Origin of the sequence: Xylophilus ampelinus, from assembly GCF_003217575.1 — a bacterium.
GTDB lineage: Bacteria > Pseudomonadota > Gammaproteobacteria > Burkholderiales > Burkholderiaceae_C > Xylophilus > Xylophilus ampelinus.
The window spans coordinates 225,277-280,922 of the sequence record NZ_QJTC01000001.1 but is presented as its reverse complement, the minus strand read 5'-3'; the positions used below and the strand labels follow the sequence as shown (position 1 = coordinate 280,922).

Annotated in this window: 53 protein-coding genes (2 of these 53 only partly in view); 21 read left to right on the top strand and 32 right to left on the bottom strand. The window is 69.1% G+C overall.

Annotated elements, in window-relative coordinates; all coding sequences use genetic code 11:
* From hisS to DFQ15_RS01195, 9 genes are all read right to left on the bottom strand, one after another.
* Positions 1–361: the 5' portion of a histidine--tRNA ligase gene (gene hisS / locus DFQ15_RS01235; protein ID WP_110464210.1), read on the bottom strand. 980 nt of this gene lie to the left of the window's left edge; the window shows 361 of its 1,341 coding nt (coding positions 1–361); its start codon is at positions 359–361; the stop codon falls past the left edge of the window.
* Between the two features lie 5 nt (positions 362–366).
* Positions 367–1,659 (bottom strand): flavodoxin-dependent (E)-4-hydroxy-3-methylbut-2-enyl-diphosphate synthase, encoded by a 1,293-nt coding sequence (ispG, locus tag DFQ15_RS01230; RefSeq protein WP_110464209.1) that lies wholly within the window; start codon positions 1,657–1,659, stop codon positions 367–369.
* Positions 1,660–1,662: 3 nt separating this feature from the next.
* Positions 1,663–2,559, bottom strand: coding sequence for a helix-turn-helix domain-containing protein (locus tag DFQ15_RS01225; protein ID WP_110464208.1), 897 nt, complete (start codon positions 2,557–2,559; stop codon positions 1,663–1,665).
* A complete protein-coding gene (gene pilW, locus DFQ15_RS01220; RefSeq protein WP_233504209.1) occupies positions 2,552–3,457 on the bottom strand; it encodes a type IV pilus biogenesis/stability protein PilW in 906 nt (301 codons plus the stop codon). The genes DFQ15_RS01225 and pilW overlap by 8 nt, the downstream gene beginning before the upstream one ends.
* 25 nt (positions 3,458–3,482) lie before the next feature.
* Positions 3,483–4,607, bottom strand: a complete 1,125-nt coding sequence (gene rlmN, locus DFQ15_RS01215) for a 23S rRNA (adenine(2503)-C(2))-methyltransferase RlmN (RefSeq protein WP_110464207.1) — start codon at positions 4,605–4,607, stop codon at positions 3,483–3,485.
* A gap of 17 nt (positions 4,608–4,624) precedes the next feature.
* Positions 4,625–5,050, bottom strand: a complete 426-nt coding sequence (ndk, locus tag DFQ15_RS01210; RefSeq protein ID WP_110464206.1) for a nucleoside-diphosphate kinase — start codon at positions 5,048–5,050, stop codon at positions 4,625–4,627.
* Between the two features lie 140 nt (positions 5,051–5,190).
* Positions 5,191–6,648 (bottom strand): pseudouridine synthase, encoded by a 1,458-nt coding sequence (locus tag DFQ15_RS01205; RefSeq protein WP_110464205.1) that lies wholly within the window; start codon positions 6,646–6,648, stop codon positions 5,191–5,193.
* Positions 6,645–7,463, bottom strand: coding sequence for an SMC-Scp complex subunit ScpB (scpB, locus tag DFQ15_RS01200; protein ID WP_110464204.1), 819 nt, complete (start codon positions 7,461–7,463; stop codon positions 6,645–6,647). The genes DFQ15_RS01205 and scpB overlap by 4 nt, the downstream gene beginning before the upstream one ends.
* A gap of 168 nt (positions 7,464–7,631) precedes the next feature.
* Positions 7,632–8,654 (bottom strand): RluA family pseudouridine synthase, encoded by a 1,023-nt coding sequence (locus DFQ15_RS01195; protein WP_110464203.1) that lies wholly within the window; start codon positions 8,652–8,654, stop codon positions 7,632–7,634.
* Between the two features lie 14 nt (positions 8,655–8,668).
* Between DFQ15_RS01195 and DFQ15_RS01190 the strand changes: the two genes are divergently transcribed.
* Entirely contained in the window at positions 8,669–9,475 is an 807-nt protein-coding gene (locus DFQ15_RS01190; protein ID WP_110464202.1) for an outer membrane protein assembly factor BamD, read from the top strand.
* Here the strand turns inward: DFQ15_RS01190 and DFQ15_RS01185 are convergent.
* On the bottom strand, positions 9,438–11,528 hold the full coding sequence (locus tag DFQ15_RS01185; RefSeq protein WP_110464201.1) for an ATP-dependent DNA helicase: 2,091 nt from the start codon (positions 11,526–11,528) through the stop codon (positions 9,438–9,440). The two genes, DFQ15_RS01190 and DFQ15_RS01185, sit on opposite strands and share 38 nt — an antisense overlap.
* A gap of 197 nt (positions 11,529–11,725) precedes the next feature.
* Between DFQ15_RS01185 and DFQ15_RS01180 the strand changes: the two genes are divergently transcribed.
* The gene (locus tag DFQ15_RS01180) at positions 11,726–12,556 is read left to right on the top strand and encodes a PP2C family protein-serine/threonine phosphatase (protein WP_110464200.1); all 831 of its coding nucleotides are present in this window, start codon (positions 11,726–11,728) and stop codon (positions 12,554–12,556) included.
* A gap of 42 nt (positions 12,557–12,598) precedes the next feature.
* On the opposite strand, the gene DFQ15_RS01175 is transcribed toward DFQ15_RS01180, so the two are convergent.
* From DFQ15_RS01175 to DFQ15_RS01135, 9 genes are all read right to left on the bottom strand, one after another.
* Complete coding sequence (locus tag DFQ15_RS01175; RefSeq protein ID WP_110464199.1) at positions 12,599–13,258, bottom strand: hypothetical protein; 660 nt, start codon at positions 13,256–13,258, stop codon at positions 12,599–12,601.
* A 6-nt stretch (positions 13,259–13,264) separates the two neighbouring features.
* Positions 13,265–14,362 carry a cell division protein ZapE gene (zapE, locus tag DFQ15_RS01170; RefSeq protein WP_110464198.1) on the bottom strand — a complete coding sequence of 366 codons (1,098 nt, stop codon included), beginning with the start codon at positions 14,360–14,362 and terminating at the stop codon, positions 13,265–13,267.
* Between the two features lie 133 nt (positions 14,363–14,495).
* Positions 14,496–15,923 (bottom strand): dihydrolipoyl dehydrogenase, encoded by a 1,428-nt coding sequence (gene lpdA, locus DFQ15_RS01165; RefSeq protein ID WP_110464197.1) that lies wholly within the window; start codon positions 15,921–15,923, stop codon positions 14,496–14,498.
* A 178-nt stretch (positions 15,924–16,101) separates the two neighbouring features.
* Complete coding sequence (gene odhB / locus DFQ15_RS01160) at positions 16,102–17,361, bottom strand: 2-oxoglutarate dehydrogenase complex dihydrolipoyllysine-residue succinyltransferase (protein WP_110464196.1); 1,260 nt, start codon at positions 17,359–17,361, stop codon at positions 16,102–16,104.
* Positions 17,362–17,430: 69 nt separating this feature from the next.
* The gene (locus tag DFQ15_RS01155) at positions 17,431–20,298 is read right to left on the bottom strand and encodes a 2-oxoglutarate dehydrogenase E1 component (RefSeq protein WP_110464195.1); all 2,868 of its coding nucleotides are present in this window, start codon (positions 20,296–20,298) and stop codon (positions 17,431–17,433) included.
* 268 nt (positions 20,299–20,566) lie between these two features.
* Positions 20,567–21,697 carry a branched-chain amino acid ABC transporter substrate-binding protein gene (locus DFQ15_RS01150; RefSeq protein ID WP_110464194.1) on the bottom strand — a complete coding sequence of 377 codons (1,131 nt, stop codon included), beginning with the start codon at positions 21,695–21,697 and terminating at the stop codon, positions 20,567–20,569.
* 115 nt (positions 21,698–21,812) lie between these two features.
* Complete coding sequence (locus tag DFQ15_RS01145) at positions 21,813–22,241, bottom strand: hypothetical protein (protein ID WP_110464193.1); 429 nt, start codon at positions 22,239–22,241, stop codon at positions 21,813–21,815.
* Between the two features lie 3 nt (positions 22,242–22,244).
* Positions 22,245–22,676, bottom strand: a complete 432-nt coding sequence (locus tag DFQ15_RS01140; protein WP_110464192.1) for a DNA polymerase III subunit chi — start codon at positions 22,674–22,676, stop codon at positions 22,245–22,247.
* A 34-nt stretch (positions 22,677–22,710) separates the two neighbouring features.
* A complete protein-coding gene (locus DFQ15_RS01135) occupies positions 22,711–24,201 on the bottom strand; it encodes a leucyl aminopeptidase (protein WP_110464262.1) in 1,491 nt (496 codons plus the stop codon).
* Positions 24,202–24,226: 25 nt separating this feature from the next.
* Here DFQ15_RS01135 and lptF point away from each other — a divergent pair, with 25 nt between their 5' ends.
* From lptF to DFQ15_RS01110, 5 genes are read left to right on the top strand one after another with little or no spacing between them, the layout of a single operon-like run.
* Entirely contained in the window at positions 24,227–25,324 is a 1,098-nt protein-coding gene (gene lptF / locus DFQ15_RS01130; RefSeq protein WP_110464191.1) for an LPS export ABC transporter permease LptF, read from the top strand.
* Positions 25,321–26,427, top strand: coding sequence for an LPS export ABC transporter permease LptG (lptG, locus tag DFQ15_RS01125; RefSeq protein WP_110464190.1), 1,107 nt, complete (start codon positions 25,321–25,323; stop codon positions 26,425–26,427). The genes lptF and lptG overlap by 4 nt, the downstream gene beginning before the upstream one ends.
* Positions 26,424–26,798 carry a sirohydrochlorin chelatase gene (locus DFQ15_RS01120; RefSeq protein WP_110464189.1) on the top strand — a complete coding sequence of 125 codons (375 nt, stop codon included), beginning with the start codon at positions 26,424–26,426 and terminating at the stop codon, positions 26,796–26,798. Before lptG ends, DFQ15_RS01120 begins: the two co-directional genes overlap by 4 nt.
* A 45-nt stretch (positions 26,799–26,843) precedes the next feature.
* On the top strand, positions 26,844–27,785 hold the full coding sequence (locus DFQ15_RS01115; RefSeq protein ID WP_110464188.1) for a CysB family HTH-type transcriptional regulator: 942 nt from the start codon (positions 26,844–26,846) through the stop codon (positions 27,783–27,785).
* A gap of 8 nt (positions 27,786–27,793) precedes the next feature.
* On the top strand, positions 27,794–28,978 hold the full coding sequence (locus DFQ15_RS01110) for a pyridoxal phosphate-dependent aminotransferase (protein ID WP_110464261.1): 1,185 nt from the start codon (positions 27,794–27,796) through the stop codon (positions 28,976–28,978).
* 101 nt (positions 28,979–29,079) lie between these two features.
* Here DFQ15_RS01110 and DFQ15_RS17500 read toward each other — a convergent pair whose 3' ends face one another.
* The 5 genes from DFQ15_RS17500 to DFQ15_RS01090 form a co-directional block, all read right to left on the bottom strand.
* Positions 29,080–29,250, bottom strand: a complete 171-nt coding sequence (locus tag DFQ15_RS17500; RefSeq protein WP_199399789.1) for a hypothetical protein — start codon at positions 29,248–29,250, stop codon at positions 29,080–29,082.
* A gap of 232 nt (positions 29,251–29,482) precedes the next feature.
* Positions 29,483–30,295 carry a MetQ/NlpA family ABC transporter substrate-binding protein gene (locus DFQ15_RS01105; RefSeq protein WP_110464260.1) on the bottom strand — a complete coding sequence of 271 codons (813 nt, stop codon included), beginning with the start codon at positions 30,293–30,295 and terminating at the stop codon, positions 29,483–29,485.
* 55 nt (positions 30,296–30,350) lie between these two features.
* The gene (locus DFQ15_RS01100) at positions 30,351–31,013 is read right to left on the bottom strand and encodes a methionine ABC transporter permease (RefSeq protein WP_110464187.1); all 663 of its coding nucleotides are present in this window, start codon (positions 31,011–31,013) and stop codon (positions 30,351–30,353) included.
* On the bottom strand, positions 31,010–31,903 hold the full coding sequence (locus DFQ15_RS01095; protein WP_110464186.1) for a methionine ABC transporter ATP-binding protein: 894 nt from the start codon (positions 31,901–31,903) through the stop codon (positions 31,010–31,012). The genes DFQ15_RS01100 and DFQ15_RS01095 overlap by 4 nt, the downstream gene beginning before the upstream one ends.
* Positions 31,904–32,063: 160 nt before the next feature.
* Positions 32,064–32,525 carry a MerR family transcriptional regulator gene (locus tag DFQ15_RS01090; RefSeq protein WP_110464185.1) on the bottom strand — a complete coding sequence of 154 codons (462 nt, stop codon included), beginning with the start codon at positions 32,523–32,525 and terminating at the stop codon, positions 32,064–32,066.
* 78 nt (positions 32,526–32,603) lie between these two features.
* Here DFQ15_RS01090 and DFQ15_RS01085 point away from each other — a divergent pair, with 78 nt between their 5' ends.
* On the top strand, positions 32,604–34,775 hold the full coding sequence (locus tag DFQ15_RS01085; protein WP_233504208.1) for a heavy metal translocating P-type ATPase: 2,172 nt from the start codon (positions 32,604–32,606) through the stop codon (positions 34,773–34,775).
* Between the two features lie 270 nt (positions 34,776–35,045).
* Here the strand turns inward: DFQ15_RS01085 and xopQ are convergent, their stop codons facing one another.
* Positions 35,046–36,308 (bottom strand): type III secretion system effector XopQ, encoded by a 1,263-nt coding sequence (gene xopQ / locus DFQ15_RS01080; protein ID WP_374940995.1) that lies wholly within the window; start codon positions 36,306–36,308, stop codon positions 35,046–35,048.
* A gap of 575 nt (positions 36,309–36,883) precedes the next feature.
* Positions 36,884–37,867 (bottom strand): CDF family Co(II)/Ni(II) efflux transporter DmeF, encoded by a 984-nt coding sequence (gene dmeF, locus DFQ15_RS01075; protein ID WP_110464183.1) that lies wholly within the window; start codon positions 37,865–37,867, stop codon positions 36,884–36,886.
* Between the two features lie 62 nt (positions 37,868–37,929).
* Here dmeF and DFQ15_RS01070 point away from each other — a divergent pair, with 62 nt between their 5' ends.
* The gene (locus DFQ15_RS01070) at positions 37,930–38,205 is read left to right on the top strand and encodes a metal/formaldehyde-sensitive transcriptional repressor (RefSeq protein ID WP_110464182.1); all 276 of its coding nucleotides are present in this window, start codon (positions 37,930–37,932) and stop codon (positions 38,203–38,205) included.
* A gap of 553 nt (positions 38,206–38,758) precedes the next feature.
* On the opposite strand, the gene DFQ15_RS01065 is transcribed toward DFQ15_RS01070, so the two are convergent.
* From DFQ15_RS01065 to DFQ15_RS01055, 3 genes are all read right to left on the bottom strand, one after another.
* Entirely contained in the window at positions 38,759–39,394 is a 636-nt protein-coding gene (locus DFQ15_RS01065; protein WP_110464181.1) for a 3-oxoacid CoA-transferase subunit B, read from the bottom strand.
* A 1-nt stretch (position 39,395) separates the two neighbouring features.
* Positions 39,396–40,226, bottom strand: a complete 831-nt coding sequence (locus tag DFQ15_RS01060; protein ID WP_110464180.1) for a CoA transferase subunit A — start codon at positions 40,224–40,226, stop codon at positions 39,396–39,398.
* A 93-nt stretch (positions 40,227–40,319) separates the two neighbouring features.
* Positions 40,320–41,216 (bottom strand): DUF3014 domain-containing protein, encoded by an 897-nt coding sequence (locus DFQ15_RS01055; protein WP_110464179.1) that lies wholly within the window; start codon positions 41,214–41,216, stop codon positions 40,320–40,322.
* Between the two features lie 255 nt (positions 41,217–41,471).
* On the opposite strand from DFQ15_RS01055, the gene DFQ15_RS01050 reads away from it, so the two are divergent.
* From DFQ15_RS01050 to DFQ15_RS01025, 6 genes are read left to right on the top strand one after another with little or no spacing between them, the layout of a single operon-like run.
* A complete protein-coding gene (locus DFQ15_RS01050) occupies positions 41,472–43,178 on the top strand; it encodes an electron transfer flavoprotein-ubiquinone oxidoreductase (protein ID WP_110464178.1) in 1,707 nt (568 codons plus the stop codon).
* A 51-nt stretch (positions 43,179–43,229) separates the two neighbouring features.
* Positions 43,230–43,589, top strand: coding sequence for a hypothetical protein (locus DFQ15_RS01045; protein WP_110464177.1), 360 nt, complete (start codon positions 43,230–43,232; stop codon positions 43,587–43,589).
* On the top strand, positions 43,586–43,960 hold the full coding sequence (gcvH, locus tag DFQ15_RS01040) for a glycine cleavage system protein GcvH (protein WP_110464176.1): 375 nt from the start codon (positions 43,586–43,588) through the stop codon (positions 43,958–43,960). Before DFQ15_RS01045 ends, gcvH begins: the two co-directional genes overlap by 4 nt.
* A 19-nt stretch (positions 43,961–43,979) precedes the next feature.
* Positions 43,980–46,133 carry a PAS domain-containing hybrid sensor histidine kinase/response regulator gene (locus DFQ15_RS01035; protein WP_110464175.1) on the top strand — a complete coding sequence of 718 codons (2,154 nt, stop codon included), beginning with the start codon at positions 43,980–43,982 and terminating at the stop codon, positions 46,131–46,133.
* On the top strand, positions 46,123–46,827 hold the full coding sequence (locus DFQ15_RS01030; protein WP_110464174.1) for an RluA family pseudouridine synthase: 705 nt from the start codon (positions 46,123–46,125) through the stop codon (positions 46,825–46,827). The genes DFQ15_RS01035 and DFQ15_RS01030 overlap by 11 nt, the downstream gene beginning before the upstream one ends.
* 13 nt (positions 46,828–46,840) lie before the next feature.
* Positions 46,841–47,596 carry an SDR family NAD(P)-dependent oxidoreductase gene (locus DFQ15_RS01025; protein ID WP_110464173.1) on the top strand — a complete coding sequence of 252 codons (756 nt, stop codon included), beginning with the start codon at positions 46,841–46,843 and terminating at the stop codon, positions 47,594–47,596.
* 58 nt (positions 47,597–47,654) lie between these two features.
* Here DFQ15_RS01025 and DFQ15_RS01020 read toward each other — a convergent pair whose 3' ends face one another.
* Positions 47,655–48,113, bottom strand: a complete 459-nt coding sequence (locus DFQ15_RS01020) for a universal stress protein (protein WP_110464172.1) — start codon at positions 48,111–48,113, stop codon at positions 47,655–47,657.
* Between the two features lie 102 nt (positions 48,114–48,215).
* Positions 48,216–48,980, bottom strand: coding sequence for a 2OG-Fe dioxygenase family protein (locus tag DFQ15_RS01015; RefSeq protein WP_110464171.1), 765 nt, complete (start codon positions 48,978–48,980; stop codon positions 48,216–48,218).
* Positions 48,981–49,095: 115 nt separating this feature from the next.
* On the opposite strand from DFQ15_RS01015, the gene DFQ15_RS01010 reads away from it, so the two are divergent.
* Positions 49,096–50,529, top strand: a complete 1,434-nt coding sequence (locus tag DFQ15_RS01010; protein WP_110464170.1) for an NAD(P)/FAD-dependent oxidoreductase — start codon at positions 49,096–49,098, stop codon at positions 50,527–50,529.
* A gap of 79 nt (positions 50,530–50,608) precedes the next feature.
* Here the strand turns inward: DFQ15_RS01010 and DFQ15_RS01005 are convergent, their stop codons facing one another.
* Positions 50,609–51,541: a LysR family transcriptional regulator gene (locus DFQ15_RS01005; RefSeq protein WP_233504207.1), complete on the bottom strand. Its 933-nt coding sequence runs from the start codon at positions 51,539–51,541 to the stop codon at positions 50,609–50,611.
* A gap of 122 nt (positions 51,542–51,663) precedes the next feature.
* Between DFQ15_RS01005 and DFQ15_RS01000 the strand changes: the two genes are divergently transcribed.
* The 5 genes from DFQ15_RS01000 to DFQ15_RS00980 form a co-directional block, all read left to right on the top strand.
* Positions 51,664–52,335, top strand: coding sequence for an orotate phosphoribosyltransferase (locus DFQ15_RS01000; RefSeq protein ID WP_110464169.1), 672 nt, complete (start codon positions 51,664–51,666; stop codon positions 52,333–52,335).
* Positions 52,332–53,702: a hydantoinase/carbamoylase family amidase gene (locus DFQ15_RS00995; protein ID WP_110464168.1), complete on the top strand. Its 1,371-nt coding sequence runs from the start codon at positions 52,332–52,334 to the stop codon at positions 53,700–53,702. Before DFQ15_RS01000 ends, DFQ15_RS00995 begins: the two co-directional genes overlap by 4 nt.
* 130 nt (positions 53,703–53,832) lie before the next feature.
* The gene (locus DFQ15_RS00990) at positions 53,833–54,606 is read left to right on the top strand and encodes a GntR family transcriptional regulator (RefSeq protein WP_110464167.1); all 774 of its coding nucleotides are present in this window, start codon (positions 53,833–53,835) and stop codon (positions 54,604–54,606) included.
* Positions 54,603–55,397, top strand: coding sequence for a transporter substrate-binding domain-containing protein (locus DFQ15_RS00985; RefSeq protein ID WP_110464166.1), 795 nt, complete (start codon positions 54,603–54,605; stop codon positions 55,395–55,397). Before DFQ15_RS00990 ends, DFQ15_RS00985 begins: the two co-directional genes overlap by 4 nt.
* A gap of 43 nt (positions 55,398–55,440) precedes the next feature.
* A protein-coding gene (locus DFQ15_RS00980; RefSeq protein WP_110464165.1) for an amino acid ABC transporter permease crosses the window boundary here: on the top strand, positions 55,441–55,646 show its 5' end (the start). It continues 457 nt past the right edge of the window; 206 of the gene's 663 nt are visible here — the first part of the coding sequence; it begins with the start codon at positions 55,441–55,443; its stop codon lies off the right edge, out of view.

Below are 55,646 nucleotides of genomic sequence, written 5' to 3'. Positions count from 1 at the left end.
TGCCGCCGTCGTAGGTAAGGTTGTGCTCGATCGCGGCCCGCACCACGCCGGGCGTGTTCTCGGGGCGCAGCGCCAGTTCCTCGCCGTTGAGGCGATCGGTGAAGGCGTACATCTCCTTCTCGACGATGTCGGTGGTCTGGCCGGTGCCGCGCACGAACAGTGCGGTGGGCTCGACGATCGGCGTGCGGATGTTGCGGTACGCATGGCGGCGCATCACGCTGCGCACCGTGTCTTCCAGCGCTTCCCAGCGGGCGGAATCCTGCGGCAGGATGTCGTTCATGCCCTTGACGCCGGCGAGCTTCGCCGGTTTGGCCGTAGGAGCGCTTGCCGCGGACGCGGCGGCGGAAGAGATGTCTGGCATGGGAATCAGGCGGTCGCGGCCGAAACCGGGCTGCCGAAACGTTTTTCGATGTAGCTCTCGACGAGCCGGTGGAATTCGGCGGCGATGTTGTCGCCGCGCAGAGTCAGGGCTTTCTCCCCGTCGATGAAGACGGGTGCCGACGGTGCCTCGCCGGTGCCGGGCAGGCTGATGCCGATGTCGGCGTGCTTGCTCTCGCCGGGGCCGTTGACGATGCAGCCCATGACGGCCACCTTCATCGTCTCGACGCCTGGGTACTTGCTGCGCCACACCGGCATCTGCTCGCGCAGGAAGTCGTCGATGTCCTTGGCCAGTACCTGGAAAGTGGTGCTGGTGGTACGGCCGCAGCCGGGGCAGGCGGTGACGCTGGGCACGAAGGACCGCATGCCGAGCGACTGCAGGATTTCCGACGCGACCACCACCTCCTGGGTGCGGGCCTCCCCGGGCTGCGGCGTAAGGGACACGCGGATCGTGTCGCCGATGCCCTCCTGCAGCAGCAGGGCCAGCGCGGCGGCCGAGGCCACCGTGCCCTTGGTGCCCATGCCGGCCTCGGTCAGGCCCAAGTGCAGCGGATAGTCGCAGCGGCGGGCCAGCTCGCGGTAGGCGGAGACCAGGTCCTGCACGCCGCTCAGCTTGCAGGAGAGGATCACCTGGCTGCCATCCATGCCCAGGCGCTCGGCCAGGCGGGCGGAATCGATCGCGGAGGTGATCAGCGCCTCGTACATCACCTGCTTCAGGTCCCACGGCAGGGCCCGGCGGCTGTTGGCATCCATCATGGTGGCCAACAGTTCCTGGTCCATGCTGCCCCAGTTGACGCCGATGCGCACCGGTTTATTCCAGCGCAGCGCGGCTTCGATCATCTGGCCGAACTGCTTGTCGTGCTTGTCGCCCTTGCCCACGTTGCCGGGGTTGATGCGGTACTTCGACAGCGCCTCTGCGCAGGCCGGGTAGTCGCTCAGCAGCCGGTGGCCATTGAAATGAAAATCGCCGATCAGCGGCACGTCGATGCCCATCCGGTCGAGCTGATCGCGGATGTAGGGCACCTGGGCGGCCGCCTCGGGGGTGTTGACGGTGATGCGGACCATTTCGGAGCCTGCCAGCGCCAGTTCCTTGACCTGGATGGCGGTGCCGATCGCATCGACCGTGTCGGTGTTGGTCATCGACTGCACCCGCACCGGCGCGTCGCCGCCGACCGTCACCACCCGGTCGCCCCAGACCACCCGGGCCTGGCGCGAGCGGCGGGCCGCTGGGTGCGCGACCGGAATGCCATCGGCAGGGGCTGCGAATTGCTGCGCTTCCATGGATCACTTCACCTCGAAACGGGCGACGTTGCTGCGGGCGATGGCGGACAGGTCGAGCGGCTTGCCGCGCACGGTCACCTGGGTGCCGTCGGCCCGGCCGACCACCACCGCCAACGGCGGCGGCGCGGTGATGGATTGCTGGTCGCCGGCGGACAGCATCTTCTGGAAGACGACGCCACCACGGGCATCGGAAATCTTGATCCACGAATCGGCGGTGGCCTTCAGGACCAGCACGGCATCGCTATCGGCCACCGCGGCGGGCTCGGTGGCAGCAGGAGCTGCCGCGACCGCGGCGGCGGTCGGCACGGCCGGCGCCGAGGGCTCCACCGCGGCGACCGGCTCGGTCGGTGCCTGGGCGGCGACGGGCTCCTGCACCACGCCGCGCGTCGCCGTCCTGATTTCGCCGTGCTCCAGCCGACGGGACAGCACCTCCATCCAATGGTGGATTCGTTCGCGCGGCAGCAGCATCAAAGCGCCGGCCCCCACCAGGAGCAGCACTACGACCCACACCAGCGGCCTGGGAAACTGCTGTGCCAGCGAAGGCTTGCGGACGGGCATGGCCGGCAGGCCTTTCGACAACGCGCGGGTGTCGCAGACCAGCCGGGCCGCGTTGCGCTGCGGCAGCCGGGCCAGCACCGGCACAGGATCGACCTGCAGCAGGCGGCAGATGGTAGCGGTCAAGGCGCGCGCGAAGGCGGGGTCGGGCATCTCGTCCAAGCGGTCCGCTTCCAAGGCTTCGAGCCGCGCCACCGGCACCTTCAGCGCCTGGGCCAAGGCCGCGATATGGATGCCCGCGTTTTCGCGCACCTGGCGCAGATAGGGTCCGACGCCAGGGCCGGAGGTGTGGTCGGGCCCGCCGCCGGGATCTGCCAGTTGCGAGGCGGTGTGCTGCTCACTCATCGAAGGCTCCACGGTCGTAGGAAGCCCTCTCGGCCGACAGCGGGTAACGTTTGCGCAACTGGTCGGCCAGCTGCCGCACGGCGGTCTGGTCGCCCAGACGGCGCTCGATCTTGATGCCGAGCCACAACGATTCGGACGTGGAGAATTCGCCGTTGTTGACCCGGCGGATGTAGAACTGGGCGCGCGCCAGCTCCCCGCGCTGACGCAGCAGGTTGGCGAGGGTGAAGCCGGTGATCGGATTGCTCGGGTCGAGCGCGTAGGATTCCAGCAGGGTGCGCTCGGCCTCGCCCACGGCTCCGCCGCGCACCTCGCACAGGCCTTCGGTCATCAGGGTCTTGGCCTTGTCGGTGTACGAGGGCACGGCCACCGCCCGGCGGAACTGGGCCGTGGCTTCGGGATACTTCTGCTGCTGGCAGAGCATCCAGCCGTAGTTGTGCATCGCGTTGGCATCGCGCGGATTGAGCGAGACGGCCCGCTGGAAGCTGTCTTCGGCCAGCGCATAGTCGTTGAGCCGCATGTAGATAAGCCCGCGCAGGTTGTACGCGTCGGGGAAGGTCGGATCGGCCGTCAGCGACTGCTTGACCTCGTCCAGCGCTATGTTGGTCTGGTCGTTCTGGAAATAGTTGGCAGCCAGCTCGTAGCGCAGGCGCGCACGGCGGCGTTCGGGCGCCTCGTCGGACGAAGTGACCAGGTCGGGCCGCTGGGTGGCCGAATCGGCCGGGCGCACACCCGGGGCGCCGCTCGTGGTGGTCGAGGTCTGCACGCATCCCTGTGCCAGCAACAATGCGCCCAGCACCAGCACCAGCACCAGCACCAGCACCAGCGCGCCGCGGCCGGTGCGGCGGAGCGCGCCCGCAGCGCGTGCAACCAGGGGCAGACCTCCATCACCACGCATCATTCCATGTCTCCTAAGTGCTGCCGGCCTACGGACCGACGGGGACCATCATGACGGTTCGCTGGCGGGCGAGACGCTTGCCGACACCGGTCCGGTCCTTCACTTCGCCGGCCAGCTGGCCGCAGGCGGCGTCGATGTCGTCGCCTCGCGTCTTGCGGACCGTGGTCACGATACCAGCATCGCCGAGGATCTCGGCGAACGCCTGCACCCGTGCGGCCGGGGACCGCAACAGGCCCGAGGCCGGAAACGGATTGAACGGGATCAAGTTGAACTTGCACGACACGCCGCGGCCCCCGTGGCCCCGCACCAGGGCGACGAGCTGCTCGGCATGCTGGGGCAGGTCGTTGACGCCGTCGAGCATGCAGTATTCGAAGGTGATGAAGTCGCGCGGCGCATGCGCCAGGTAGCGGTTGCAGGCGTCGAGCAACTCGGCGATCGGGTACTTGCGGTTGAGCGGCACCAGGTTGTCGCGCAGCGGATCGTCGGGCGCATGCAGCGACACCGCCAGCGCCACCGGGCAATCGGCACCCAGGCGGTCCATCATCGGGACGACGCCCGAGGTCGACACCGTCACGCGCCGCCGCGACAGGCCGTAGGCGTGGTCGTCGAGCATGGTGCGCAGGGCCGGCACCAGCGCGGTGTAGTTCTGCAGCGGCTCGCCCATCCCCATCATCACCACGTTGGAGATGACCCGCTCGGTGGTGCCGGCACGGCGGCGCAGGAAGTGCTCGGCATGCCAGAGCTGGGCCAGTATCTCGGCGGTGGTGAGGTTGCGGCTGAAGCCCTGGTGCCCGGTCGAGCAGAAGCGGCAATTGACCGCGCAACCGGCCTGCGACGAGATGCAGAGCGTGCCGCGGTCGTCTTCGGGGATGAACACCGCTTCGACCGCATCGCCGGCGCCGACGTCGAACAGCCATTTGATCGTGCCGTCGGTGGAGATGTGCTCCGCCACGACGGGAAGGGAACGCACCTCGGCGCTGCCCTGCAATTTTTCGCGCAGCGACTTCGCCAGATCGGTCATCCGGGAGAAGTCGGAGGCACCCCGCTGGTGAATCCAGCGGAACAACTGGGTGGCACGGAAGCGTTTCTCTCCGTGCTGCTCGCAATACGCAGCCAGCCCTTCCAGATCGAAGTCGAGCAGGTTGACCATCATCGCGAGCAGACCCCGCCTCAGCGGGTGTAGACGTTCAGGGCAGGGAAGAAGAACGAGACTTCGTTCGCTGCGGTTTCGGGAGCGTCGGAGCCGTGCACCGCGTTGGCGTCGATGCTGTCGGCGAAGTCGGCGCGGATCGTGCCGGCGTCGGCCTTCTTCGGGTCGGTGGCGCCCATCAGATCACGGTTTTTCTGGATCGCATTCTCGCCCTCGAGCACCTGCACGAAGACCGGGCCGGAGATCATGAAGTCGACCAGGTCCTTGAAGAAAGGACGGGCCTTGTGCACGCCGTAGAACTGCTCGGCTTCGGCGCGCGAGAGTTGCACCAGGCGGGCGGCGGCGACCCTCAGGCCGGCAGCTTCGAAACGCGACACGATCTGGCCGATGACGTTCTTGGCCACGGCGTCGGGCTTGATGATGGAGAGAGTACGTTCTATTGCCATTTGGATATTTCCTGAGCTGATTTTTAGGTTTTTGCCTGTAGGGCAAAGCCTACGATTCTAACCGAGGGCGATTGTCAAGCCCCAAAGCGACGCTGTCACGACCGCGACCGCGTTGGTGGCTTGGCCGCCACGGTGCGCGTTCAGCGGCCCCGGCCGCCGCCGCCCCGGCGTCCACCGCCCGGGCCGCCGGGCTTGGAGCCCTGGCGCTGCTGGCGCGAGAAGCTGTCGGCCCCGATATAGCCGACCGACGTCTTCATCGGATCTGGCTGGCTGCCACCGGGTTTTCCGGCCGGCGGCCCGCCACGCGCGGTCGCGGGGCCGCCGAACATCGGGCCGTGGCCCGGCTCGGTGCGGCCGTAGCCGCCACCTGCGGCGCCACGACCGCCCTGCCCCGGCCCACCCGCTCCGCGCGGGCCGTTGCCGCCGCGGCGGTTGCGGGACGCTTCGGAGGGCCGGGCGTAGGCGGATGCGTTTTCGCGACGTTCCGCGCCGGCCGCCTTCATGAGGGAATCGATGTCGCGCTCGTCCAGCTCCATCCAGGCGCCGCGCTTCAGGCCGCGCGGCAGCAGCATCGCACCGTAGCGGATCCGGATCAGGCGGCTGACCGCATGGCCCACCGCCTCCAGCATACGCCGCACTTCGCGGTTGCGGCCTTCCGAGATGGTGACCCGGTACCAGGTGTTGGCGCCTTCGCCGCCGCCGTTCTCGATGGTGCCGAACTGCGCCATGCCGTCGTCGAGCCGCACGCCGTCGAGCAGCTTCTGCTTTTCCTCGTTGCTGAGGGCGCCGAGGACCCGTACCGCGTATTCGCGCTCCAGGCCGAACCGCGGGTGCATCAGCTTGTTGGCCAGCTCGCCCGAGCTGGTGAACAGCAGCAGGCCTTCGGTGTTCAGGTCGAGCCGGCCGACCGACTGCCATTTGCCGTGCTGCAGCCGCGGGAGCTTGCGGAACACGGTCGGGCGGTTCTGCGGATCGTCGTGGGTCACCACTTCGCCCACCGGCTTGTGGTAGGCGATGATGCGCGGCGGCGGCGGATCGATTCGGTAGCGGATCGGTTTGCCGTTGACCTTGACCTGGTCGCCGTACTGTACCCGCTGGCCGATATGGGCCGGCTCGTTGTTGACCGAAACGCGGCCTTCGAGGATCAGCTGCTCCATCTCCAGGCGGCTGCCAAGGCCGGCCTGCGCCAACACCTTGTGCAGTTTGGGCGTCTCGTACTGCGGCGCCAGCACACGCTTGGCGGGGGCCGCCTCGGCAACCTCGGGACTGGCTTCCTCCGCGTCGAAGCGACCGGAGACGACGTCTTCGAAGTGGATCTCGCCGGCTCCCGCGCCGGCGGGAGCCGGCGGTGCAGCGGCGGTTTCGTCTGCGTCCGTAGCGGCGGCCGCACCTCGCGACTGGCCGGCCCGGGCCGGTGGAGCGCCCGCTCCGTCGGCCGGAACCTGCGGCGCGCGCCGGGGAGTCGCAGGCTCGCATACCGGCGTAGATGCTTCGTTTTCGATAGCGACAGGCCGGCGTATATCGCCGGCTCCGCCTACTTTTTCTTCGGAGTCTGCGGCGGGCGCGGACTGCGGCTGGTCAGGGTTGGATTCGTTCATACGGCTTTGGAAGCGGGCGGGTCGGGGGTGTCGTCGTCGACCGGGCCGTCTTCCGACGGCGGTGCTGCGGACGATGCGACAGGATCGAGATCGAGATCGAGGTCGAGGTCGTGAGCCGGGGATGGAGGCGCGGCGTCGGAGGGAGCGTCCGGCGCTTCGATTTCACCGGGCTCGCCCGCAGCGCCATCCGCACTTCGCGGCTCGGGCTCGGGCGCCAGAACCCCGACCGGCGCGTCGGGCGCCACGGCTGGCGCCACCGGATCGTCGAAGCCGTCCAGCGAGGCACGCACTGCCTGCTCGACCGCCGTGCCGTCGGCCAGCGGCAGCTGGTCGAGCGACGCCAGGCCCAGGTCGTCCAGAAACTGGCGGGTGGTGGCGAAGAGCGCGGGCCTGCCCACGGTCTCGCGGTGGCCGATCACCTCGATCCAGCCGCGGTCTTCGAGCTGCTTGAGGATCAGGCTGTTGATCGCGACGCCGCGGATGTCTTCCATGTCGCCCCGGGTCACCGGCTGGCGGTAGGCGATGATCGCCAGCGTCTCCAGCACGGCCCGGGTGTAGCGCGGCGGTTTTTCGGGATGCAGCCGGTCGAGGTAGGGGCGCAACGCGGGTCGGCTCTGGAACCGCCAGCCGCTCGCGACCTGCACCAGCTCGACGCCGCGCTGCGTCCAGTCGGTCTGCAACTCTTCGAGCAGTCGGCGCACGGTGTCGACACCCACGGCGTCGTCGAACAGCACCCGAAGCTCGCGCAGCGCGAGCGGCTGGGGCGAGCAGATCAGGGCGGTTTCGAGAATGCGCTTGGCATCCACCGTGTTCATAGGTCGTGGTCCGGAAGGAAGGGGCGCTATGCCATTGCAGCGTGTCGGTGCCGTCGGGCAAGGTCGGGATGCAGCGGTTCGCCGGAGGCCGGCAGGCATACGGCACGGGCGCTGGGCGCAGGCCGGGCAACACGCGAGGAAGGGGCGTCGGGCCGGCGTTCAGGGGTGTCAGGCGGGATTGTAGTGCAGGCCCCAGGCGTCGAGGGCCCGCAGGATGTCGCCGGGGGGCGGCGCCTCGAAGGCCAGCGGCTCCTGCGTGACCGGGTGGTCGAACGCCAGGCGGAAGGCATGCAGCGCCTGTCGCTCCAGTCCCGCAGCCGGGGCGCCGCCATAGCTACCGTCGCCTACCAGCGCATGGCCGATGGACGCCATGTGCACCCGGATCTGGTGGGTGCGGCCGGTGCGGAGGGTGCAGCGGACCCAGCAGCCCTCCTCGGCGTTGGCGAGCAGACGCAGGCTGGTGTGGGCCGTCTTGCCGGGGTGGCGCTCCAGGTCGACCACCGCCATCCGCAGCCGGTTGCGCGGGTCGCGGCCTATGCCGACCTGGATCTCGCGGTCTTCGGCACCCTTCCAGGGGCGGTGCGCCAGGGCCAGATATTCTCGCCTGACGTCGCGGGCGGCGATGGCGCGCACCAGCGCCTCCATCGCGCCGCGGCTGCGGGCAACGACCATCAAGCCGCTGGTGTCCTTGTCGAGCCGGTGCACGATGCCGGCCCGCGGCAAGGCGGCGAAGGCCGCATCACGCGCCAGCAGGCCGTTGAGCAGGGTGCCGCTCCAGTTGCCCGGCGCCGGATGCACCACCAGCCCGGCGGGTTTGTGCAGCACGAGCAGGTGCGCGTCCTCGTACACCACGTCGATGGCCAGCGGTTCGGGGCGGAAGGCTTGGCTTTGCGGCGTGGGCCGCAGCTCGACCTGCAGTTGCTCGCCCACCCGCACTTTGGCCGAGGCCTTGGTGGCGACGGCGGACTGGACCTGCACGAAGCCGGCCTCGATCAACTGCTGCAGGTAGCTACGCGAGAATTCGGGCACGCCGCCGGCCAGTGCGCGATCGAGCCGTTCGCCGTGGAGTGCCGGCGTGACCTGGAAGACGCGGCGTTCGCAGTCGGCCGCGTCGCCAGCCAATTCGTCTTCGACCGCATCGGGGGTCGGCGGCGTGGGGTCGGCCGATATAATCGTGGTGCTGTATCTCAAGAAGGTCGTCCGTGATGCGTCGAGTGAAATTATCGGTTGTCCCCGCCTTCGCGGCCCTGCTGCTGGCCGGCAGCCTTGCCGGCTGCTCTTCCACCACAGAGGACAAGACAGCCGGATGGAGCCCCAACCGCATATATTCGGAGGCGAAGGACGAACTGGGTTCGGGGTCTTACGACAAGGCCGTGCCGCTTTTCGAGAAGCTCGAGGGCCGCGCCGCCGGCACGCCGCTCGCCCAGCAAGCGCAGATCGACAAGGCGTACTCCCAGTACAAGGCCGGCGAAAATGCCCAGGCCGTCGCTACGCTGGACCGCTTCATCAAGCTGCACCCCTCCAGCCCGGCCATCGACTATGCGCTCTATCTGAAGGGCGTGACCAACTTCAACGACAACCTGGGCCTGTTCTCCTTCATTTCCCGGCAGGACCTGTCGGAGCGCGACCAGAAGGCGGCCAAGGATTCGTTCGAGGCGTTCCGCGAGCTGACGACCCGTTTCCCCGATTCGCGCTACACACCCGATGCGCGCCAGCGCATGACCTACATCGTCAACTCGCTGGCGCAGTACGAGGTCCATGTCGCGCGCTACTACTACAGCCGCGGCGCGTATGTCGCCGCCATCAACCGCGCCCAGATCGCGGTGGCCGACTACCGCGATGTGCCGGCGCTGGAAGAAGCTCTCTATATCATGATGATGTCGTACGACAAGCTGGGCATGGACCAGCTGCGGGACGACACCCGCCGGGTCATCGACCAGAACTACCCGAAGAGCGCCTACCTGTCCGACGGCTTCAAGGCCAATACGGATCCATGGTGGAAGGTGTGGTGAGCGCGTCCAGCGCTTGGTAGAACTCCGCATCGGACGACAGCCGGCGCATCGGTGGCAGCGCCCGCAGCAGGCGTTTGCCGTAGGACATGGTGGTGAGGCGGGTGTCGCCCACCAGCAGCACGCCGCGGTCGGTCTCGCGGCGGATCAGCCGGCCGGCCCCCTGTTGCAGCGCCACCGCGGCCTCGGGCACGAAATAATCCTTGAACGGGCTGCGGCCCTCCTGCTCCAGCCGCCGGGCGCGGGCCTCCACCAGCGGATCGTTCGGGGGCGGGAACGGCAGCTTGTCGAGCACCACCAGCTGCAGCGCGTCGCCCGGCACGTCCACCCCTTCCCAGAACGAGGCGGACGCCACCAGCACGCAGCCCGGTTTGCCGTCGCCACCGCCCTCGCGGAACCGCTCCATCAGCCTGCGCTTGGGCCATTCGCCCTGCACCAGGATTTCCAGCTCCCCCGATGCGCCGAAGCGCTGCGACAAAGCCTCGCCAATGGTGCGCAGGGCGCGCAGTGTCGTGGTCAGTACCAGGGTGCGGCCGCCCAGGCGGGCCGCCGCGTCGCCGCACAGGCGGGCCAGGGCCACGGCATGCCCCGAATCGGCCGGGCGCGGCAGCCAGTCGGGCACGTACAGCGCGGCCTGCCGCTCGTAGTCGAACGGGCTGCCGACGCGCAGCACCTGCGCCGTCCCGTCGAGGCCGCACGGCTCGGTGAACCAGCGCAACGCCGGATCGTCGCCCAACGTGGCCGAGGTGAAGATCCACGCCCGTGGCCGGCCGCCGCCGGTGCCCTTCCTTTCGCGCGCATCCGGCTCGGCGGCGGGCGGCACCGGGTCTGCGGCATCGCTGTCCGCCGGCAGCGCCGGCAGGCGGGTCTGCATCGTGTCGGCGATGTCCAGCGGCGACTCCACCAGCCGCAGCTGCGCACCGACGTCGGCCCACCGCACCTGTCCGGTACGGCTCGGCTGCGCGAACATCTGCAGGCGGCCCGACAGCGCGGTGCCCCGCTCGTGCAGGCGCCCGAAGTCGGGTGCGAGCTCGCTGACCATGTCGAGGCCCGCGAGCGCCAAGCCGAGTGCCTGCTGGATGGAGGCCAAGCCCGACTCCCACGCCAAAGGGTCGGCGCCGTCCGGCACCGCATCCGACCACCGCAACCGCGCGCCCGGGGCATGCCGTCCGGCGGCCATGCGCAGATCGTGCGCCGCCCGCTCCAGCCCGCCGGCGACCGCGGGCCAATCGACCAGCCCGCGGGCCGCCTGCATGCCGGTCGCCAGCACGTCGCGTGCGAAGTCGAGCAGTTGCCCGGTGCCGAGCTGCCGCCCCAGGAACTGCACGCCGGTCTCGTTGAGCTGGTGCGCCTCGTCGAAGACGGCGACGCGCACCGTCGGTAGCAATTCGGCCATGCCCGATTCGCGCACCGCCAGGTCGGCGAAGAACAGGTGGTGGTTCACCACCACCAGGTCGGCCGCGAGGGCGTCGCGGCGGGCCAGATTCACATGACAGGCGCGGAACTGCGGGCACTGCGCGCCCAGGCAATTCTCGCGGGTCGAGGTGATCAGCGGGATCAGCGGGATCAGCGGAGAACGCTCGTCCAGTCCTGGGAGTTCGGCCAGGTCGCCGGTGCGGGTGGCCTGCGCCCACAGCTCGATCTTGCCGAGCGCGCGGCTGGCCTGGCGGTCGATCGCCGCATCGTTCCGGCGGGCCGTCTGCATCCGGTGCAGGCAGAGGTAGCTGCTGCGGCCCTTCAGCAGCGCGGTGCGGATCGAGATGCCCAGGGCCCGCACCAGCCGCGGCAGATCGCGGCCGAACAGCTGGTCCTGCAAGGTCTTGGTGGCGGTGGAGACCAGCACCCGCTCGCCGCTCAGCAGCGCCGGCACCAGGTACGAGAAGGTCTTGCCGACGCCGGTGCCCGCCTCGACCACCAGCACGCCGCCCGTCTCCACCGTCTGCGCGACCGCCAGGGCCATGTCGGTCTGGGCCTCGCGCGGCGTGAAACGGTCGGCCGCATGCGACAGCAGGCCGTCGGCCGCGAAGACCTCGCGCACGCGCTCCACAAGACTCATCGGAGGCCGGGAATGTGCGCGGCTGCGCATCGGTCGTTCGCGGCGACAATCGGCCTCTTCCTGAATGAAGAGACCCGCGAGGAGATGGGGTTCACAAGGATTCTTCTCGTACGTCGGCTGCGGGAGCAGCACGGCTTGCGTCGATGATAAATGGCGGCGGCACGCCGCCCCGCACTGTTCGCGACTGGCACGCACCCATGACCACTGGCTACCGTCTCGCAGGCTCCACCGGCCTCCACAAGGGCGACCGCGACTACCAGCAGGACCAGGTCCTGCTGCTTCCGCACGCCAATACCCACGGATGCATCCTGGGCGTGGTGGCCGACGGCATGGGCGGCCGAACCGGAGGCCGCAAGGCGTCCGACCAAGTGGTGCTGACCGCCCGCCAGCTGTTCGAGCGCTATGCACCCGGCCGGGACGACCCCGAGGCCTTCCTGCTGCAGCTGGTCGAGGAGGCCCACCTCGTCATCCGCCTGGTGGCGATCGCCTCCGAAGAGGAGCCGCACAGCACCGTCGCCGCCTTCCTGATCGGGCCGCAGGGCCACTGCCACTGGGTTCATGTGGGCGATTCGAGGCTCTACCACTTCCGCCAGGGCGCCCTCGCCTTCCGCACCCACGACCATTCCTATGTCCAGGCGCTGGTGGACCGCGGCGAGATCACCGAGCAGGAGGCACAGGTGCATCCGCAGTCGAACATCCTGCTCGGCTGCCTCGGCACCGAGACCGACCCGCCGATCGGCCGGCACACGATCACGCAGTTGGTGCCGGGCGATATCCTGATGGGCTGCAGCGACGGTGCCTGGCACTACCTGCCGCCGCGCGAGATCCACCAGGCCTGCGCACAGGCCGATCCCCGCGATGCGGTGCAGGCGCTGATCCAGATCGCCCGGGTACGCGCGGGCGGCAAAGGTGACAACATTTCGATGATCGTCGTCAAGGTGGAGGCGCTGGCGCCGCCTCTGGAGCCCGCAGCGCAGCCGCCGCGGCTTCCCACCCGTCCGCCGCCGCCCTTCAAGCCCAGGCGCTGAGCGGCGCGGTCACCCGAACCGCGCCGGGCGCGACTGCCGGGCTCAGGGATTGGCCGGCAGCGGCGTCGCCGACGGCTTGCCCTGGCGCTCGGCTTCGCGGCGGCGCAGGGCCGCACGGCGTTCCTCGGCCTCCTGCTGGCGCGCCTCCGACCGCTGCCGGGCGGCGGGGGCTTCGACTTCCCGCTGCGCGCGCCGGGCCGCGTCCTCGCTCATGCGTCGCTCGGTTTCCGCCCGCTGCGACGCGGCACGGACCGCATTGCCGGGGGCTGCGGCGTCGCGCTCCTGCTTCTTCTGCACGGCTTCGGTGTTGCGGTCGTCGGCGGCACCGGTCGTCGCACGCTGGCGGGCGCTTTCTTCCGAGCGCAGTGCGGTCTGGCGCTGCTCTTCGAGCCGGGCCAGGCGCTCTTCCTCCTTGCGCGCCCGGTCGCCGTCGCGCACCGCGACTTCCTGCTTGCGCAGCGCCGAGATGCGGGGCCGGAAGTCGGCACGCGCATCGGTCAGGCAGTCGTTGACCGCGAACTTGCGGTAGCAGTCCGCTTCCGCCCGGGCCAGCGCGGCCTGGGTGGCGCTGCGCTGGCGCTCGATCTCGGCCAGGCGCGTGCTGCTTTCCTCGGCCGTGATCGGCGCGGCACGCGGCCGCTCCTGGGCCAGGACCGGGCCGCAGGCGAACGCGAGGAGAAGGAGGATCGGCGAATGCTTCATGGCGGTTCAGGTGATGCGGGTGTCGACCACCCGGCGCTCGAGCGCCAGGAACTCGGCCGACTGCATCTCGGTGAGACGCGACACCGTGCGCGGAAACTCGTGGGCCAGGGGCCCCTCGGTGTAGAGCGCTTCCGGAGGCACGGCGGCGGACAGGATGAACTTCACCCGGCGATCGTAGAGCACATCCACCAGCCAGGTGAAGCGCCGCGCCTCGGACGCCATCCGCACCGGCATGTGCGGCACGTCGCTGAGCAGCACCGTGTGGAACTGGGTGGCGATCTCCAGGTAGTCGTTCTGCGAGCGCGGACCGCCGCAGAGCGTGGCGAAGTCGAACCAGACCACGCCGCCGGCACGCCGCCTGGCCTTGATCTGCCGCGCCTCGATCGTCATCACCGGGTCTTCGTCCTTCGCCTCGGCGATGCGGTCGAAGGCCTCGTTCATCTCGGCGTCGGTCTCGGGGCCGAGCGGCGTCAGGTAGAGCCGCAGATGCTCCAGCGTGCGGCCCCGGTAGTCGGTGCCGTTGTCCACGTTGACCACCTCCAGCCGTTCGTTGAGCAGCGCGATGGCCGGCAGGATGCGGTCGCGGTGCAGGCCGTCGGGGTACAGGTCGTCGGGCCTGAAGTTGGAGGTGGTGACGAAGCCGACACCGTTCTCGAACAACGACACCAGCAACCGGTGCAGCACCATCGCATCGGTGATGTCGGCCACGTGGAACTCGTCGAAGCAGATCAGCCGGTACCGATCGGCCATCTGCCGGCCCAGCACGTCGAGCGGGTTGACCGTGCCCTGCAGGTGCCCCAGCTCGCGGTGCACTTCGCGCATGAACTCGTGGAAATGCAGCCGCGCCTTGCGCTCGATCGGCACCGCGTTGAAGAAGCAGTCCATCAGGAAGCTCTTGCCGCGCCCCACGCCGCCGTACATGTAGACGCCCTTCGGGATCGGCGGCCGGCCCAGCAGGCGGCGCAGCGCGCTCGAACGCTTTTCCTTGTACGCCGACCAGTCGTCGGCGCAGCGCTGCAGCGCCTCGACCGCGCGCAGCTGCGCCGGGTCGCTCTGGAAACCGCGGGCGGTCAATTCGGCCTTGTAGGCCTCGCGAACATTCATGCTGCAGGATTTCCGTGCGGGGTGGCGGCCGCGGCTTCAGCGATCCGGGCAGCAGGCTGCGACGAATTGCTACCATTTAAATAGCAAGAAGCCGTCGATAAACAACGGCTTCAGGCACTTTTCGCTTACAGGATCAGAAGTTCAGCGTGCGCTTGTCGACCGCCAGCGCGGCTTCCTTCGTGGCTTCCGACAACGACGGATGGGCGTGGCAGATGCGGGCGATGTCTTCCGCGCTCGCCTTGAACTCCATCGCCACGACGGCTTCGGAGATCAGTTCGCTGGCCTGCGGGCCGACGATGTGCACGCCGAGGATCTCGTCGGTCGCCGCGTCGGCGATGAACTTGACGAAACCGGTCGTGTCGCCCAGCGCCCGCGCCCGGCCGTTGGCCAGGAACGGGAACGAGCCCGCCTTGTAGGCGACGCCCTCGGCCTTGAGCTGCTCTTCGGTCTTGCCGACCCACGCGATCTCGGGGCTGGTGTAGATGACCCACGGGATCGTGTTGAAGTTGACGTGGCCGTGCTGGCCGGCCATGCGCTCGGCGACGGCAACGCCCTCTTCCTCGGCCTTGTGCGCCAGCATCGGGCCGCGCACCACGTCGCCGATCGCCCAGACGCCAGGCAGGTTCGTACTGCATTCGTCGTCCACCACGATCGCGCCGCGCTCGTCGAGCTTCAGGCCGACGGCTTCGCCGTTCAGGCCGATGGTGTTGGGCACGCGGCCGATCGAGACGATCAGCTTGTCGGCCTGCAGCGTCTGCGCCTCGCCCTTGGCGTCGGTGTAGGCGATCGAGACACCCGCGTCCGAAGCCTTGATCTCGCCGACCTTCACGCCCAGGTTGATCTTCAGGCCCTGCTTGTCGAAAGCCTTCTTGGCTTCCTTGGCCACCTGCTGGTCGACCGCGCCGAGGAACGTGGGCAGGCCTTCCAGGATGGTCACGTCGGCACCCAGGCGGCGCCAGACCGAGCCCATCTCCAGGCCGATCACGCCGGAGCCGATCAGCGCCAGCGTCTTGGGCACCGCGCCCAGGCGCAGCGCGCCGTCGTTCGACAGCACGTTGACCTCGTCGAACGGCGTGCCGGGCAGCGCACGTGCGTTGGAGCCGGTGGCGATGACGACCTGCTTGGCCGACAGCGTCTCTTCCTTGGCGCCCGATATCTGGATCTCGTAGCCGCCGTCGGACGCCTTCGCGAACGAACCGCGACCGTGGAAGAAACTGATCTTGTTCTTCTTGAACAGGTACAGGATGCCGTCGTTGTTCTGCTTGACGACGGTGTCCTTGCGGCCCAGCAGCGTCGGCAGGTCGAGTTCGACGCCCGACACCTTCACGCCGTGCTCGGCCAGATGCTTGTGCGAGAACTCGAAGTGCTCGGACGACTGCAGCAGCGCCTTGGACGGGATGCAGCCGACGTTGGTGCAGGTGCCGCCGGGTGCGGGACCGCCCTTGTCGTTCTTCCATTCGTCGATGGCCGCGACCTTGAAGCCGAGTTGCGCCGCGCGGATGGCCGCGATGTAGCCGCCGGGGCCGCCGCCGATGACGATGACGTCGAATTGTTGGGACATGTGGATTCTTTCAATGAAGGGCACCGGCGGCGCCCGTGTCGACCGCTTCGTCACCTGCGGCATGCGCAGCGAAGCCCGTTCGAGAACACCGCGGAGCCGGCTTTGCCGGGCCGCTGGTGTTGCCCCCTGCAAGGGGGTTGGCGAAGCGACACGAAGTGGCGCGAAGCCTGGGGGTTAGTTAAATGTCAAACAGCAGACGCGACGGATCTTCCAGCGCATTCTTCATCGCGACCAAGCCCAGCACGGCTTCGCGGCCGTCGATGATGCGGTGGTCGTACGACAGCGCGAAGTAGTTCATCGGGCGAACGACGATCTGGCCGTTCTCCACCACCGCGCGGTCCTTGGTGGCGTGCACGCCCAGGATGGCCGACTGCGGAGGATTGATGATCGGGGTCGACAGCATCGAGCCGAAGGTGCCGCCGTTGGAGATGGAGAAGGTGCCGCCGGTCATGTCGTCGATGCCCAGCTTGCCGTCCTGCGCCTTCTTGCCGAATTCGGCGATCTTCTTCTCGATGTCGGCGAAGCTCATCTGGTCGGCGTTGCGCAGGATAGGCACCACCAGGCCGCGCGGCGAACCGACGGCGATGCCGATGTCGAAGTAGCCGTGGTAGACGATGTCGTTGCCGTCGACCGAGGCGTTGATCACCGGATACTTCTTCAGCGCGTGCACCGCGGCCTTGACGAAGAAGCTCATGAAGCCGAGCTTGACGCCGTGCTCCTTGGTGAAGCTGTCCTGGAAACGCTTGCGCATGTCCATCACCGGCGCCATGTTGATCTCGTTGAACGTGGTCAGGATGGCGTTGGTCGATTGCGACTGCAGCAGGCGCTCGGCGATGCGGGCGCGCAGGCGGCTCATCGGCACGCGCTGCTCGGGACGCTCGCCCAACTGGGCGAAGTTGGGGCCCGACGGCGCGGCCACGGCGGCCAGCGGCGCCTTGGCGGGTGCCGGCGCAGCGGCGGCCGGCTTCGGTGCGGCCACGGCCGACAGCACGTCGCCCTTGGTAACGCGGCCGTCACGACCGGAACCGGCCACGTCGCCCGTCTTCAGGTTGTTGTCGGCCAGCAGCTTTGCAGCGGCGGGCATCGCCACGTCGGACTTGGTGCCACCGGTGGGGGTGGCCGCTGCGGCGGCGGCCGGGGCAGGGGCCGGTGCGGCGGCTGCAGGGGCGGCGGCCGGTGCCGGCGCGCTGGCGGTGGCCGAGGTGTCGATCTTGGCGATCACCTGCGCGGTGACGACGGTGCCGCCGTCGGCGACGACCAGTTCGGTCAGCACGCCGGCTGACGGTGCGGGCACTTCCAGCACCACTTTGTCGGTTTCGATCTCGATCAGGATCTCGTCGGCCGCGACGGCGTCGCCGACCTTCTTCTTCCACTGCAGCATGGTGGCCTCCGCCACGGATTCGGACAACTCGGGGACTTTGACTTCTACGATGGCCATGGGGTACTTCTTTCGATATGTCGGGACAACAGAAGGGCGCGACCGCCCTTCCCTCTGGATCTGACGGATTTACTTCGAGAGCACGAAGCCCTTGAGCTTGCCGAACGCGCCTTCGACAAGCGCCTTCTGCTGCTCCTGGTGCAGGTGCGAGTAGCCCACGGCCGGCGAGGCGGAAGCCGCGCGACCGGAGTAGCCGAGCTTCTGGCCGTCGGCCATGTTCTCGTGGATGTAGTGCTGCACGAAGAACCAGGCACCCTGGTTCTGGGGCTCGTCCTGGCACCACACGATGTCGGTCACGCTGGGGTACTTCTTCAGCTCGGTGGCGAAGGCCTTGTGCGGGAACGGATAGAGCTGCTCAACCCGCAGGATGACGGTGTCGTCGGCGCCCTTCTCTTCGCGCCTCTTGGCCAGGTCGTAGTAGACCTTGCCCGAGCAGGCGATCACGCGCTTGATCTTGTCGGCCTTCAGGTCCTTGCTCTCGGCGATCACGGTGCGGAAGCCGCCTTCGGTGAACTCCGAGATCGGCGAGGTCGCGTCCTTGTTCCGAAGCAGCGACTTCGGCGTCATGATGATCAGAGGCTTGCGCAGGTCACGCACCATCTGGCGGCGCAGCACGTGGAAGATCTGGCTGGCCGTGGTGGGCTGGACCACCTGCATGTTGGTGTCGGCCGACAGCTGCATGAAGCGCTCCAGGCGCGCCGAGCTGTGCTCGGGACCCTGGCCTTCGTAGCCGTGCGGAAGCATCAGCGTCAGGCCGTTGACGCGGCCCCACTTCACTTCGCCCGACGCGATGAACTGGTCGATCACCACCTGCGCGCCATTGGCGAAATCGCCGAACTGGGCTTCCCAGATCACCAGGGTGTTTGGATCGTTCGAGGCATAACCGTACTCGAAGCCCAGCACGGCTTCTTCGGACAGGATCGAGTCGATGACGACGAAGGGTGCCTGGTTCTCGGCGATGTTCTGCAGCGGGGTGTAGGTGCCCTCGTCGAACTTCTCGCGCTTCTGGTCGTGGATCACCGAATGGCGGTGGGTGAAGGTACCGCGGCCGCAATCCTCGCCCGACAGGCGGATCGGGTAGCCGCTGGCCACCAGCGACGCGTAGGCCATGGTTTCGCCCATGCCCCAGTCGACGTTGATCTCGCCACGGCCCATCGCGGCGCGGTCGTCGTAGACCTTCTTGACCAGCTGGTGCGGGGTGACGGATTCCGGTATCGTCGTCACGCGCTCGGCCAGACGCTTCCACTCGGACATCGGGATCGCGGTGTCGCCCGCGTCGGTCCACTTCTTGCCCAGGTACGGGCTCCAGTCGACCGCGTATTTGCCCTTGAAGTTGGTCAGCACCGGATCGACCGTGTGCTTGCCCGCCTCCATGGCGGCGCGGAACGCCTTGAACATGTCGTCGCCCAGCGTCTCGCCCAGGCCTTGCGTGGCCAGCTTGTCGGCGTAGAGCTTGCGCGTGCCGGGGTGGGCGGCGATCTTCTTGTACATCAGCGGCTGGGTGAGCGACGGGGTGTCCTGCTCGTTGTGGCCCAGCTTGCGGAAGCAGATGATGTCGACGACGACGTCCTTCTGGAACTCCGTCCGGAACTCGAGCGCCAGCTGCGTCGCCAGCACCACGGCTTCGGGGTCGTCGCCGTTGACGTGCAGCACCGGCGATTCGATCATCTTGACCACGTCGGTGCAGTACAGCGTCGAGCGGCTGTCGCGCGGATCGCTGGTGGTGAAGCCGATCTGGTTGTTGATCACGATGTGCACCGTGCCGCCGGTGTGGTAGCCACGGGTCTCGGCCAGCGCCAGCGTTTCCATGATGACGCCCTGGCCTGCGAAGGCGGCATCGCCGTGCACCAGCACCGGCAGCACCTGCTTGCCCTGCGGATCGCCGCGGCGGTCCATCCGGGCCCGCACCGAGCCTTCGACCACCGGGTTCACGATTTCCAGGTGCGACGGGTTGAACGCGAGGCTCAGGTGCACCGGGCCGCCGGGGGTGTTCACGTCGGAGCTGAAGCCCTGGTGGTACTTCACGTCGCCGCTCGGCAGGTCTTCCGGCGCAGTGTGGTCGAACTCGGCGAACAGGTCGGACGGCAGCTTGCCCAGCGAGTTCACCAACACGTTGAGGCGGCCGCGGTGGGCCATGCCGATCACGATTTCCTGCACGCCCTTGGCGCCGGCTTCCTGGATCAACGCGTCCATCGCCGCGATGAAGCTCTCGCCGCCTTCGAGCGAGAAGCGCTTCTGGCCGACGTACTTGGTGTGGAGGAAGCGCTCCAAGCCTTCGGCCGCGGTCAGGCGGTCGAGGATGCGCTTCTTCTGGTCGTTGTTGAAGCTCGGCTTGGTACGGACGCCTTCCAGCTTCTGCTGCCACCAGCGCTTCTGCACGTGGTCGGTGGTGTACATGTACTCGGCGCCGATGGTGCCGCAGTAGGTTTCCCGCAGCGCGTTCATCAGCTCGCGCAAGGGCATCGTGTCCTTGCCGAAGAAGGTGTTGCTCGTGTTGAACACCGTCTCCTGGTCGGCGTCGGTGAAGCCGTAGAACGACAGCTCGAGCTCGGGGATGTTCTCGCGCTCGGTGCGCTTGAGCGGATCCAGATCGGCCCAGCGGACACCGACGTTGCGGTAGGCGGCGATCAGTTGCTGGACGGCGGTACGCTTGCGGCCCAGTTCCGAGTCGGCGCTGGCGACCACGACCTTGGTCTGTCCCTGCTTGGCGCGCTCGGCGAAGGCATTGACGACCGGCAGGTGGGGCACGTCGCGGGCATCGCTGCCGTCGGTGGCCGGCACATGCTGGAGGGCGTCGAAGTATTCGCGCCAGTTGTCCGGGACGCTGCCGGGATTTTCCAGGTAGTTCTCGTACATCTCCTCCACGTAGGGCGCGTTGCCGCCGAAGAGGTAGGTGTTGCCCTGGTAGGCGTCGTATAGAGACGTGGTCTCGCTCATGGGTGCGCTACTTTCGTTTCCCTTGGGAAAACATTAGCTGGTTTGGAAAACCTTCCGCGACACGGCTGAACCGGTTGGCGGATGCGACTGTGGCTGTGGAAGGGGCCGAGTACAGCCTGCGATTGTGCCATCTAAAAAATCCCGCAGGGGCTGGCCGGAAACCAGCCCCGATGCGGGATTTGGGAAGGACCGCGGCAGGCGGGGACCAGCGGCAGAAGCGCCGAGGCGACACCCGCCAGATCGGCACCGGACGGTTCGCCTCAGGCCATCACAGCGGGGTGCGCTTGCCGTCCTTGTAGTTGTACAAAGTGCTGGAAGGATTCTTCAGTTCGCCGTTGGGCTCGAAGGCGATCGTGGCGGTCACGCCGTTGTAGTTGGACTTCAGCAGCACCGGGATGTAGACCTTGGGATCCCACGAGTTGGCGCGTTTCATCGCATCGGCCAGCAGCATCGTCGCGTCGTAGGTGTACGGGCTGTAGATCTGGAACTGACCGGGGAACTTGGCGTCGTAGCGCTTCTTCCAGGCTTCGCCGCCGGGCATCTTGGCGAGGGAAGAGCCGCCCTCCGCGCAGACCACGTTGCCCAGCGTCTTGGCGCCGCCGGAGAGGCGGGCCAGCTCGGCGGTACAGATGCCGTCGCCGCCGAAGAACTTCACGTTCGACATGCCGAGCTGCTCCATCTGCCGCAGCATCGGGCCGCCCTGCGGGTCCATGCCGCCGAAGAAGATGCCGTCCGGTGCCTTGGCCTTGATGGCGGTCAGGATCGCCATGAAGTCGGTGGCCTTGTCGGTGGTGAACTGCTCGGCGACGATCTCCGCACCCTTGTCGGCAGCGGCCTTCTTGAATACCGAAGCGACGCCCTGGCCGTAGGCGGTACGGTCGTCGATCACCGCGATCTTCTTCAGCTTGAGCGTGTCGGTCGCGTAGAGGGCCAGGGCCGATCCCAGCGCATTGTCGTTCGAGATGATGCGAAACGTGGTGTTGTAGCCCGGCTTCATCAGCAGCGGATTGGTCGCCGAACCGGTCACGTGCGGAATGCCGCAGTCGTTGTAGACCTTCGATGCCGGCAGTGTGGTGCCGGAGTTCAGGTGGCCGATCACGCCGGCGACCTTGGCATCGCACAGCTTCTGCGCGGCGGCCGTGCCCTGCTTCGGGTCGGCCGCGTCGTCTTCTGCCTGCAGCTCCCACTTGATCTTCTTGCCGTTGATGACGATGTTCTGCGTGTTGAGTTCCTCGACCGCCATCCGTGCGCCGTTCTCGTTGTCGCGGCCGTAGTGGGCCTGTGGGCCCGAGACAGGGCCGACATGCCCCAGCTTGATGACTTGGGTGTCTTGCGCGAACGAGACGGCGGCGACTGCGGCCAGCGCGGCGGTCAGGGTCAACTTCAACTTCAGGTGCATATGAAAACCTCCGGTTGGGAAAACATCGAAGCCGATGGGGAATCGACGGGCCGGACGTTACCGCAATTTCCGAGCCCGGACCAGAGTAAACATGCGGTGCCGTCGCCGAGCGAACTCATGCGGGCCCGCCGCGGCCGGCCTGCGCCTGCAGCGCGTCGCGCTCCTGGGCGAGCGCCGCCGACACGGCATTGCGCACCGCCCCCGCGATTTCCTCCCGCAGCCGGGGCAGCATGAAGCGGGTCTGCTCCAGCACCACCAGCGCGATCGCATCGCTCAGGCGCCCGGCCAGGACGGCGTCGACCCGCGCCAGCACCCGCTGGGTGATCTGCTCCTGCAGCTCCTGCAGCTCCTGCAGCTCCTGCAACGCCTGCGGGGTCGCAGGCGGGGCGGCGGGCGCGCCCGGCCCGCTCCCCGCTTCGGGGCCGGCGACCGAAACCGCGGTGCCGGAGGCGCGCACACCGCCGTCCGGTGCAGGGCGATCCACCACTTCTGTGAGGGTCGGAACGAAACGTGGCGCGGCGGCGGTCGAAGGGTTCTGCGGCATGGTTCAGGCTTTCAGCGCCAGGTCGTGGCGGGTGATGGAGTAGCCCCTGTCGGCATAGTGCTTCCACCGGGCGCGGGCCTCCTTGCGGTCGTCCTCGTCGCCGAGCGACACGACCTCGATCAGCCGGGCGAACCGGCCGAAGCCCTGGGGCACCTCCGGGCCCAGGTTGAGCAGCACCTGGTGGTGGAGCGCGGTGTCGGCCGCCTCGGTCAGCACTATCGGTGAAGCGCGCCGCATCGGCTCGGGATCGGTCGCGCGGCAATGGGCCAGGAAATCGGTGGGCGACAGGCTCCACAGGCCGCGGTCGAGCAGGTCCAGCGACGTGCCCGGCACCACGACCACCACCCGCGCACCGCCGGCCGTGGCCTTGCGCAGCAGCCGGCAGGCATAGGCCAGCTTGTCGGGCGCGTTGAAGTGAAAGCCGATCTCGGTCACGGCGCGGGCGCTCCAGCCGGCCGGTCCGCCACCGTCACGACGCGGCCCGAGTTTTAGTTGCTATCTTTTTCGTAGCTGCAGATCGTCGTTCCACCTGGGCTAGAAGGTAGTTGAGCAGCAAAGGCACCGGCCGGCCGGTAGCACCCTTGCTGGCACCACCCTTCCAGGCGCTGCCGGCGATGTCCAGATGCGCCCAGGGGAATTTGGCGGCGAAGCGCTGCAGGAACTTCGCCGCGGTGATCGCGCCGCCGACACGGCCACCGATGTTGGCGACGTCGGCGAACGGCGTCTTCAGGCCCTCGGCATATTCGTCGTCCAGCGGCAGGCGCCAGCACGGGTCGAGCGCCGCTTCGCCCGCCTGGTGCAGCGCGGCGGCCAATGCGTCGTCGGCCGAGAACATGCCGCTGCGCACCGCGCCCAACGCCACCACGCAGGCGCCGGTCAGCGTGGCGATGTCGATCACCGCGCGGGGATCGAAGCGTTCGGCGTAGGTGAGCGCGTCGCAGAGCACCAGCCGGCCTTCGGCGTCGGTGTTGAGCACCTCGATCGTCTGGCCGCTCATGCTGGTCACCACGTCGCTCGGCTTGAGGGCCCGGCCGTCGGGCATGTTCTCGCAGGAAGGGATCAGGCCGACGACGTTGATCGCGGGCTTCAATTCGCCCAGGGCCTTGAAGGTGCCGAGCACGCTGGCGGCGCCGCACATGTCGAACTTCATCTCGTCCATCTCGGACGACGGCTTGATAGAGATGCCTCCGGTGTCGAAGGTGATGCCCTTGCCGACCAGCACCACCGGCGCATCGGTCTTGGCGGCGCCGTTGTAGCGCAGCACGATGAACCGCAGCTCTTCCTCCGAGCCCTTGGCGACCGCCATGAAGGAGCCCATGCCCAGCTTGGCGACCTCGCGAGGTCCCAGCACCTCGCACCTGACCTGTGTGGTGACCAGCGTCTTGGCGGCATCGGCCAGCAGCGTGGGGGTGGCGAAGTTGGCGGGGCGGTTGCCCCATTCCTTGGCGAACTCGACACCGGCGACCGTGGCCCTGGCGCAATCGAACGCGGCGCGCACCGCGTTCGCATCGGGCACGGCCAGCGTCAGCTTCTCCAGCTTGCGCGGCTCGGGCTTGGACTTGGTGGTGGTGAAGACGTAGCTGGCATCGGCAGCGGCCGTCGTCGTCGCCTGGACCGCCGCGGCGGTATCGGGCAATGCCGGCAGCACGACGGTCAGGCGCCGTACCGCACGGGACTTCAGCGCGCCGACGGCGGCCACCACCGCCTTGTGCACCGCGCGGGCGCTGCCGTCGCCCACCCCCGCCAACACCGTATGGCGCGCCGCGCTGGACGCATGGCCGTAGAGCGCCAGAACCTTGCCGGCCTTGGGCTCGAAGTCGCCCGCCTTGCGGGCGTCGGCGATGGCGCGGTCCAGTGCATGGGCGCCCGGCCTGGCGCTTTCGGCCACCAGCAATACCAGTGCGTCGGTCTTTTCCGCGGCGGCGCCTGCGAGGTCCAGGGTCTTGAGTTGGAAGTCCATAATCGATGTTTTCTTTTGGTCTTCCATGTTATTCCATTCCTCCATCCGCAAGGAACTCGCGCGGAGCTTCGGCGCGACGCTGGTGGTGCTGGCCACGGTGGTGATGACCATCATGCTGATCCGGGTGCTGGGCCAGGCCTCGCGCGGCAGCGTCAACCCGTCCGACGTGCTGCTGGTCATGGGCTATACGGTGCTCGGCCAGCTGCCCACCATCCTGGCGCTGAGCCTCTTCGTCTCCATCGTCGGTACCCTCTCGCGGATGTACCGCGACAGCGAGATGGTGATCTGGCTGTCGGGCGGCCGCGGCCTCGGTAGCTTCCTGCGGCCGCTGCTGCGCTTTTCCTGGCCGGTGCTGGCGCTGATCGCGGCGCTCGCCCTGCTGGTCTGGCCCTGGGCCAACACCCAGATCCAGAGCATGAAGGACCGCTACGAGCGCCGCGGCGACATCGACCGCGTGGCACCCGGCCAGTTCATGGAGTCGGCCGGCGGCAACCGGGTGTTTTTCATCGACAAGGACACGCCCGATGCGCAGACCGCGAGCAACGTGTTCATCACCGCGTCGGAGCGTGGCCAGGAGATAGTAACCTCGGCCCGCACCGGCCGGTTGGCGATCCTCAACGACGACCGCTTCGTGGTGCTCAACGACGGCCAGCGGCTCGAAAGCCACATCGGCAAGCCGGGCCTGAAGATCAGCGAGTTCCGCGAATTCGCCAACCGCATCGCGACCAACGTGCTGGACGATCAGGAAGAGATTCCGGTCAAGCTGCGCAGCACCCTGGACCTCCTGCGCGATCCCACCATCATCAACCAGGCCGAGCTGGCCTGGCGGCTGGGCCTGGCCTTCGCCGGCTTCAACTTCGTGGTGATGGCGCTGGCGATCTCCAACGTCAATCCGCGGGCCGGGCGCAGCGGCAACCTGGTGTTCGCGCTGTTCGCCTTCGTCGTGTACTACAACCTGCTGAACCTGGCGCAGAGCTGGATGGTGGGCGGCAAGCTCAACTTCGTCGGCGTGATCGTGCTGTTGCACGGCGGTGTGCTGGCCGCCAGCGCATTGCTGCTAGCCAGGCGCCACACGCAATGGACCTGGCGCGGCGCCCGGCGTAGCGGAGCAGCCGCCGCATGAAGACGATCCGCCGCTTCCTCTACGGCGAAGTGCTGCGGGCCGTGGCCTTCGTCACCCTGGGCTTCCTGGCGCTGTTTTTCTTCTTCGACTTCGTCGACGAGCTGCGCTACATCGGCCGTAGTGGCAGCGACGGCTACCAGGTGCAGCATGCGCTGCTCTTCGTGTCGCTGTCGATCCCGAGCCACCTCTACGAACTTCTGCCGATCACGGTGCTGATCGGCACCATCTTCGTGATGGCGCGGCTGGCGCAGAGTTCCGAATACACGATCCTGCGCACCAGCGGCCTCGGTCCGTGGCGGGCGCTGGGCACGCTGCTGTCGCTGGGCATGGTGTTCGTGCTGCTGACCCTGGCGGTAGGCGACTATGCCGCGCCGGCGGGCGAGAAGGCCGCCACGCTGGTCAAGGCCCGCTACCAGGGCAAGCTCACCATCGGCCAGACCGGCGCCTGGCTGCGCGAGAAGCAAAGCGGCGGCGACTACTCGGCCAACGTGCGCTCCCTGGGCGCCGACGGCACGATGACGGGGGTGCGCATCTACGGCTTCGACAGCCGCGGCTTCGTCTCCAGTATCGTCTCGGCCGAGAGCGCGACCTTCGGGCCGGGCGATCTCTGGACGCTGCGCAAGGTCGACCGCAGCGACTTCCATACCGAAGTGGCCAACAAGGCGCGGGTCGACCGCAAGCACCAGGACGAGGCCGTCTGGCCGACCCACATCAGCGCCGAGATGGTGGCCGCCTCCCTCCTCAAGCCCGACAAGATGCGCACGCTGGACCTGTTCCAGTACATCCGCCACCTGGACTCGAACGGGCAGGCGGCGCAGCGCTACGAGATCGAGTTCTGGCGCAAAGTGTTCTACCCGATCTCATGCCTGGTGATGGTGGTGCTGGCGTTGCCCTTCGCCTACCTGCATTTCCGCTCGGGCGGCATCGCCGCCTACGTGTTCGGCGGCGTGCTGGCCGGCGTGAGTTTCTTCCTGCTGAACAACGTGTTCGGCTACATCGGCAACCTGCAGAGCTGGATGCCGTGGCTCACCGCCGCGGCGCCCGGGATGATCTATACCGTGCTCTCGCTGGGCGCCTTCAGCTGGCTGGTACTCCGAAGATGACACAAGACCCGACGACCGCCGTGGTGCTGTTCGGCCACGGCTCCCGCGACCCGCTGTGGCGCAAGCCGATAGAAGCGGTGGCCGCGCGAATGCGTGCCGATGCGCCGGCGGTGCCGGTGGCCTGCGCCTACCTGGAGCTGACCGAGCCGGCGTTGCCCCCAACCGTGGCGTCGCTGGCAGCGCAAGGCGCACGCACGATCCGCATCGTGCCCATGTTCTTGGGCGTCGGCCGCCATGCCCGGGAGGACCTGCCGGCCCTGGTGCAGGATCTGCGCGCGCGACATCCGGCCATCGCCTTCGACCTGCAGCCCTCCATCGGGGAGCACCCCGCGATGCTGGCGCTGATGGCTCGGATCGCCGCGGGTCGCTAGCCGGCACGGCCGCATAATGCGGCAGCTTTTTCGAGACCTTTCCGCATGAACCTCCACCAGTTCCGCTTCGTCCAGGAGGCGGTGCGCCGGAACCTGAACCTCACCGAGGCCGCCAAGGCACTCCACACCTCGCAACCCGGTGTGTCGAAGGCGATCATCGAGCTGGAGGAAGAGCTGGGCGTCGAGATCTTCGCCCGCCACGGCAAGCGGCTCAAGCGCGTGACCGAGCCCGGCGAGCATGTGCTCAAGAGCATCGAGCTGATCATGCGCGAGGTGGGCAACCTGCGCCGCATCGGCGAGCAGTTCAGCGCGCAGGATAGCGGCACCCTCTCGATCGCCACCACCCATACCCAGGCCCGCTATGTGCTGCCGGTGCCGGTCGCCCAACTGCGTACAGCCTACCCGAAGGTCAACGTCAGCCTGCACCAGGGCTCGCCCGACCAGGTGGCGCGCATGGTGCTCGACGAGACCGCCGAGATCGGCATCGCCACCGAGTCGCTGGCCGACTACGGCGACCTGGTCACCCTGCCCTGCTACGAGTGGCAGCATGTACTGGTGGTGCCGGTGGGCCACCCCCTGGCGCAGCTCGAGAGGCTGACGCTCGAGGACGTCGCGGCCGAGCCGATCATCACCTACCATCCGTCCTTCACCGGCCGCACCCGCATCGACCAGGCATTCGCCGCCCGCAAGCTGGCACCGCGCATCGCGCTGGAGGCGATCGATTCCGATGTCATCAAAACCTATGTGCGGCTGGGACTGGGCGTGGGCGTCGTTGCGGAGATGGCGGTGCGAGACGATTCCAACGCCGACCTGGTGGTGCGCCCGCTGGGCCACCTGTTCGGCAGCAACCTGACGCGCGTCGCCTTCAAGCGCAGCGCTTACCTCCGCAACTTCGTGCTGGAGTTCGCCGAGCTGCTCGGCGAACGGCTCAGCCGCGACCTGATCGCCAAGGCGCTGTCCGGCCGTTTCGAAGACTACGACCTGTGACCGTGCCCATGTCCGTACCGACCTCCCCCGCCCCGGCCATCCCGGCCCGTACGCCACCGGTGCAGACCAAGCTCCCGCGTGTCGGCACCACCATCTTCACCATGATGTCGGCACTGGCCGCCGAAACCGGCGCGGTCAACCTCGGCCAGGGCTTTCCCGACTTCGACTGCGACCCGCGCCTGATCGACGCGGTGGCCGCCGCGATGCGCGCCGGAGCCAACCAGTATCCGGCGATGGCCGGCCTGCCGGCGCTGCGCGATGCGATCGTCGACAAGATCGAGGCGATGCACGGCACCCGCTACAGCGCGGCCGAGGAGATCACCGTCACCGCCGGCGCGACGCAGGCGATCATCACCGCCATACTGGCCGTGGTCCGCCCCGGCGACGAGGTGGTGGTGCTGGAGCCGTGCTACGACAGCTACGTACCCAACATCGAGCTGGCGGGCGGCACGGTGGTGCGGGTGCCGCTGGTGCCCGGCACCTTCCGGCCCGATTTCGCGCGGATCGCCGCGGCACTGACGCCGCGCACCCGGGCCATCGTCGTCAACTCGCCCCACAACCCCAGCGCCACCGTCTGGACGCGCGAGGACATGCTGCAGCTGGAGGCGCTGCTGGCGCCGACCGACGTGCTGCTGATCAGCGACGAGGTCTACGAGCACATGGTGTTCGACGGCGAACACCAGAGCGCGTCGCGGTGCCCCGGCTTGGCGGCGCGCGCCTTCGTGGTGTCGAGCTTCGGCAAGACCTTCCATGTCACCGGCTGGAAGGTCGGCTACGTCGCGGCACCGAAGGCGTTGACGGCCGAGTTCCGCAAGGTGCACCAGTTCAACGTGTTCACCGTCAACACGCCGATGCAGCAGGGCATCGCCGACTACCTGGCCGATACGCGGCCCTACCTGCAGCTGCCCGCTTTCTACCGCGCCAAGCGGGACTTGTTCCGCGCGGGTCTCGAAGGCTCCCGGCTGCGCCTGCTGCCGAGCGAGGGCAGCTATTTCCAGTGCGTGGACATCTCGGCCGTCAGCGATCTGCCGGAGGCCGGGTTTTGCCAATGGCTGGCGCGCACCCACGGCGTGGCGGCGATTCCGCTGTCCGCCTTCTACGGCGACGGCTTCGACCAGCATGTGGTGCGCTTCTGCTTCGCAAAGCGCGACGAGACGCTGCACGCCGCGCTCAAGCGCTTGTGCAGGCTCTGACGCCGCCGTGGCGGGCACCGCGGACCCGCTACAAGCAAAAAGGCCGTGGAATCTGCGTTCCACGGCCTTTTTTCGCGGCGCCCGGTCGGGGCACACGCCGCTCAACCGCCCTTGCTGGGACGCTTGCCCGGGTTCTTCTTGCTGCGCGTGGCCTTGCCGCGCTCGAGGCTGACCTTCTGGCCACGGCCGCCGGTCTTGAGCGTCATACCCGGCAGTGCCGGCAACGGTGGGGTCGCCTTGCGATCCGCTTCTGTCACGATCTTGTTACCCATGAAAACTCCTTGTTGAATGTTGGATGGCAAACCCGGAATTAGGCCACATAAAAGCGGCGGTTCCGGGACGCGATCCCGATAAGAGCGGCTAACACAACCCTTCTGGCGTCGTTGCCGCACCTTGTCGTACTACTCGTACTGTCTGCGATGCGGCGCCTAGCCAGAACCGCTTCGCTGGGTTGTGTTAGCCGCTCTAAGGGCTGCGGACCGGTCGGCAGGCCGCCGTACGGATCTACTGCAGGAACGACGGCTTGGCGTAGCCGGCGAAGTTCTTGTCGACCGTGGCCTTGAATTCGGGCGAGCGGTAGGCCAGGGCGATGGCCTTGGCCCACGGCGTGTCCTTGTCCGCGCGCTTGACCGCCACCACGTTCAGGTAATGGTCGGGCGTCTTCTCCAGTGCCACGGCTTCCGACAGCTTGAGGCCCGACGAGATCGCGAAGTTACCGTTGATGATGGCGTACTCGGTATCGCCGATCGAGCGCGGCAGCTGGGCGGCTTCCAGCGGAATGAATTTCAGCTTGCGCGGGTTTTCGGCCAGGTCCTTCTCCGACGCGCGCAGCGCGTCGATGCCGGGCTTGAGCGTCACCAGCTGGTTCTGCTGCAGCAGCACCAGCGCGCGGGCCAGGTTGCTCGGGTCGTTCGGCAGCGTGACGCGGTCGCCTTCCCTGGCCTCGGCCAGGGACTTGCGGTTCTTCGAGTACACGCCCAGCGGCGCGATCGGGCCCTGCACGATTTCGACGATGTCGAGCTTCTGGTCGGCCGCGAACTTCTGCAGGTAGACCCGGTGCTGGAAGAAGTTGGCATCGAGCGAGCCCTGGGCCAGCGCCTGGTTGGGCTGCACGTAGTCGTTGAACTCGACCAGCTTCACCGTGTAGCCCTGCTTCTGCAGGATCGGCACGATGCCCTGCTTGAGCTGGTCCATGTTGGAGCCGGCGGTGGCGCCGATGGTGAGGTTCTTCTTGTCGGCCTGTGCGTAGGCCCCGACGGCGGCGGCGCCCAGGGTGGCGGCGACCAGGGCGGTCAGCAGGCGGCGTTGGATCGACATCATGGTGTGGCTCCTCGGATAAAAATGGGCGGTGGTTCTTGTGGGATGCGCCGTGTCAGCGCTTGTCGAGCCGGCGCGCGAGCGTGTTGCCGGTGACCTGGAGGATCTGCACCAGCACCACCAGCAGCGCCACGGTGAGCACCATCACATCGGTCTGGAAGCGATAGTAGCCGTAGCGGATCGCCAGGTCGCCGATGCCGCCGCCGCCCACCACGCCGGCCACGGCCGAGTAGGAGAGAAAGCTCACCGCCAGCACCGTCAACGCCAGGACCAGGCCCGAGCGGGCCTCGACCACCAGCACCCGCCAGACGATCTGCAGCTCGGTCGCGCCCATCGCATGGGCCGCCTCGATCACGCCGCGTGGCACTTCGCGCAGGCACTGGTCCACCAGGCGGGCGAAGTACGGAATCGCGGCGAAGGACAGCGGCACCGCTGCGGCCAGCGGCCCGATGGAGGTACCGGCGATGATGCGGGTGAAGGGCACAAGCGCCACCAGCAGGATGATGAACGGAAACGAGCGCACCACGTTCACGATCCAGTTCAGCACCAGGAAGGCCGGCTTGTTGTCGAGCGACTGGCCCGGCCCCAGCAGGAACAGCAGCACGCCCAGCGGGCCGCCGAGCAGGATGGCCGCGGTCAGGCCGATGGCCAACATCACGAAAGTCTGTCCGGCGGCCGTCCACAGCTCGGGCAGGATCGCGAGGATGTTGTCGCTCACTGCACCGCCTCCCCCTGGCGCGCGGCGGCGGAAGACGCATCGGCGCGCGCCGGGGTGGCGGCCGCGGTGGCCGCATCCTCGGCCTCGATCCGGGTCAGCAGCGCATGGCGGTGCTCCAGCCTGGCCAGCTCCCGGCCGAGCGCGCTGGTGCGGGTGGCGGCGGCGTCGCCCAAGGCGAACTCCTCCACCAGCTCGCCCTTCTCAAGCACCGCCACGTGGCGGCAGATGTTCTGCACCACCGACAGCTCGTGCGTCACGATGACGATGGTCACGCCCAGGCGGCGGTTGATCTCGGCCAGCGTCTGCAGCACCGAGCGGGTGGTTTCGGTGTCGAGCGCCGAGGTCGGCTCGTCGCACAGCAGCACCTGCGGCCGGGGCGCCAGCGCCCGGGCGATCGCCACCCGCTGCTTCTGCCCGCCCGAGAGCTGCGCCGGGTAGCTGTCGATCTTCTCGGCCAGGCCCACGACGTCGAGGCATTCCCGCACCCGCTGGGCGATGGCCTTCCTGTCGTGGTTGCCGTGGATCTTCAGCGGGAACGCCACGTTGTCGAACACGCTGGCGTTCTGCAGCAGGTTGAACTGCTGGAAGATCATGCCGATGGTCTGGCGCGTGTCGCGCAACTGGGTCTTGGTGAGCGCGGTGAGGTCGCGGCCGTCGACCAGCACCCGGCCGCGATCGGGCCGCTCCAGCAGGTTGATCAGCCTCAGCAGCGTGGATTTGCCGGCGCCGCTCTTGCCGATCAGGCCGTAGATGTCGCCGGTGGCGATGTCGAGCGAGACCTGCCGGACCGCATCGAACACCGTGCCGTCGGGCAGGTGGAAGGTCTTGCCGACACCGTCGAGGCGGATGACCGGCGGGGGCGACGCGAGCGCCGCGGAAGATGAACTCATTGCGTGGAAAACCGGCACCCCTGCGGGTCGGCATGGTCGGAAGGCGGGTCGGAACCGGCGAAGGCGCGATTATCGCGGCCCGGTCAAAAATGAAGAACGATGAAAAATCGTAATCTTATGCAGTCAAGGCATAAGCAACCGCCCTTCGTCACCGGAATCCCTACACGTGCCTTCGCACCCCCGGTGCCGTCAGATCGACAGGCGGCTGCGCGTCGGCCCGGACATGCAGGGTTTCGATGATGCCGCAGCGCCCGCCGTGGCCGCTGCAGCGGTCGCGCAGTGCCGTCAGGTCCCGCTCCAGCGCGTGCAGTTCCTGAAGCCGTTCCTGCACATGGCCCAGGTGGGCGGTGAGTGCGTCGCTGGCGCGGGCACAGTCGGCCGGGTCGTTCAGGTCGAGCGCCAGCAGCGTCCGCACCTCGACCAGCGACATGTCCATCGCCCGGCACAGCCGGATGAAGCGCAGCCGGTGCACCTCGTCGTCGGTATAGAGCCGGTACCGGTTGCCTTCGCGGGCCTGGGCCTGCAACAGCGCCTCCTTCTCGTAATAGCGGATCGTGGCCGCCGGCACGCCCGACAGGCGAGCGGCTTCGCCGATACGGTGGCGGGGGCTTTCTGCCGGCATGGGTTGACCTTCGAGTGGCTTCAAGGTTTTCAATGATCGCATGGCAGGTTTCCGCTGCCCCGATCTTTCAGGATTTTCATGGCCGACCGCATTCCCACGCACGATCACCACCCCGACGAGTCGCACCGGCACCGGCCGGCCCCACCGGCGGGCACCGCACCGGTGCGCGACCCGGGCGCCGCCCGGATCGCAGTCTCCTGCTGCGGCGGCGGGTGCGGCACGGCAGGCGCTGCCGCACCCGCCGCCGAAGCTGCAGACGGGCACACCTCCCACGACGGCCACGCCCATGGAAGCGAAGGCGACCATGCCGGCCACGACCATGGCGCGCTGCCCGGCTGGGGCCGCATCGGCGCGGCGCTGGTCGTGGCGCTGGGATCGGAACTGCTGCACCTGCTGGGCCCCGACGCCGCCGCGTGGAACATCGCCGGCATGGCACTGGCCGCGCTCGCCATCGGCCTGGCCGGCCTGGGCATCTACCGCAGCGGCCTGCGCTCCCTGCTGCGCGGCCGGCTGGGCATCAGCGCCCTGATGGCGGTGGCGGTGACCGGCGCCTTCCTCATCGGCCAGTGGCCCGAGGCCGCGATGGTGATGGCGCTCTACGCCCTGGCCGAGCGGATCGAGGAGCGTGCCGCCGACCGGGCTCGCAACGCCATCGGCGCCCTGCTGGCGCTGAGCCCCGACGAGGCCGAGATCCGCCAGCCCGACGGCGGCTGGCGCACCGTGCCGGCGGACAGCGTGGTGCTGGGCGCGGTGATGCGCATCCGCCCCGGCGGCCGCGTCCCGCTCGACGGCACGGTGACCGCCGGCCGCGGCGCGGTGGACGAATCGAGCGTCACCGGCGAGAGCCTGGCCGTCGACAAAACGCCCGGCGACGCGCTCTACGCCGGAACGCTCAACGCCCAGGCGGCACTGGAGGCCACCGTGACCTCGGTCGCCGGTGCCACCACGCTCGACCGGATCATCCGCGCGGTGGAAGAGGCCCAGGCCAGCCGCGCGCCCACCCAGCGCTTCGTCGACCGCTTCGCCGCCGTCTACACACCGGCCGTCTTCGTGATGGCGGTGGCCGTCGCCGTGGGCGCGCCGCTGCTGCTGGGCTGGACCTGGCCCGACGCCGTCTACCGCGCCCTGGTGCTGCTGGTGATCGCCTGCCCCTGCGCCCTGGTGCTGGCCACGCCGGTGACGGTGGTGAGCGCGCTGGCGGCCGCGGCCGGCCGGGGCATCCTGGTCAAAGGCGGCAAGGGGCTGGAAGAGGCGCGCGGCATCCGCGCCGTGGCCTTCGACAAGACCGGCACGGTGACCGCCGGCCGGCCGGTGCTGGTGGCGCAGCAGACCTTCGGCAGCGACGCGGCGACCGACGTGGCCGCCTCGCTGGCCGGCCGGTCCGACCACCCGGTGTCCCGCGCCATCGCCGCCGGCCTGTCGGCCGCCGATGCGCATGTGCCGCAGGAGTCGGCGGTGGACGACTTCGAGGCCCTGCCCGGCCGCGGCGTCCAGGGCCGGGTAGCGGGCCGGACATGGCGCTTGGGCAACCGCCGCCTGATGCAGGAAAACGGCGTGTGGACCGCGTGCGTGGCCGATGCCGTCGCCGCGCACGAATCGCAGGGCCGCAGCGTCACGCTGCTGGCCGACGCCGACGCGGTGCGCGCCCTCTTCGCCGTGGCCGACACCCTGCGCCCCGAGGCCCGCGACGCCGTCGCGCAGTTGAAGGCGCTCGGCATCGTGCCGGTCATGCTCACCGGCGACAACGGCGCCGCCGCCCAGGCGGCCGCCGCCGAGGCCGGCATCGACCAGGTGCAGCACAGCCTGCTGCCGCAGGACAAGCTGGCCGCGATCGCCGCCCTGCAGCAGCGCCACGGCATGACCGCGATGGCCGGCGACGGCATCAACGACGCGCCGGCGCTCGCCAGGGCCGACATCGGCTTCGCGATGGGCGGCGCCGGCACCGACGTGGCGATGGAGGTGGCCGACGTGGTCATCTTGAACGACGACCTGCGCCGGGTGGCCGAGACGGTGCGCCTCTCGCGCCGCACCCACGCCGTGCTGTGGCAGAACATCGCGCTGGCGCTGGGCATCAAGCTGGTGTTCTTCGCGCTGGCGCTGGCCGGCGTGGCCACCATGTGGATGGCCGTGTTCGCCGACATGGGCGCCAGCCTGCTGGTGGTGACCAACGGCCTGCGCATGCTGCGGCAGATGCCGATGCCGGGGCGCGACACCGCGCCGCGTGGAATTTCGAGCCAAAAGCGCCTGTAGCCGGCGCAGTAAAACGACCATATGCTATTATTTTCATAGCATTCGCCGCGATGTCTGGACGGCGGGCGGACGCGTACGACGGGGCATCGCCGCGCAGCAAGCCGGCGGCCACCGCGCCCGCAGGCGTCGCTGCCAGGCCCTCCGGCGGCCCGCGCGCCGGCACCGACCGACACGGTAGTGCACGTCACTGCGGCCGCCGGCAGCGATGCGAAGCCGATCGAGGGCCGCCTGCCCGCCGATTTCGGCAACGGCCGCGACTGGGCTGGCGTACTACGGCGCCCCGCCTTTCATGGCGAGTGCGGCTTTGGCCAACGCGGACATCAGCCGCTTGGCCTTCTCCGGACGCTCGACCTCGTCGTGCCCCACGTGTTCCACCAGGCTGAATCCTTCGGTCTGTATGGCTTGTGGCTTGAACAGCAGACGCGCGGTGCCGGGCAGCGCTGCAAGCAAGGTCAGGGGATCGTACAGATTGAGTTTGGTGACCTGCGGCCAGATGTCGTCGAAGGCGATGGCAGCCTGCTTTTCAAGCCGACCGGAATCGGCCTTCTCCTGCGACACGAAAGTGCGGAAGAACCATGGCGCATCCAGGCCGGGTAGCAAGCCTGCCTGGATACCGTTCCACAGACCTTCCAGAGCGTTGCGCTGAACGTTTCGCAGGTATTCGCCCACCGGATGCCCGCTGCTTGCAATGCCTTCGTAGAACGACGGCGGCACAGCCGTCTTGTAAGCGGCTTCCTTGGTCACAATGCGCATAGGAATGCCGAGTTCCTGCGCGCGCCGGTAGAAGCTGCGCGCAGCGTCCATATCGGTGGTGTTGTTGTATGCGCGCGTGTCGGGCTGCACGAAGCCATCGGCGTCCTTGGCCGGGTCGATCCCGCCCATGATGGTGATGGTCTCGATCCGGTCCCGCACGAGATCCCGAGAGTGGGTGATCAACGCATTCGCATCGGTCATGCCGGCGATCACCACCAGGCTCAACGGGTGCGGCGCGTCACGCAGACGGTCGCGCATCGCACCCGGGCTGTCGGTATCGACATCCGCCGGCGCTGCGCGGAACGAATGCCCTTCGTGCAGGAACTTGGCATGTTCGTCGACCTGGATCGCGTTCATGGCGTAGTCCTGGCCGCGCGATACGCGCACGTCCGGCAACTCCAACCGGTCGAACACCCCTCTCGCAACCTGCGCCCGCTGCGCGCGTACCTGCGCGTCGCCCAACGTGACCACGACATCTTTGAGGCGCACGAAACCCTCGTCCTGCAATTGCTTGCCGATGGTGTACGTCACGACATCGTCGGAATCCTTGTTCGGATCGGTGAACAACACGATGTCGCGCGGAGTTCGAGGTCGATGGAATCGGAGTTCCCTCAGGACCGCCTCTTCGTCAGGCGTCAACCGCGGCCCGTCGGCCACACCCAGTTCGGCGAGCATCGTCTGCTGCGCCGGCGCAGATCGAAGCGGCAAGCTTTGGGAGCGCTCGAGCGTTGGTCTGTGGAGCCCGGGTTTCCTGGCTAGCGCCTGCAACGATGCGTCCAGCGTCGCCGGCGCGTCTCGACCGGGACCCGAGGAAGTCGATGCGCCTGTGTCGTTTCGCGTCTCAGGCGATGGGTCATGGCGGTTCGGGACGGAATGGAATCCATCGTTGGTAGGACCCACGTGACTGCCTCCACATGAAACTGATAGACCGACACGCCTACGATCGGCGTTCATTTGAAAGTGTGAGGCCACGCCGCATCGCGCCGGCAGGGCGGTGCGAAAGCTGGGCCAGCAGCGCGAAATTCAGAAGTGTCTGCGTCGCCGGCACGCAGTTGTCGGAGGGCGTGCGGATCGGGCCGTCGTTCTCGCCGCTCCCGGTGCCCGCCTTGGCTATCACCCGAGGCCCCGGAGCGGCTCGCCGAAGCGCACCGTGTCGGCCTCGCGACTCGCCCTCGGTGGCGTCCAGCACCGCTGCGCTGGAGCGTCTTATGCACTGCGACGTACCCACGAAAGCCGGGGAGAGGCCCGGCGGCAAGGCGCAGTACGCGCCGCGGCATTGATACCGCAAACGGCCCGCGCCTTGCGATCGCCCGCCTGCGGGACCCGCGCGGGTACGTCACAGTGCATGACACGCTCTAGGCCGGCTGCAAAGCTCCCACCGCATTCACCTCGACGGTGATGTGCACCAGCTCTTCATGCACCCCGATCAGCCGCCGGAACACCTCGGGCGCCACCGGCACCGCCGTCTGCAGCGCCACGATGCAGGCGAAGCGGCCCTTGCCGACGCGCCAGACATGCAGGTCGGTGACGGTGACCGGCTCCGGCGCCAGGGCCACAGCCTCGCGCACCTCCCGCACCAGCGCCGGATCGGTCGTGGCATCGAGCAGCACCCGGCCGGTGTCGCGCAGCAGTCCCCAGGCCCAGACGGCCACCAGCACCGCGCCGGCGATCCCCATCAGCGGATCGAGCCAAGACCAGCCCCGGATCCACCCACCGGCCAGCGCCAGGATCGCCAGGACCGAGGTGGCGGCGTCGGCGACCACATGCAGGTAGGCGGAGCGGAGGTTGAGGTCGTTGCCGTGCTGGTGGTGGTCATGCTCGCCGTGGCCGTGGCCGTGGCCGTGGCCGTGCGAATATCCGTGCGACCCGGAATGCAGCAGCCGCGCGCAGACCAGGTTAACCACCAACCCGACCAGCGCGATACCGATCGCCTGCTCGTAGTGGATCGGCAGCGGCGACAGCAGCCGCTCGACCGACTGCAGCACCATCAGCACCGCCACGCCCGCCAGCAGCAGCGCGCTGGTATAGCCGCCCAGCACCTCGATCTTGCCGGCGCCGAAGGCGAAGCGCCGGTCTTTCGCCAGCCTTCGCGCCGCCGCATAGGCCGCGGCCGACAGGCCCTGGGCCACCGCATGCGACCCCATGTGCCAGCCGTCGGCCAGCAGCGCCATAGAGTTGAAGATCCAGCCGCCCGCGATCTCGGCCACCATCATCGCCGCGGTGAGCCAGACCGCACGGCGGGTGTTGCGCTCGGCCAGCGGATCGACCGCGTCGAAGCGATGGGCATGGGCGCATGAAGCGCCGGCGGACGGTGTCGGGGCGGCGTGCAGGACAGGCATCGGGTTCCTCCATAGCCGGCAAATATACTCCCCCCAGTACCCCTACCGAGAATAACCGCACCATGAGCCACACCATCCGCGACCACAAAAAGCTGCTGGCCCGGGTGCGCCGCATCCGCGGCCAGACCGAGGCGCTGGAAAAAGCCCTGATCGCCGATGCCGGCTGCGGCCCGGTGCTGCAGCAGATCGCCGCCGTGCGCGGCGCGGTCAACGGCCTGATGGCCGAGGTGCTGGAAGGCCGTCTGCGCGAGCATCTGGCCGACGACGGCGCGCCGCTGGTCGAGCGCCGGCAGGAGCTGGATGCGGTGCTGGGCGTGCTGCGGTCCTATCTGCGCTGAGTTCACAGCCAGCGCGACGGTCGACGGCGGCAGCCGTCCGGCCCCTGTCCTGTTCACGTGGCACCTTGCACCTTGCACATGGCGAATCTGCTATAAAATCGATAGCTGGTGGTCGGCGCCGCACTTAGGCTACAGCCCCTTTTCTTTTAGAATCCATTCCCACGGTGCCGCATCTGTGCCCGGCGGCACCGAGGGCCTGTCCCATTCCGCCGGAGTCGCCGCGGCCGGGACGGTGGCCCTGCAGGAACAAATACGCGTCTCGCCAGCTTCGGGCACATCACGCCTGCATCCGTACGGTCCTACAAAACGAGACCACCGTGTCCCACCGATTCATCCGGATCGCTCACCACAATCGAGTCGTTCAAAAACGAAAGGATCCGCACCGTGAACTCCATCATCTACATCGTTGGTATGGTCGTCGTCGTGGTGGCTGTGCTGTCGTTCTTCGGCCTGCGCTGAGCGCCTCGGCTCATGCCTGCCTCGACGGGCCGGCCCTTTCGTCCTGTCGGACGCGCAAAAAAGCCGGCGACTTCGCACCGGCTCTCGACACCGGCTAGATCAGCGTCACGCCGGTCCTGGACTGAACCCCCTCGCGGGTCATGCCCGGCGCCAGTTGCACCAGCTTCAGTCCTTCGGGCACCACGTCCATCACCGCCAGGTCGGTGATGATCCGGTCGACCACGCCGACGCCGGTCAGCGGCAGACTGCAGTTCTGGAGGATCTTCAGGTCCTCGGTACCATCCTTCTTTTTGGCGACATGCTCCATCAGCACGACGACCCGCTTCACGCCGGCGACCAGGTCCATCGCGCCTCCCATGCCCTTGACCATCTTGCCGGGGATCATCCAGTTGGCCAAGTCGCCTTTCTCGCTGACCTGCATCGCGCCCAGAATCGAGAGGTTGATCTTGCCGCCGCGGATCATCGCGAAGCTGTCGTGGCTGCCGAAAATCGACGAGCCCGGCAGCGTGGTGACCGTCTGCTTGCCGGCGTTGATCAGGTCGGCATCGACCGTTTCCTCGGTCGGGAACGGGCCGATGCCCAGCATGCCGTTCTCGCTCTGCAGCCAAACCTCCTTGTCCCCGGTGAAATTGGCGACCAGCGTCGGGATGCCGATGCCCAGGTTCACGTAGAAGCCGTCCTCCAGCTCGTCCGCCGCGCGTGCGGCCATCTGGTCGTGGGTCCAGGGCATGTCAGGCTCCTCGGGTCTTGGCGGTTTGGGCGGGTACGTCGACCTTCGGCACGGCGACCTCGTCGGCGCTGACGGCCGCGGCCTGGGCGATCACCGCCTGGGCCTCTTGCCGGGCGGCGGCCACGTCGACCGGGGCCGCGGCGCTCAGGGTGCGCTTCTCGATCCGCTTTTCGGGCGTGGGGTTGACCACGATGCGGTGCACGTAGATGCCGGGCAGGTGCACGTCGTCGGGCGCGATCTCGCCCACCTCGACCAGCCGCTCGACCTCGACGATGCAGACCTTGCCGGCCATCGCCGCGGCGGGATTGAAGTTGCGTGCCGTCAGGCGAAAGCGCAGGTTGCCGGATGTGTCGGCCACGTGCGCCTTGACCAGCGCCACGTCGGGCAGCAGGGCGTGCTCCATCACGTAGGTTTCGCCGCCGAATTCGCGCAGTTCCTTGCCTTCGGCCACCTGGGTGCCGACGCCGGTCTTGGTGAAGAAGGCCGGGATGCCGGCGCCGCCGGCGCGCAGCTTCTCGGCCAGCGTGCCCTGGGGCGTGAATTCCAGCTCCAGTTCGCCGGCCAGGTACTGGCGCGCGAACTCCCTGTTTTCGCCGACGTAGCTGGAGATCATCTTCCTGATCTGCCGCGTCTCCAGCAGCTTGCCGAGGCCGAAGCCGTCGACGCCCGCGTTGTTCGAGATGACGGTCAGGTCCCTCGTGCCGCTGTCCTTGAGCGCTTCGATCAGCGCCTCGGGGATTCCGCAGAGGCCGAAGCCGCCGACCGCCATCAGATGGCCGTCCTGCACGACACCCTGCAGCGCCGCCTCGGCGGTGGGAAATACTTTGTTCACGGGTACTCCTTCTGACGGATGACGATCCGGATGTGCCCGCTACGATACTACGCAGGCCCCTGCCCGACCGCCTGCGGGCCCACCCTCGCGGCCTCAGGACTTGGCCGCCTCCTTGGGCTGCGCGAACGCGGTCAGCTCGGTCCGGAAGGCCCGCAGCTTCGCCTTCAGCCGCCGCTGGTTCTCAGAGCCCATCCGCACCAGCGCCTTCTGGCCGGACGACAGCCCTTCGAGCGCCGGGTCGACGAACTCGTAGCGCACCCAGGGCCGCTCCGACGCCATCTCGCCCTTGACCTCCAGCAGCCGCACCGCCAGCGGGCCGAAGGGCTCGGGTGTCTGCAGCAGGTAGTCGATGACCGCGACCAGCCGGTCGTTGAAGTAGCGCGACGGAAATCCCAGCTCTTCGTAAGCGCGCTGGAACAGCGGGTACATCCGACGGTAGGCCGCCACCGCCCTGGCAGGATCGACCGATTCGGCCAGCTGCACGAAGGGCGTGTAGCGCGCGGCGTTGTCGGGCGCGATCGTCTGCGCGCCGGCAGCGCCGGCGACGGTGAAGCGCTGGCCGGTCGGCTGCACCGGCCACATGCGAGAGGCGGCGTGCTCCCGCGGCAAATTGTCGACCGTCGCCACCACCCGGCGCACGAAGCTGTCGACCTGCAGGAACTGCAGCACCGCCTTGGCGCCCAGCAGCTCGTCGAGGGCCGACTTCACCGCCGGATCGGACGCGGCAAGCCCGGGCAGCGGCGTCGGCTCGGTCGCCGGCGGCTCGACCGGGAACTCGGGGCCGGCGGGCGAGAGCGGCGGCGGCTTGGGCGGGGTGGGCACTTCGCCGGGCGCCGCCGCCTGCGGCAGCAGATCGGGCTGCGCGCTCTTCTGTCGCTGCTGCCAATACCACCAGCCGCCTGCGGCCAGCGCGACGACCACGACCACCGCGACCACCGGTTTCCAGGCACCGGAGCCTTCGGCCGGCGGCCGGAATTCTCTGTCGGACATAGATATCTCCTGAACGCTTCTGGGACCGGGCCGCGGCATGCGCAGCCCCGAGCATCCTAGCCGCCGGGCCGCGCCGAGGGCTCCGCCCCACCGCCGTCATGGCGACAATGGGTAACGGTTCTCGATCTTCAGGGGCGACGACGGGCTCGTCGCTGCGCGCGTGGGGCAGTGCCCGGAATAAAATCGGTCCCGCACTGGACATGTCCTGCCGCAGGCCCGCCCGACAATCCAACTCCAAGACGAGAAAAGCGTTCCATGACCCACGACGAGATCACTGCCCGGTTCGGTCCCCGCGAAGCCATGGAGTACGACGTGGTCGTCGTCGGTGGCGGCCCCGCCGGCCTCTCCACCGCGATCCGCCTGAAGCAGCTGGCCGCCGAACAGGATAAGGAGCTGTCGGTGGTGGTGCTGGAGAAGGGCTCGGAGCCCGGCGCCCACATCCTCTCGGGCGCCATCATGGACCCGAAGGCGCTCGACGAGCTGTTCCCCGACTGGAAGGAACTGGGCGCCCCGCTGAACCAGCCGGTCACCGAAGACGCCTTCCTGTTCCTGGGCGAGAAGAGCGCCCTGCGCACCCCCAACTTCATGCTGCCGGGCTGCTTCCACAACCACGGCAACTACATCATCAGCCTGGGCAACCTGACCCGCTGGCTGGCCGAGCAGGCAGAAGGCCTGGGCGTCGAGATCTTCCCCGGCTTCCCGGCCGCCGAGGTGCTCTACGACGAGGACGGCTCGGTCCGCGGTGTCGCCACCGGCGACCTGGGCATCGGCAAGGACGGCGAGCCGACCGACAACTTCCAGCTGGGCATGGAGCTGCACGGCAAGTACACCGTGTTCGCCGAAGGCTCGCGCGGCCACCTGGGCCGCCAGCTGATCGAGAAGTTCGGCCTGGCCAAGGACAGCGATCCGCAGAGCTACGGCATCGGCATCAAGGAACTCTGGGAGATCGACCCGGCCCGCCACCAGCCCGGCCTGGTGATCCACGGCGCTGGCTGGCCGCTGGACAACGCCACCTACGGCGGCGGCTTCCTGTACCACGCCGAAGACAACAAGGTGATGGTCGGCTTCGTGGTCGGCCTGGACTACCATAACCCGTACCTGAGCCCGTTCGAGGAGTTCCAGCGCTTCAAGACGCATCCCAACATCCGCTACTACTTCGACGGCTACGAAGAGCACGGCATACAGCCCGCCAAGCGGATCAGCTACGGCGCCCGCGCCATCACCGCCGGCGGCATGCTGGCCCTGCCCAAGACGGTGTTCCCCGGCGGGGCGTTGGTCGGCTGCGAAGCCGGCTACCTCAACGTCGGCCGGATCAAGGGCAGCCACTCGGCGATCAAGACCGGCATGCTGGCCGCGGAGGCCGCCTTCGACGCGGTGCACGCCGGCCGCCAGCACGACGAACTGACCGCCTACCCGGAAGCCTTCGAGAAGAGCTGGCTGCGCGAGGAGCTGTACAAGGACCGCAACTTCAAGACCTGGTTCAAGAAGGGCCGCACCATCGGCACCATCATGACCGGCATCGAGCAGAAGCTCCTGGGCGGCAACATCCCGTGGACGATCCACCGCCGCGAGGCCGACCACACCCGCCTCAAGCGCGCGGCCGAGTGCAAGCCGATCAAGTACCCCAAGGCCGACGGCAAGCTGACCTTCGACCGGCTCTCCAGCGTGTTCGTGAGCAACACCAACCACGAGGAGCAGCAGCCCGCCCACCTGACCCTGAAGGACCCGACCGTCCCGACCCGGATCAACCTGCCCCGGTACGCCGGCCCCGAGCAGCGCTACTGTCCCGCGGGCGTCTACGAGTTCGTGGCCGACGAGGCGGCCGGCCCCGGTGCCGAGCGGCTGCAGATCAACGCCCAGAACTGCGTGCACTGCAAGACCTGCGACATCAAGGACCCGACGCAGAACATCGTCTGGGTGACGCCCGAAGGCGGCGGCGGGCCCAACTACTCGGGCATGTAGCAAGAACGAACGGGGCCTCGGCCCCGTTTTGCATGCGACGGCGGCTCTCCGATGGTGCTGGCGCCGATCGCGGTGAAGCCGGGGGTGGATCCGACGCATGTCGCGATGATCGCGATCTCCAACCTCGCGCTCGGCACGATCACGCCAGCGGTGGACGGGCTGCGGTGCCGGACCTGCAACCTGTCGAAGGTGCGGATGTCGGCGCAGGTGCGCGAGCTGGCGCCCGTCCTGTGGCGCACGCGTGGTGCCGGCGCCGCCGACCTTCGTGCCGGCGACCGGCACCTGGCTGCCGCATCTCTGCGGATTCCTCCGGCGGGTCGCGTGCGGGACGGCGCGGCTGGCGGCATACTTCTCTTCATTTCGACCGGTTCGTGGCGCCCGCGCCCGCCCCACCACGGAGAGCCGCCATGAGCGTCAGATATTCCCCCGAGCACCAATGGGCCGACACGGGCGAGCCCGCTGCCGCCCGCATCGGCATCACTCGGCATGCGCAGGACACGCTGGGCGACATCGTCTTCGTCGAGCTGCCCGAGGTCGGCCGCGTGCTGCGCCGGGGCGAGGTCGCCGGCGTCGTCGAATCGGTGAAGGCCGCCTCCGACGTCCATGCGCCGCTGTCGGGCGAGGTGATCGCGGTCAACGAGGCGCTGCGCGCCGACCCGTCGCTCGCCAACCGCGACCCCGAAGGCGACGGCTGGTTCTTCCAGGTCAAGCCTTCGGCACCGCAGGAATTCGACGCGCTGCTGGAAGCGCCCGCCTACTCACGGCTCACCCAGGACGCCTAACCGACGCCGATCGCCCTCCATGCCCAAAGCATCGCGCCGCAAGCAACTGCCGCCTCCGTTTTCCTTGCTGGCCCGCGTGGCGCAGCCGCCCGGCGGGGCCGCGGCACCGGCACCGCGACGCGGCCCGCGCCGTGTCGACGTACTGCAGCGGCGGGTGGCCGAGCTGGAGGCGCAGAACAAGATACTGCTCTACAGCAACGCTGCCGCCGAAGGCGCGTCGGAACGGTTCGAGGCGCTTTTCGCCAGCGTACCCCTGGCGCTGATGGTGATCGACGAGCACGACATGGTGATCCAGGGCAACGCCAAGGCCCAACGCATGTTCCAGCCCGGTGAGCGCGACCGGCCGCTGATCTCGCTGATGCCATTCGTCAGCCGCGGGCACATGGCCAAAGTCACCCACGGCTTCGCCGAAGCGCGCCGCGCGGGCCACAGCGAGGTGTCGGAGGTCGTGTTCTCGATGGGCGACTCCGGCGCGATCACCGGCGATCTGCACATCAGCCGGATCGACACCCGGCATGCCTCGGGCGAGGCCGCGGTCCAGTTCATCTGCGCGGTGGTCGATCAGGGACCGCTGCTGGCAGAGCGGCGTGCCCTGCAGCAGAGCGCCATGGCCCTGCAGGAGCGCAACGAGCAGCTCTTCCACGGCGAGCGCCGGCTCGAGGCGGTGATCAACTCGGCCCTCGACGCGATCGTCTGCGTCGACCAGCACCAGCGCATCACCGTTTTCAACCCGACCGCGTCGGCGCTGTTCCAGTGCGCCGCGCTCGATGCGCTCGGCAGCCCGCTCGAGCGCTTCCTGCCCGACTCGGCCCAGGCCCTGACCTTCGCCCAGATCTCGACCCAGGCGATGCTGGGCGAGCGCACCGCCCGCACCGCCGGCGGCCGCGAGCTGTCGGTCGAGATCAGCGTCTCGTTCGAGCGGCACGCCACCGGCGAGAGCACCACCGTCTTCGCCCGCGACCTGACCGGCCGCAAGAAGGCCGAGGCCCATCGCGCGGTGCTGGAAGCCCAGCTGCGCGAGTCGCAGAAGATGCAAGCGATGGGCACGCTGGCCGGTGGCATCGCCCACGACTTCAACAACATCCTGAGCGCGATACTCGGCAACGTGGAGCTGGCCCGCGACGACCTGGGCGAAGGCGCTCCGGCACTGGAGAGCCTGGAGGAAATCGGCAAGGCCGGCCGCCGCGCCCGCGACCTGGTGCGCCAGATCCTGACCTTCAGCCGCAACGAGCCCACCCAGCGCTCACCGGTCGACATGGCCGAGGTGGTGCACGAGACCGAGCGGCTGCTGCGCGTCACCCTGCCGCCGGGCGTCGAGCTGTCGCTGCACCTCACCCCCGACGTGCCCAGCGTGATGGGCGACGCCACCCAGGTCGGCCAGGCGCTGCTCAACCTCTGCACCAACGCCGTCCAGGCGATCGGCGAAGGCCGGGGCGCGGTGCGGGTCGAGCTGGACACCGCCACGCCCAACCATCGGACATGCGAGCGCCTGGGCATCGCGCCGGGGCGCTACGCCATCATTTCGGTATCGGACACCGGCGCCGGCATCGATTCGGCGACGATGGCCCGCATCTTCGAGCCGTTCTTCACCACGAAAGAAGTCGGCAAAGGCACCGGCCTGGGTCTGGCGGTGGTGCACGGCGTGGTGCGCAGTCACCAGGGCGCGAGCGACGTGCGCAGCACCCCGGGCAGCGGCAGCACCTTCACCCTCTACTTCCCCGTGGCCGACGCCGTCGGCGCGGCGCCGAGCGGCGGCGATTCCGAGCGGCGGCTCCATTCCAGCATCGCCGGCACCGGCCGCCATGTGATGTACGTGGACGACGACCGGGCGCTGGTGTTCCTGGTCGAGCGACTGCTGCGCCGCCGCGGCTTCCGCGTCACCGGCTTCACCGATCCCCGCGAGGCCGAGCGCGCGCTGCGCGACGACCCGCGCAGCTACGACCTGCTGGTGACCGACTACAACATGCCCGGCTACAGCGGCGTCGACCTGGTGCGCGAGGCCCGGCTGATCCGCCCCGACCTGCCGGTGGCCCTGGCGTCGGGCTACGTCACCGCCGAGATCGAGACCGCGGCCCGGGCCGAGGGCGCCCGCGCCCTGATCCACAAGCCCAACGACGTCGAGGAGCTGTGCGAGACGGTGCAGCGCCTGGTCATGGGCGACGATGGCGGTTGACACGGCCTCGCTCCCCGCCGCCCTGCAGACTGCGCGGACCGGCCTCGCCGAGCTGCCGGCGCACCACGCCGACCCGCACCTGCTGGTCGTGGAGAAGCCCGCCGGCCTGCTGGCCGTGCCCGGCCGCGGCGAGGACAAGCAGGACTGCCTGAGCGCCCGCGTGCAAGCCCTCTACCCCGACGCGCTGGTCGTCCACAGGCTCGACATGGCCACCTCGGGCCTTGTGGTGTTCGCACGTTCCCCGGCCGTGCAGCGCATGCTGGGCGACGCCTTCGCGGAGCGTGCGGTGCATAAGGAGTACGAGGCCGTGGTGAGCGGCCGGCCTGCTGGCGGCGCCGCCGATGCCCAAGGCTGGCGCACGATCGACCTGCCCCTCGGCGCCGACTGGCCCCGCCGGCCGATGCAGAAGGTCGATGCAGAGGCCGGCAAGCCGAGCCTCACCCGCTGGCGACCCCTGTCGCACGATCCTGTCGCCGGCACGGCGCGGCTGCGCCTGACCCCGGTCACCGGCCGCACCCACCAGCTGCGGGTGCACCTGCGGGCGATCGGCCATCCGATTCTGGGCGACGCGCTCTATGCGCCCCCCGCGGTCCTAGCCGCCGCGCCGAGGCTGCTGCTGCATGCGGTGCTGCTGGCCTTCGCGCATCCGGTCACCGGCGCCGCCCTGCGGTTCCGCAGCGCCGTGCCCTTCTGACGAGAATCGAACGATGAACCACCACCTCTACATCCTCACCGGCGCCTCCCGCGGCATGGGCCGGGCCATGGCCGAGCAGCTGATACGGCCGGGCCACCGGCTGCTCTGCATCTCTCGCACCGCAGATACGGCGCTCCAGCAGCGCGCCGATGCGGCCGGCGTGCCGCTGCTGCAGTGGCAGCACGACCTGGCAGACGGCGCGCCGCTGGCCGCGCGACTGGCCGGGTGGCTCAAGGAGAGCGATCCGCACGCCTGGGCCGGCGCCAGCCTGGTCAACAACGCCGGCACGATACCGCCGGTGGTTCCCCTGCGCGACGCCGCGGCCGCAGACACCGCCCATGCCCTGCGCGTCGGGCTGGAGGCGCCGATGCTGCTCACCACCGCCTTCCTGCACTCCACCCGCGCCTGGACGGTGCCGCGCAAGGTGCTCAACATCTCGTCCGGCCTGGGCCGCCGGCCGATGGCGTCGCAGGCAGGCTACTGCACCGCCAAGGCGGGCATGGACATGTTCACCCGCTGCGCCGCGCTGGACGAGGCCCTGCTGCCCCATGGCGCGAAGCTCTGCTCCCTGGCGCCGGGCGTGGTCGACACCGACATGCAGCGCCACCTGCGCAGCGCCGATGCGGCCGCCTTCCCCGACCGCGCCCGCTTCGAGGGACTGCACACCGGTGCGCAACTGGCCTCACCGGCCGATGCGGCGTCGCAGGTCCTGGCCTTCCTGGCACGGCCGGATTTCGGCGCGGAGCCGGTGGCCGACGTGCGGAGCTGAAACTCTATTGCTATGCTTTATATAGCATAAGGTCGGCTCCGGACGCCGGCTACGGCCACTATTCTTCGGAATCCGCCGGCGCGCCGCGTACCACCAGCACCGGGATCCGCACGTCGCCCAGCACCCGCTGAGTGACGCTGCCCAGCACCAGCTTCTCCAGCCCGCGGCGGCCGTGGGAGCCCATCACGATCAGGTCGGCGCCGACGTTCTCGGCCGTCTCCACGATGCCGCGGTGCACCGCGTGGCCCTCGACGACCATCGTCTCGGATGCCACACCCAGGGCGGCGGCGGTCTCGGTGGCGGCGCGCAGCGCGGCGTCGGCCTCGCCGCTGGCTGCGGCCAGATAGTGCTCCTGGCCGTAGGCGAGGTCGGTGCCGACGCCGGTGAACGGATACGGGTCGATCACGTAGACCGCCGACAGCTCGCTGCCGAAAGTCCCGGCCAGCTGCGCGGCCTTGGCCAGGGCTCCCAGCGCGGCGTCGGAGCCGTCGACCGGTACCAGGATGTGGGTGAACATGGCGCTTCTCCTTCTCGTCGTAGCACGGTGCTGCGCACCGGAACCGGCGGCACGGGCCGCCGCTGGAACGGCCCGGCGCGGGGTGCGCCGGGCCGGATGCCGCTAGCCGGCCGCGGCCTGCGGACTGCCCTGGAAGCTGCCGGCGCGGCAGGTCACGACCAGCGTGTCGCGGTGGCCTTGCTGCCCGGCGGCCTCGCCCAGCGGCTGGATCGGCGTCGTTTCGTGGATCATGCGCGGGTCGTCCAGCAGCAGCACCGACCACGGCTCTGCGAGCGTGAAGCGTTGGCCGCCGGGGCCGGCGGCATCGAAGACGCGCGTCTCGCCGCCCCTGACCTGGAACCGGTCGATCAAAAACACCGCCACCAGGTCCACGCCGTCGCGGTGGGCGCCCTCGGGCGTAGGCCGGCCGATGCCGCCGGCGGTGTCGATCCGGAACTGGTGCGCCTCGACGAACCAGGGCTGCGGCCCGCGCAGGGCCGAGCCGAGCCCGGCCAGCGCCCGCAGCACGCCCTGCCAGGCCGGCGCGCCGGTGGTCCGCGGCAGCATCGGCGCGAACCAGCGCTCCATCCCGCCGTGCAGGGCGTTGTACTCCACCGGCTGCCAGTGGGCACGGTGCGGCACCGGCCGCACCGCGTCGCCCTCCACCACGAAGCAGGCATGGCGGCGGTTGCGGTAGCGGCCACCGTCGCGCAGGTACTCGTCGGGCGGCAGGTCCGACCAGTCGGCGCGCAGCGCGTCGAGCGATGCGGCATCGGCCCGGCTCCAGCGGCCCACGTCCTGCGGTGTCAGCACGGCGCAGCCGCGCTCCTGCATCTGCGGCACGAGGTGGTCGAGGGGCGTATACGGCGGGGCGAAGCTGGCACTCATGCGGCGGAGCTTACTACCGCGTGCCGGCCGATCGCGGCGGCCCCGCGCGCCGCGAGGGCGTACCCGGCCGGCAGGGGGCGAGGGTTTTCCCGCCCCTCCACCCATAATCACGCGCATGACCGCCACACCGCCCTCCACCGCCTCGCTCGAAGCCATCGCCGCCGAATCCATCGCGCCGGCCACCCATCCCGCGGCGACCTCCGCCGCGAAGCGCGACCGGCCGCACCTGGTGATCGTCGGCTGCGGCTTCGGCGGGCTGGAAGCGGCCCGCGCATTGGCGAACGACGCGGTCGACATCACGCTGGTCGACCGCAACAACCACCACCTGTTCCAGCCCCTGCTCTACCAGGTGGCGACCGCCGGGCTGGCCGCGCCGGCCATCGCCGCGCCGATCCGCCACCTTTTCCGCAAGCAGAAGAACGCGACCGTGCTGCTGGGCGAGGTGAACGCGATCGACCCCGCCGCCCGCACCCTGGGCCTGTCGGACGGCGGAACGCTGCACTACGACCACCTCATCGTCGCGGCCGGTGCCACCCACAGCTACTTCGGCAACGACGCCTGGTCGGTGCATGCGCCGGGCCTGAAGACGCTCGACGACGCCTTCGCGATCCGACGCCGGGTGCTGCTGGCCTTCGAGGCGGCCGAGAAGGAGCCCGACCCGGCGCGCCGCGCGGCATGGCTCACCTTCGTCGTCGTCGGCGGCGGCCCCACCGGAGTGGAGATGGCCGGTACCCTGGCCGAGATCGCCCGCAAGACCCTGCCCGGCGAGTTCCGCAACTTCGACCCGGCCAGCGCCCAGGTGCTGCTGGTCGAAGGCGGACCGCGGGTGCTGGCCGCCTTTCCCGAGCACCTGGGCGAGAAGGCCCGCACACAGCTCGAGCGTCTGGGCGTCGATGTGCGCACCGGCGCCCGGGTGACGCGGATCGATGCGCACGGATTGGAGGTCGGATCGGCCGCTGGCCCTGACAGTGCGCCGGCCTCCAGCTACAGAATCGATAGCAGATGCATGATCTGGGCCGCCGGCGTGGCGGCCTCGCCGCTCGGCAAGCTGCTGGCCGGCTCCACCGGCGCGACGGTGGACCGCGCCGGCCGCGTCGCGGTCGAGCCCGACCTGTCGCTCGCCGGGCATCCGGAGATCTCGGTGATCGGCGACCTGGCCGCGGCCTTCAGCCATGCGCCGGGCCAGGCACCGCGCCCGGTGCCCGGCGTGTCGCCCGGGGCCAAGCAGATGGGCCGCACCGCCGCCGCCAACCTGCGCCGCCGGCTGGCCGGCCGGGCGACAGTGCCCTTCCGCTACCGCGACTACGGCAACCTGGCCACCATCGGCCGGCATGCCGCGGTGGTCGACCTGGCCACGCCCCTCGGGCCGATGCGCTTCTCGGGCTTCCTGGCGTGGCTGTTCTGGCTATTCGCGCACATCTGGTTCCTGATCGGCTTCCGCAACCGGATCGAGGTGCTGTTCGACTGGGCTTCGGCCTACTGGAGCTTCGAGCGGCCGGCGCGGGTGCTGACCGGCGTGCGCCATTCGCGCGCCGACGGCGACGAATAGACGTCCGGGCGGGGGGGGAACGCTCGACCGCCGGGCCTCTTTCAGGCTTTCGCGTGTACGTCGAAAGGCATGACACGCTCTAACGCTTCGGCGCCAGCTCGTCCACGAAGCGCTGTGCCGCCGCCGGCAATGCGTCGAAGCGCACCGCGTACAGGTCGAGCGCGCGCACGGCCCAGGCGTCGGTCAGGCGCAGCGCGATGAGCCGCCGGCCGACGCCCATCGCCTTGAAGGCGCCCTCGGGCATCACTCCCAAGCCCAGGCCGCACTCGACCATCCGGCACATCGCGCTCAGACTGTCCACCTCGATCCGGCGGCCGGGCGTGCGTTGCGCGGCGCGGGCCTCGCGGTCGAGCGTCTGCTGCACCGTGCTGCTGTCGCGCAGGCCGATCTGCGGCTCGTCCAGCGCATCCGCATAGGCCACCGCACGCCGGCCGGCAAGCGTATGGCCGCGCGGCACCACCAGCACCAGCCGCTCGGTGCGATACCGGCGCGATTCGAGTCCGGCCACGCCGTCGCTTTGGCCGCAGATGCCCAGCTCTACCTCACCCTCGCGCACCGCCTGCGCCACAGCGCGGCTGGCGCCCTGGCGCACGTCGATCCGGATGTCGGCATGGCGGCGCATGAAGGCGGCGATGTCGGCGGGCAGGTACTGCTCCATCGCCGAGGCGCTTGCACAGAGCCGCACCTGTCCGCACACGCCGGCCGCCACGTCGCCCAGATCGACCCGCAGCCGCTCCACCTCGCCCAGCAGCGTGTGCACACGGGCCAGCACCAGTTCGCCGACCGGAGTGGGCCGTATGCCGCGGGCGTGGCGCAGCAGCAGCGGCGCGCCGGCCAGCGCCTCCAGCTCGGCGATGCGCTTGCTGATCGCCGAAGCCGCCAGCTGGCCCCGCTCGCCGGCGCGGGCGATGCTGCCGCTCTCGCATACGAGTGCGAAGAGGTCGAGGGTCGCCAGGTCGAGCTGGCGCAGGAACGTACGAGGAGATGGAAACGGGGCCATGAGTGCGCGCATCGTAGCCGTCGGCGCCGGCGAGACATCGCAGTCGGGAACGGCTCCTGCCGATTTGCGCACTTCTCGCAGGAGCGCGGGCTGCCTAGCATCCGACTCTTCCTAGCCCGACCCTGGACCCGCGCATGCTCGTTTCCCCCGCCGATGCCGCCCGCGTGGCCCGCGCCCTGGTCGCCCTGGGCGCCGTGCGCGTGGCCGATGCCACGCCGTTCATCTACACGTCGGGCTGGGCCAGCCCGGTGTATGTCGATGCGCGGCTGCTGATGTCGAGCGTCGCCCTGCGCACCGAGGTGATGGACATCGCGACCCACGCCATCGCGCCGCACGTTGCCGCGTCGGGCATCAACGCGGTCGTGGGCGCCGAAAGCGCCGGCATCGCCTTCGCGGCGTGGCTGGCGGAGCGGCTGCGGTTGCCGCTGCTGTACTTGCGCAAGCGCCCCATCGGCTGGGGCATCACCGCGCAACTCGAAGGCCGCATGCCGGCCGAGGCGCGGGTGCTGCTGGTGGACGACGTGACCACCGACGGCCGCTCCAAAGGCGGCGCCGCCGCGGCATTGCGGCAAGCCGGCACCGTGGTGGACGATGCGCTGGTCTTGCTCGACTACGCGCTCTACCCGACGCCGGCTGCGGCAGCCGACACCGCCGCACTACGGCTGCACGCCTTGGCGACGTGGCCGCAGCTGCATGCCGCGCTGCAGGAGGACGGCCGGCTGACCGGCGCGCAGGCGGCCATGCTGGCCGACTTCAGCGCGGCGCCGGTCCGGTGGTCGGTGGCGCACGGAGGGATCGGGGCATGAGCGCGCCGACGCCCGCACAGGCCACGTCGCTCTCCACGTCCGACGCGGATGCATCCGCCGTCCTCCAGGCCGTACGCCCGGAAGCCTTGCCAGCGCCAGCACTGCTCGATCTGGCGCCGCAGCGCGACTGGGCCGACGCCCTGTTGCGGGAAGTGGCCGACGCCACCCACGACGGCACCGGCATCACCCGCGAAAGCTACGGCGGCGGCGAGGAGCGTGCGCTGTGCATCCTGGAGCGCAATGCGGCGTCGCTCGGCTTCGTCTGCTCCCGCGACCGTGCGCAGAACCTGTGGATGCGGCTGGCTGAAGACACGCGGACCGATCCCGCGGTGGTGATCGGCTCGCATGCCGATTCGGTGCCGCGCGGCGGCAACTACGATGGCCTGGCGGGCATCGTGGCCGGCATGCTGGTGCTGGTCGCCCTGCGCGGGCGCCACACCGATGCGCCGCCGGTGCAGGTGCTGGCCCTGCGCGGAGAAGAGAGCGCCTGGTACGGCATGGCCTACATCGGCTCGCTGTCCATGCTGGGCCGCCTGCCGGTCGATGCGCTGGCCCTGCACCACCGCAACGGCCACGGCACGCTGGGCGAGGCGATGGCGCGATGCGGCGCCGACGTGGCGGCGATACGGCGCGGCGAGCCGCTGCTGGACGGCCGCGCCGTAGCGGCCTACCTGGAACTCCACATAGAGCAGGGGCCGGTGATGGTGGCGCGCGGCTGGCCGGCGACGGTCGTCACCGGCATCCGCGGCAACCTGCGCCACAACAGCATCCGCTGCCTGGGCGAGACCGGCCATTCCGGCGCGGTGCCGCGCTGGCTGCGCAAGGACGCGCTGTTGGCGGTGGCCGAGCTGCTGTCGCGGATGGACGAGCACTGGCGGGTGCTGCTGCAGATGGGCATGGACCTGGTGATGACCACCGGCATCTGCAGCACGCCGGCCGCGTCGCAGGCGGTATCGGTCATCCCGGGCGAAGTGCAGTTCAGCTTCGAGGCGCGCAGCCAGGACAGCGGCACGCTCGACCGCTTCTACGCCCTGATGCGCGACGAGTGCACCGCCATCGCCGCGGCACGGGGCGTGACCTTCGAGTTCGATGCCCGGCTGGTCACCGCACCCGCCACGATGGATGCCGGCTGGATCGACCGACTGGCGGCCTCCGCCGACGCGCAGGGCGGCCCGCCGCTGGAGCGGATGCCCAGCGGCGCGGGGCACGATGCGGCCGTGTTCGCCAACGCCGGCATTCCGTCGGCGATGGTCTTCGTGCGCAACGCCCATGGCTCCCACAATCCGCGCGAGACGATGGACCTGGACGATTTCATGCGGGCGGCAAGCGTGCTGGCCGGCGCGCTGCCGATAGGCTCGGTCGTTTGAGGTGCCGGCCGTCGCGGATGGCAGCGGCATCCACCACTGTGCCAGCGGCGCACCACATCGCAGCATGAAATCCCGATCGAATGCACAAAGCTTGCATACAAGCAGGCATGCGAAATGCTTGCATACAGGCATGGCCGCCTCTTCCGCCGACATCAGCACCCGCATCATCGAAGCCGTGATGGCGCGGAAGCTCGCGCCCGGCACCCGCCTCGGCGAGCAGCAGTTGGCGATCCTGTTCAACTGCAGCCGCACCATCGTGCGCGAAGCCCTCACCCGGCTCGCGACCCGCGGCATCGTGACCGTCGTCGCGCGGCGCGGTTGGTTCGTGGTCGAGTCTTCTGAAGACGAGGCCCGCGAGGCCTTCGCGGCGCGCCGGGTGATAGAGCTCGGCCTGATCCGCCAGATGCCGCCCCCGGGCAAACCGGCCTTGAAGCAGCTGCAGCTGCACCTGCAGCGCGAGAAAGCCGCTTTGCGCGGCAGCGACGTCGGCGCCCGCAGTTTCCTGCTCGGCGACTTCCACGTCTGCCTGGCCGAATGCCTGGGCAACCATCTGCTGGCCGACACGCTGCGCGACTTCACCGCCCGCACCTCCCTGATCGCGATGCGCTACCAATCGTCGCAGGACGCCGCGCGGTCGTGCGAGGACCATGTGCGCATCGTCGCCGCGCTGGAAGCCGGCGACACCGCACTGGCCGAGCGCCTCATGTCCGATCACATCGCCACGGTGCAGAACGCCCTGCGGTCGCGGCCGACGGCCGAGGTCGATACGCTGCGCCAGCTGGGCGACGCGCTCGCGCCGATGGCCTGCTGCGCCCGCGGCACACACCGATCCTCCGCGGTGCCCACTGCGTCCGGCCCGTCCGCATCCCTCGACTCTTCCACCTACCTAGGAGCCTCGCTATGACCCGCGTTTCCCGTCGCCTCGCCTTGGGCCTGGTCGCCCTCGCCTCGCTGGCCGCCACCGGCGCGCACGCACAGGAGGCCCTCGACACCATCATGAAGTCGAAGTCGATCAAGATCGCGGTCCCGACCGACTATCCGCCCTACGGCTTCGTCGGCACCGACCTGCAGCCGCAGGGCCTCGACGTGGACATGGCCAGGCTGATCGCCGCCAAGCTGGGCGCCAAGGTCGAGCTGGTGCCGGTCACCAGCGCCAACCGGGTGCCCTACCTGCAGACCCGCAAGGCCGACCTGGTGATCTCGACGCTGGGCAAGAACGCCGAGCGCGAGAAGGTGATCGATTTCACCTCCGCCTATTCACCGTTCTTCCAGGCCGTCTTCGCGCCGAAGAACCTGCAGATCAAGAGCTTCGCCGACCTGGCCGGCAAGTCGGTCGCGGTGACGCGCGGCGCGATGGAGGACCAGGAGCTGGCCAAGGTGATCCCCACCACCGGCGTGGACGTCAAGCGCTTCGAGGACAACAACGCCACCATCGCCGCCTTCGTCGCGGGCCAGACCCAGGTGGTCGCGACCAGCGCGTCGGTCGCCGGCAACATGATGGCCAAGAACCCGCAGGTCAACGCCGAATACAAGCTGCTGCTCAAGGACAGCCCCAACTTCATCGGTGTGGCCAAGGGCGAAGACAAGCTGCGCCTGAAGGTCAACGAGATCATCGCCGAGGCCAAGGCCAGCGGCGACATCGACAAGATGGCCAACAAGTGGCTCGGCCGCCCCGCCGGCGACCTTCCGCAGTAAGCTGCCCGAAGGCTGGTCTTCTCACCCACAGGACGGACGGCCCATGCGCATCCAGCTCGACTTTCCCGCGGTATTGGCCGAATGGCCGCTGCTGCTGCACGGCGCCTACTGGACGGTGGGACTGACGGCGATCGCCACGGTGGTCGGCATGGCCCTGGGCATCGCCTTCGCCTGGGCGCGGGCCCACGGCCAGGCCTGGCTGCGCTGGGGGGTGGGGACCTACGTGGAGCTGATCCGCAACACGCCCTT

Coding starts and splice junctions, on each gene's coding strand:
- ispG (WP_110464209.1), bottom strand. CDS start 1,659: ATGGAAGCGCAGCAATTCGCAGCCCCTGCCGATGGCATTCCGGTCGCG.
- DFQ15_RS01225 (WP_110464208.1), bottom strand. CDS start 2,559: ATGAGTGAGCAGCACACCGCCTCGCAACTGGCAGATCCCGGCGGCGGG.
- pilW (WP_233504209.1), bottom strand. CDS start 3,457: ATGATGCGTGGTGATGGAGGTCTGCCCCTGGTTGCACGCGCTGCGGGC.
- rlmN (WP_110464207.1), bottom strand. CDS start 4,607: ATGATGGTCAACCTGCTCGACTTCGATCTGGAAGGGCTGGCTGCGTAT.
- ndk (WP_110464206.1), bottom strand. CDS start 5,050: ATGGCAATAGAACGTACTCTCTCCATCATCAAGCCCGACGCCGTGGCC.
- DFQ15_RS01205 (WP_110464205.1), bottom strand. CDS start 6,648: ATGAACGAATCCAACCCTGACCAGCCGCAGTCCGCGCCCGCCGCAGAC.
- scpB (WP_110464204.1), bottom strand. CDS start 7,463: ATGAACACGGTGGATGCCAAGCGCATTCTCGAAACCGCCCTGATCTGC.
- DFQ15_RS01190 (WP_110464202.1), top strand. CDS start 8,669: ATGCGTCGAGTGAAATTATCGGTTGTCCCCGCCTTCGCGGCCCTGCTG.
- DFQ15_RS01185 (WP_110464201.1), bottom strand. CDS start 11,528: ATGAGTCTTGTGGAGCGCGTGCGCGAGGTCTTCGCGGCCGACGGCCTG.
- DFQ15_RS01180 (WP_110464200.1), top strand. CDS start 11,726: ATGACCACTGGCTACCGTCTCGCAGGCTCCACCGGCCTCCACAAGGGC.
- DFQ15_RS01175 (WP_110464199.1), bottom strand. CDS start 13,258: ATGAAGCATTCGCCGATCCTCCTTCTCCTCGCGTTCGCCTGCGGCCCG.
- zapE (WP_110464198.1), bottom strand. CDS start 14,362: ATGAATGTTCGCGAGGCCTACAAGGCCGAATTGACCGCCCGCGGTTTC.
- lpdA (WP_110464197.1), bottom strand. CDS start 15,923: ATGTCCCAACAATTCGACGTCATCGTCATCGGCGGCGGCCCCGGCGGC.
- odhB (WP_110464196.1), bottom strand. CDS start 17,361: ATGGCCATCGTAGAAGTCAAAGTCCCCGAGTTGTCCGAATCCGTGGCG.
- DFQ15_RS01155 (WP_110464195.1), bottom strand. CDS start 20,298: ATGAGCGAGACCACGTCTCTATACGACGCCTACCAGGGCAACACCTAC.
- DFQ15_RS01150 (WP_110464194.1), bottom strand. CDS start 21,697: ATGCACCTGAAGTTGAAGTTGACCCTGACCGCCGCGCTGGCCGCAGTC.
- DFQ15_RS01145 (WP_110464193.1), bottom strand. CDS start 22,241: ATGCCGCAGAACCCTTCGACCGCCGCCGCGCCACGTTTCGTTCCGACC.
- DFQ15_RS01135 (WP_110464262.1), bottom strand. CDS start 24,201: ATGGACTTCCAACTCAAGACCCTGGACCTCGCAGGCGCCGCCGCGGAA.
- lptF (WP_110464191.1), top strand. CDS start 24,227: ATGTTATTCCATTCCTCCATCCGCAAGGAACTCGCGCGGAGCTTCGGC.
- lptG (WP_110464190.1), top strand. CDS start 25,321: ATGAAGACGATCCGCCGCTTCCTCTACGGCGAAGTGCTGCGGGCCGTG.
- DFQ15_RS01120 (WP_110464189.1), top strand. CDS start 26,424: ATGACACAAGACCCGACGACCGCCGTGGTGCTGTTCGGCCACGGCTCC.
- DFQ15_RS01115 (WP_110464188.1), top strand. CDS start 26,844: ATGAACCTCCACCAGTTCCGCTTCGTCCAGGAGGCGGTGCGCCGGAAC.
- DFQ15_RS01110 (WP_110464261.1), top strand. CDS start 27,794: ATGTCCGTACCGACCTCCCCCGCCCCGGCCATCCCGGCCCGTACGCCA.
- DFQ15_RS17500 (WP_199399789.1), bottom strand. CDS start 29,250: ATGGGTAACAAGATCGTGACAGAAGCGGATCGCAAGGCGACCCCACCG.
- DFQ15_RS01105 (WP_110464260.1), bottom strand. CDS start 30,295: ATGTCGATCCAACGCCGCCTGCTGACCGCCCTGGTCGCCGCCACCCTG.
- DFQ15_RS01095 (WP_110464186.1), bottom strand. CDS start 31,903: ATGAGTTCATCTTCCGCGGCGCTCGCGTCGCCCCCGCCGGTCATCCGC.
- DFQ15_RS01090 (WP_110464185.1), bottom strand. CDS start 32,525: ATGCCGGCAGAAAGCCCCCGCCACCGTATCGGCGAAGCCGCTCGCCTG.
- DFQ15_RS01085 (WP_233504208.1), top strand. CDS start 32,604: ATGGCCGACCGCATTCCCACGCACGATCACCACCCCGACGAGTCGCAC.
- dmeF (WP_110464183.1), bottom strand. CDS start 37,867: ATGCCTGTCCTGCACGCCGCCCCGACACCGTCCGCCGGCGCTTCATGC.
- DFQ15_RS01070 (WP_110464182.1), top strand. CDS start 37,930: ATGAGCCACACCATCCGCGACCACAAAAAGCTGCTGGCCCGGGTGCGC.
- DFQ15_RS01065 (WP_110464181.1), bottom strand. CDS start 39,394: ATGCCCTGGACCCACGACCAGATGGCCGCACGCGCGGCGGACGAGCTG.
- DFQ15_RS01055 (WP_110464179.1), bottom strand. CDS start 41,216: ATGTCCGACAGAGAATTCCGGCCGCCGGCCGAAGGCTCCGGTGCCTGG.
- DFQ15_RS01050 (WP_110464178.1), top strand. CDS start 41,472: ATGACCCACGACGAGATCACTGCCCGGTTCGGTCCCCGCGAAGCCATG.
- DFQ15_RS01045 (WP_110464177.1), top strand. CDS start 43,230: ATGGTGCTGGCGCCGATCGCGGTGAAGCCGGGGGTGGATCCGACGCAT.
- gcvH (WP_110464176.1), top strand. CDS start 43,586: ATGAGCGTCAGATATTCCCCCGAGCACCAATGGGCCGACACGGGCGAG.
- DFQ15_RS01035 (WP_110464175.1), top strand. CDS start 43,980: ATGCCCAAAGCATCGCGCCGCAAGCAACTGCCGCCTCCGTTTTCCTTG.
- DFQ15_RS01030 (WP_110464174.1), top strand. CDS start 46,123: ATGGCGGTTGACACGGCCTCGCTCCCCGCCGCCCTGCAGACTGCGCGG.
- DFQ15_RS01025 (WP_110464173.1), top strand. CDS start 46,841: ATGAACCACCACCTCTACATCCTCACCGGCGCCTCCCGCGGCATGGGC.
- DFQ15_RS01020 (WP_110464172.1), bottom strand. CDS start 48,113: ATGTTCACCCACATCCTGGTACCGGTCGACGGCTCCGACGCCGCGCTG.
- DFQ15_RS01015 (WP_110464171.1), bottom strand. CDS start 48,980: ATGAGTGCCAGCTTCGCCCCGCCGTATACGCCCCTCGACCACCTCGTG.
- DFQ15_RS01010 (WP_110464170.1), top strand. CDS start 49,096: ATGACCGCCACACCGCCCTCCACCGCCTCGCTCGAAGCCATCGCCGCC.
- DFQ15_RS01005 (WP_233504207.1), bottom strand. CDS start 51,541: ATGCGCGCACTCATGGCCCCGTTTCCATCTCCTCGTACGTTCCTGCGC.
- DFQ15_RS01000 (WP_110464169.1), top strand. CDS start 51,664: ATGCTCGTTTCCCCCGCCGATGCCGCCCGCGTGGCCCGCGCCCTGGTC.
- DFQ15_RS00995 (WP_110464168.1), top strand. CDS start 52,332: ATGAGCGCGCCGACGCCCGCACAGGCCACGTCGCTCTCCACGTCCGAC.
- DFQ15_RS00990 (WP_110464167.1), top strand. CDS start 53,833: ATGGCCGCCTCTTCCGCCGACATCAGCACCCGCATCATCGAAGCCGTG.
- DFQ15_RS00985 (WP_110464166.1), top strand. CDS start 54,603: ATGACCCGCGTTTCCCGTCGCCTCGCCTTGGGCCTGGTCGCCCTCGCC.